Here is a 57671-nt window from a genome sequence, read left to right on the forward strand (position 1 = left end):
TCCATACGATTTGCCAGCATGCCGGCGCTCGGCTGGTCGTCTGCTGCGTCGGCGATGCGGAATGCCGCACGCGCGGTGCGCGCCACCGCTTCCTGGCCCGCAACCAGCTGGCGGATCATCTCTTGCGCGCCCGGCACGTTCGCTTCTTCCTTGATGGTCGACAGCTCGGCGTAGCGCTGGTAGGTGCCCGGTGCGAAGTGGCCCAGGGCGCGGATACGCTCGGCGATGTCGTCCAGCGCGTTCCACAGCTCGGTGTACTGCTCCTGGAACATCACGTGCAGGGTCTGGAACATCGGGCCGGTCACGTTCCAGTGGAAATTGTGGGTCTTCAGGTACAGCATGTAGCTGTCAGCCAAAACGTGCGACAGCGAGTCGACGATTTTTGCGCGGTCTTCGGTGCTGATGCCAATATCGATATTCATGTGCTTCCTCCGTAGTCGGTCAGTCATTTCAGTAATGAGTACATGGCGCTGATGTTCGAAAATGCAACAGTGTCATAACAGCATCAGCTTACCACCTTGGCCGAAAACGCGATGGACGCCATCCGCGTCCTCATCCGTGTCCGCATCTGTGCTTCACCTAACAGTGGGCCTGTCGAGTTCGGCTCTACTATCGGTAACTTATCAACTGTGGCTTTCGACAGCAATCATACAAGAGGATAGTATGCCCCTTCATGCCGCCATCCGCGCAGGTGACCTTCCCACCGCGACCGAACTGCTCCGCGCCGGCGCCGATCCGGATCGCCGTGACCCCGAGGGCTTCACACCGCTGATGATCGCGGCCGGCTTGGGACAGTCCTATATGGTGTCGACCCTGCTGGCCGCCGGCGCCGACGTGCTGGCGCTCGATCCCCGCATGGGGGCAAGCGCGCTGCACAAGGCTGCGCAGTCCGGCAATGCCGACGTCATCGGCTTCCTGCTCGATCGCGGCGCCTTCATCGACCAGCAGTCGCCCGTGCTCGGCAACACGGCGCTGATGGACGCGGTGCTGCACAAGCACATCAGCGCCGTAGCGCGCCTGCTCGAGCGCGGCGCCAGGCCGGCTATTCAAAATTACTGGTCGCAGACGGCGCTCGACATCGCCAAAGGCGATGGACTGGACGCCATCGCGCGCCTGATCGAGGCCAGGATCGCGGCTGATGCTGCGCGGCTTGGCGCCTTGCGCCTGGTCGCGGCGGTCAAGGCCGGCGACCCGGCAGAGGTCGAGCGCCAGATTGCCGCCGGCGTCCCGCTTGACGAGCAGGTGCCGATGGTCGGCAGCCTTGACGACAACTACACGCCGCTGGGCATCGCGGCCCGTGAGGGACGGCTGGACATCGCGCGCCTGTTGCTCGACGCCGGCGCCGACGCCAGCCGCATGATCGGCTTGATGGGCGGCACCGCCTTGCACGACGCCACCTATTTCGGGCATGCCGACATCGTGCGCCTGCTGGCCGAGCCGCGGCGCGGCGCCACACCCTTGCCCGAACTGGATGCGCAAGGCGCTTATAACGGCCTGTCGGCGCTGCACGACGCCGTCTGGCAGAACCATGCCGACGCGGTGCGGGCCCTGTGCGATGCCGGCGCGCGCTCAGACCTCAGGGGCCATACGGGAATGACGCCGCGCGAGCTGGCGCTGTACTACGGCTACGACGACATCGCCGCACTGCTGGCCGACAAGGAGCGCGCGCCCGCCTATCCCACCGACCATCCATCAGGAGACCGACTGTGAACGACGCCATTCGACCGCATCCTTTTGCCATTCCCGAAGCCGACCTGATTGATCTGCGCCAGCGCCTGGCGCGCACGCGCTGGCCCGACAAGGAAACCGTCGATGACTGGAGCCAAGGCGTGCCGCTGGCCAGGCTGCAGGCGCTGGTCGGGCATTGGCGTGACCGGCACGACTGGCGCGCGACCGAAGCTCGGCTGAACGCGTTCCAGCCATCGTCGACGACGATCGACGGACTCGATATCCATTTCCTGCACATTCGCTCGCCCGAACCCGGTGCGCTGCCGTTGGTGATCACCCATGGCTGGTCGGGATCGGCGATCGAGAACGTGCGGGCCGCGCAGCTGCTGGCCGATCCGCGCGCCCATGGCCATGATCCGCGTGACGCCTTCCACGTCGTCCTGCCGTCGATGCCGGGCTTCGGCCTGTCGGGCAAGCCGCGCGCACCCGGCTGGACGCCGGAACGCATCGCGCAAGCATGGGTCGAGCTGATGCGCCGGCTGGGCTACGACCAGTTCGTGGCGCAGGGCGGCGACTGGGGGTATTCGATCACCAATGAGCTGGGCGGCATCGGGCTGCCTGCGGTCAAGGCCGTGCACTTCAATATGTTCCCGGTATTCGAGGGATTGGAAGCACGCGACGCGCAGGAAGAAGAAGGGCTGCGCCGCATCCGTGACTTCCAGCAGGATCATTCCGGCTACCAGCTCATGCAGATCCAGACCCCGCAGACGATCGGCTATGCGTTGACCGATTCGCCGGCCGGCCAGGCCGCATGGCTGCTCGATCTATACTGGCGCTGGATGGACCACGATGGCGACCCGACCCATGCCGCGGACATGGACGACATCCTCGACACCATCAGCTGGTATTGGCTGACGGGCACCGCAGCGTCCTCCGCGCGCATTTACTGGGAAAGCATGAGGACCTTCAAGGAGCGCAAGATCGACGTGCCGGTGGCGTTCAGCCAGTTCCCGCGCGACCTGCACATGGCCAGCCGGCGCTGGGTGCTGGAGCGCTATCCGACCCTGGTCTATTACAACGATGTCGCCAGGGGTGGCCACTATCCGGCGATGGAGCAGCCTGGTTTGTTCGCCGACGAGTTGCGCAAGGGCTTTCGCAGCGTGCGCTGAACGAAAAGGGGCGCCGCGGCGCCCCCATGCATCGGGATGCGCCGGCACGCGGCCGGCGCGACCGACTAACTCAGTGCGTACTGCCGCTCGGCGGCATCATGGTCTGCACCGGGCTGTCGCTGGCGAACAGCTGGGCGCAGTCGACCTTGTCGAATGCGTAGTGCTTGCCGCAGAAATCGCAGTTGATGCCCAGTTCGCCCAGCTCGGTCAGCGCCGATTCGACTTCGTCCTGGCCCAGCATCTTGAGCATATTGCCGACCTTTTCACGGTTGCAGCTGCAATGGAACTCGGGGTGCACCGGATCGAACACGCGGATGGTCTCTTCCCAGAACAGGCGGTGCAGCAGGGTCGAGATATCGGTCGACAGCAGCTCTTCGCGCTTGACGGTCTGGCCCAGCATCGCGGCGCGGTTCCAGGTTTCCAGGTCTTCGGCCTCGCTGGCCTGCCTGGTTTGATCTTCCTTGCCGCTGTGGCGCGGCAGCTTTTGCAGCAGCAGGCCGCGCGCGACCTGGTCGTCGGCCGCCAGCCACAGGCGGGTGTCCATCTGCTCCGAGCGCAGCATGTAGTTCTCGATCACGGTCGCCATGTCGTCGCCGTCGAGCGGCACCACGCCCTGGTAGGGCTGCTGGCCCGGCAGCTTGTCGGCCGGGTCGAGCGTGATCACGAAACGGCCCTTGCCGTTCACATTGAACAGCTGCGACAGGGTGACGTCGTCCGCGATCTCGACGTCGGGCGCCAGCTTGGCCGTGGCGCGCATGCGCAGGTCGGCGTCGCACTCGACCACCAGCAGGCGCACCGGGCCATCGCCGTGGATCTGCATCACGATCGAGCCGTTGAACTTGAGGTTGGCCGACAGCAGGGCGCCGGCCGCCACCATCTCGCCCAGCACCGAGCGCACCGCTTTCGGGTAGCCATGGCGGGCCTGGATCTCGCGCCAGGTGTCCGAAATCTCGACCAGCTCGCCGCGCACGGCCGCATTGTCGAAGATGAATTTTTGCAGGGTGTCCCTGTTGGTGGTGCCAGTATCCGTAGTCGTCATTCTTTATCCGATTTTCTTGAGCTGCGTCTTGAACAGCTGGCCGCGCGCCACATAGCCCGCGGCGGTCGCCTCCAGACGAAGCAGGTCTTCTTGTGTCAGTGTCCGCACCACCTTCGCGGGCGAACCCAGGATCAGCGAGTGGTCGGGAAATTGCTTGCCTTCCGTGACCAGGGCGCCGGCGCCGACCAGGCATCCCTTGCCGATCCGCGCGCCGTTGAGCACCACGGCCTGGATGCCGATCAGCGACCCGTCGCCCACCGTGCAGCCGTGCAGCATGGCCTGGTGGCCGACCGTCACATTCTTGCCGAGCTCGAGCGGGTAGCCAGGATCGGTGTGCATCACGGTGCCTTCCTGAACATTGCTGCCTTCGCCGATCGTGATGCGCTCGTTGTCGCCGCGCAGGGTGGCGCCGAACCACACCGAGGCGTTCGCCTCGAGCGTGACCTTGCCCAACACGGTGGCCGTGTCGGCGACAAACGCCGACGGATCGATCTCGGGCGCATGCTCGCCCAGCTGGTAAATCGCCATGGATGTGCTCGCGGAGGATGGAAATGGCGCTATTTTACCGTTCCCGGCGCCCGTCCATACCCCCATGCCACGCCTTGAAGTCCGGCAGATGGGGCCGCGGCGCAGGAATTCAACCGCCGGGCCGTATAATCCTGCGAACGTACGTACTAATAGTATTGGAGATGCATGAAAGCCTCACGTTCCGAATTCCTTACCGTGCGCGGCCTGCGCATGCATGTGCGCCACTGGGGCTCCCCAGACGCGCCCAAGCTGTTCATGCTGCACGGCTGGATGGACGTATCGGCCTCGTTCCAGTTCATGGTCGATTGCCTGCAGGGAGACTGGCACGTGATCGCGCCCGACTGGCGCGGCTTCGGCCAGAGCGAGCGCTCGGGCGTTGACACCTACTGGTTCCCCGACTATGTGGCCGACCTCGAGGTGCTGCTCGACCATTATGCGCCAGGGCAGGCGGTCAACCTGCTGGGCCACAGCATGGGCGGCAATATCGCCGGCATCTATGCCGGCGCGCGGCCGCAGCGCATCGCGAAGCTGGTCAACCTGGAAGGTTTTGGTTTACCGACCACCCGGCCGGCGCAGTATCCGGGGCGCGTGGCCAGGTGGCTCGATGAATTGCGTGACCCACCCGAGATGCGCGGCTACGCCAGCCTGGATGAAGTCGCCGCGCGGCTGCGCAAGACCAATCCGCGCCTGGCGCCGGAACGTGCCGCCTTCCTGGCCGCCCACTGGGCCGAGCAGGACCGCGACGGCCAATGGAAGATCCTGGGCGACCCGGCCCATAAAATGAGCTCGCCGCTGCTGTACCATGTCGACGAAATCATGGCCTGCTGGAGCGCGATCGCGGCGCCGGTGCTGTGGGTCGAGGCCGAAGAGACCGATATGTGGCGCTGGATGGGCGCGCGCGACCAGGCGCGCGCCGAAGTGGACCGCCGGATGACTTATCTGAAGCAGGTGACGCCGCGCATGGTGCCGCAGGCAGGGCATATGCTGCACCACGACCAGCCGGAACTGCTGGCAAACATGGTCGAGGAATTCCTCGCAACAGCCCAACAACAGGAATGATGGGGAATGGACGGTACGGTTGTCAGGGTTACATTGTCGCTGATCGGGCCGAGCATCATGCTGGTGTTCGGCCTGGCATTCGCAGGCGCCTGGTCGATCGACAGGCAACGGCCTTATCTGCTTCTGCTGGCGTTGACCTGCCTGCTGTTCACGCTGGGTGCGGTGTCGCAGATCCTGTACTGGCCGCGCGATACGGGCCTGAATGCCATGGTCTCGGGGACGCTGTATACGGCGGCCGTCCTGCTGGCGGCACAGGCAATCCTGCTGCGATCCGGGCGGGCGCTTCCCTGGCCCTGGTACCCGGTACTGCTCGCCGGATTCATGGCACTGATGGCTTACTTCTTCTACGTGGATCGCAATCTGCTGGCGCGCGTGTATATCCAGAACTTCGGTTACGGGCTCATCTTGCTGGCAGCGGCGCTGCGCCTCAGGACCGCAACGGGCAAGCGGCACGTGGACCGCATCCTGTTCTGGGTACTGCTGGCTTTTGCGCTCCACTTCTTCCCGAGGACGCTGATGACGATGGGCTTTTCAGCCCCGATCGGGGAACGTCCCTTCGCCAACTCCGTGTTCTGGCAAACGCTGCAGCTTTCGCTGGCCGTGCTGGGCGCCGGCCTGGCACTGGCCATCTTCGCGGCCGCCTGTTCAGACCTTCTTGAAGATGTGCGACGCGAGCGCAATACGGATCCGCTCACGGGGACCCTGAACCGCCGCGGCTTCGACGATGCCGTTGCCGCAAAGCTGAAGAAGCTGGGAGGGCCCGCTTCGCTGGTGCTGTGCGATGTCGACCATTTCAAGCGTATCAACGATCTTCATGGCCATGACGCCGGTGATGCCGTCCTTAGGATGCTGGGGCGGCTGTTGCTCGATAGCGCAGGCAGCGATGACGCCGTGGGCCGGTTTGGCGGAGAAGAATTCGTGGTCTTTCTCCCTGCCACCGGCCTGCAGGAAGCGATGGCCTGCGCCGAGAGGCTAAGGGCCACCGTGGCCGGCCACCCGTTTCCGCACCTCCAGGACGGCCAGATGGTCACCGCCAGCTTCGGCGTGGCCGAACTCAGGCCAGGCGAGCCGTGGGAGAGCCTGTTCAAGCGCGCCGATACCGGCCTGTACGCGGCAAAGAACGCGGGCCGGAATCGTACCGTGGCCGCGGACCCGCCGGCAGGTGCGATGGCCGCGCAAGCGACGTGATTGACGTTGTAATCACACCTCATCCCCAATAGATAAATTGCCGGTAGGCAACTGCTGTGCTACAGTCGGTTCCCGAGCGTGCGCCAGTCCGGTCGCACCATAGACCGACAGGATTCACGATGGCTTACCGAGGCGCCAGCGCGCTCGTCGCAGGCCTGCTGCTCGCAGGCTGCGCCATTCCCTATAGCCCGGTTCCCGTGGCAAGCAACTTCCCCAGCACGCAGCAGGCCAAGGTGCAGGCCGCGGCCCACTGGGGCGTGATCGCGCGCCATATGGCGACCGAGCTGGGGCCGACCCTGAAGACGGCGCCGAGCCGCTCGCTGTACGTGGAGCCGTTGCAAACGTCCACCTTCAGCAAGGGCGTCAAATCGCACCTGGTCACGGCCCTGGTCAACGATGGCTTCGTGGTGGTCAAGAATCCGGCGCCGGGGGCGCTCAAGATCGAGCTCGACACACAGGTGGTCGCGTTCTCGGCCGACCGTCCGCAATACCGCTACACCGGCTTGCCGACCGCGCTGGCCAGCGGCGCCTGGGTCTTGACCAGCATCCAGCACAGCCCTGAATGGCTGCTCACGGCCGGCCTGTACGGCTACGACGCCCATCGCTGGTTCACCGCCCAGTTCGCGCCGGGCGATACGCCGAAGACCGAGATGATCGTCACCGTGTCGGTGGCCGACGAGCAGCGCTACTATGCGCGCAACACCTCGGTGTACTACACCAATGACGAGGACGTGTCGCTGTACGACGCCGCCCTGGCCGCGAAACTCGCGCCGCCGCCGGTGCAGACCGTCAAAACCTTTGCAGTCAAGGACCATTGAGCCCAAGCATGCGACTACCGAACCTTTCCGCATGCGTGCTGGGCCTGGCCATCGTGCTGGGCGGCTGCGCCTTCGAGCCGACCAATTACACCTCGGTGGCCGCGAACGATTTCGTCGCCGCCAACTACCGCGCCGCCGATGCGCTGCAGGCCCAGTTGCAGGGCAAGCTCACCGGCAACCAGCCGCTGATCATGGCCACGCTGGTCAATATCGACGCGCTCGAACACAGTTCGATGCTGGGCCGCGTGGTGTCCGAACAGATCGCCACCCGCCTGGCCCAGACCGGCTTGCCGGTGCTCGAAATGAAGCTGCGCAACAGCGTCTACCTGAAGCGCAACCAGGGCGAATTGATGCTCACCCGCGAGCTGGGTGAAGTGGCCGGCACGCACAACGCGCAGGCCGTGGTGGTCGGTTCCTACGCCGAGACGCGCGATACGATCTTCATCAACGTCAAGGTGATCCAGCCGACGACCAACCTGGTGCTGGCGGGGCATGACTATGTGCTGGCAAAGCAGGGGACGATCCGCTCAATGCTGGTGCCGGATTGATCACCCGGCGCACGATTTCCGGCAGCTGATTGTGCAGCCAGCGTAGCTGCGCTTCTTCCAGCGGTTCCGACGCCCGCGCCAGCAGGGCGAGCCGGTCCAGCACATCCGGGGCAATCCCGAATGCGCCTCCATCCCCGAGCGCAAGTACGAAACGCTGCGCCAGCGGGCCGACCGGCCCGCCCCGGGCGCGGTACCGCTGCAGCTCGCCCATCAAATACTGGGCAAGGGCAGGCGCAGCCGCATCAGGCCTGGCCGGCAGCATAGAGTTCGCGCACCAGCGTTTCCACCAGTTCGGCAGCCGGCAAGGCGCGCGCGAGCGGTGCGCCCTGGCCGGCCCAGTGCGGGGCGTATTCATGGTTGCCGGCTTTAGCCGCCACCGCGTGCAACTGCTTGGCCGCGTCATAGGCCACCGGGTAGGCGGCCGGGATGCCCGATGCGCCGTGCGAGATGATCCGGTTGACGATGCCGCGTGCAGGCCGTCCAGAGATTGCCGCAGTCAGGGTGGTGACGGCGGCGCGTTCGCTCTGCAGATTGGCGCGATAGGCCTCGTTGGCCGCCGATTCCGGGCTCAGGATGAAGGCGGTGCCGAGCTGCGCGCCGGCGGCGCCCAGGTCGAGCGCGGCCTTGATGCCGGCGCCATCCATGATGCCGCCGGCCGCGATCACCGGCAAGCGCGTACGCTTGACCAGCAGGCGCACCAGCACCGCCATGCTCAGCCGTTCGTCGGTCGCCTCCGGATCGAACATGCCGCGGTGGCCGCCGGCCTCGATGCCCTGGGCCAAGATCGCATCGATTCCCGCCTGTTCGATCCGCAGCGCTTCGTGCAGGTTGGTGGCCGTGGCCAGGGTGCGGATGCCGGCCGCGCGCAAGGCCGCCAGGCGCTCGGTTGATGGCAGGCCGAAGTGGAAGCTGACGACTTCGGGGCGCAGTGCGAGCAGCATCCGGAAGCTCTCTTCGTCATCGTTGAAGGTACGATAAATCTCATCGAGCGCGGTTGGCAGCGGTGCGCCTGCTTCATTGAACAGTGGCGCAAGATGGGCCAGCCAGGCGGCTTCGACGCCGGCGTCGCGCCGGGCCGGCGCGTGGCAGAACACGTTCACATTGATCGGCTTGCCGGTCAGCGTGCGGGTTTCCTCGATCATCGCGCGTGCCTGATCGGCCGTGCTCGCACCGATGCCCAGTGAACCCAGGGCGCCGGCATTCGACACCGCCGCCGCCAGCCGCGGTGTCGACGTGCCCGCCATCGGCGCCTGGATGATTTGATGCTGGATCGACAACTGGGTAAAGAACGGGTTGGACGGTTGCATGGAGGGCTCCTTTCGTGCTTGACTCTGATTCACAAAATAAGAATGAAGTGATGGTATCATTCTGTTTTGAGAAAAGATATATGGAAACTGAATCTTTGCGAATTTTCTGCGCGGTGGCTGCGGAGCTCAGTGTGACGCAGGCCGCCGCGCGGCTCGGGCGGGCGCCGTCGAATGTGACGACCCGCATCCAGCAACTGGAGGCGGACCTCGGCGCCGAGCTGCTGGTGCGCGCGGGTAAGCGTATCGCGTTGTCGACGGCGGGCGAACAGTTTCTTGCCTATGCCAAAAGGCTGCTCGCACTTGAGGACGAGGCGCGGCAGGTCGTGTCGCATGGCGCCTCGGGCGGCATGCTGCGCATCGGCAGCATGGAAAGCACGGCGGCCAGCCGCCTGCCTGGCGTGCTGGCCGCCTATCACGTCGCCCATCCCGCCATGCGCCTGTCCCTGGGCACCGGTCCGTCGCGCCAGATCGTCGAGCAGGTCAGGACCGGCGCCCTGGATTGCGCCTTCGTCGCCTTGCCGGATGGCGGCGCGGGCCTGGCCGAGATGGGGCTGCAAGCGCGGCCGGTCTGGACCGAGGAATTGCTGTTGCTGCTGCCGCCCGGCGAAGCGGACGTCGACGACGCGCGCCAGGTGGCGGTGCGTTCGCTGGCCGCCTTCCCGCAGGGCTGCACCTACCGCAGCCTGGCCGAGGAGCGGCTGGGCGTCGCGGGCGCCCCGGCCTGGCGGGTGCAAGAGATGAATTCCTACCATGCGATGATCGCCTGCGTGGCCGCCGGCGCCTGCGTGACGGTGCTGCCCGCCAGCGTGCTGGCGCTGGGCAGTGCGCCGGCCGCGCTCAGGACCTTGCCGCTGGGGCGCCTCGACACCTTCCTGGTCTGGCGCGAGGGCTTTGCGACACCGGCGTTTCGCGCCTTCGCCGACGGCTTGCCCGGCGCGTGATCGCCCGGTGGAGTGGCGGGTAAATGCGCGTACAATGTACCGTTCCAGATACCCTATTGACTCCATGCTGAAAGTCGACCTGCACTGCCATTCCACCGTCTCCGACGGCGTACTCGCCCCCTCCGACGTGGCGGCCTATGCGCGCAAGGGCGGGGTCGATGTGTGGGCGCTCACCGACCACGACGAGGTCGGCGGCATCAAGGCCGCGCGCAAGGCGGCAGGCGAGCTCGGCATGCGTTTCGTGGCCGGGGTCGAGATCTCGGTCACCTGGGCCAACGAGACCGTGCACGTGGTCGGCCTGCAGGTCGACGAAGACAACCCGGGCCTGGTCGCCGGCCTGGCCGCGACCCGCAACGGCCGCGAGCAGCGCGCCCGCGAGATGGCGGCCCAGCTCGAGCAGGCCGGCATTCCCGGCGCCTACGAAGGCGCGCTGCGCTTCGTCGCCAACCCGGACCTGATGTCGCGCACCCACTTCGCGCGCTACCTGTGCGAGATCGGCGTGTGCACCACCACCTCCGAAGTGTTCCGCCGCTTCCTGACCGAGGGCCGGCCCGGTTACGTGCCGCACCGCTGGGCCACCCTGGCCGAGGCGATGGGCTGGATCCGCGGCGCGGGCGGCATCCCCGTCATCGCGCACCCGGGGCGCTACCGCTTCAGCGACACGGCGCAGGGCGTGCTGTTCGACGAATTCCGCCAGCTGGGCGGCAATACCATCGAGGTCGTCACCGGCAGCCATACGCCAGACCAGTACCAGGCCTATGCCGAGATCGCGCGGCGCTACGGCTTTCTGGCCTCGCGCGGCACCGATTTTCATGCGCCGGGCGAGGCAAGGGTGGAATTTGCCGAGCTGCCGCCGTTGCCGTCGAGCGTGACGCCGGTGTGGCATGACTGGTTCTGAGCCCGCTCCCCTGTCGTTGACATCCCGGGCGCGCTGAGCGATGTCCAGCCAATTACTCTTTCTGTTCAGCGTCCTGGGCGGGATCAATGGCGTTTTTCTGGCGCTGTATTTTTTCACCCGCCGCACCCATCGCCTGACGAACACCATGCTGGGCGCCTTGTTGATTGCGGTCGGCTTTCGTACGGTTAAATCGGCGTTTTATTACTTCAATCCCGATCTCGCGATCGGGTTTCTCCAGATCGGCCTGGCCGCCTGCCTGCTGATCGGGCCCCTGACCTATCTTTACGTATTCAGTCACCTGGCCGATCTGGACAACAGTGCCGCCGATAGTCACTGGCGCTGGCATCTCTTGCTGGCATCCTGCATTATCTTGGTCGCGGTGAATTTCCCCTATGCCCGCTATGAGAACGCATGGTATTACTATGTGTGCGGCATCCATGCGTACTGGTTCGGGTATCTGCTGTTGGCCGCGAAAAATCTGTGGCAATCGCGTGCAGTATTGCGCGACACGCATGGCGGGCCTGCTCGCGGCAATATGCTGTTATTAAGCGTATATTGCGGCAGTTTGCTGCTGCTCATCGCGTATCTGACGACGCCCTTGACCTCGTATATTGTCGGCGCCTTGTCGTTCACCTTTTCGGTACACGTCGTCATATTGTCCTGGATATTGAACCACGGAGCGAAAGTCGAAGTCGGCAAGAAGGAAAAATACCGGAATCGCAAATTGACCGACCAGGATGCCGGCGATCTGATCGAGTCGCTGAACCTGGTAATGCGTGAACAGCAGCTCCACCTGAATCCCAATCTGAGCCTGGCGCTGCTGGCAAAGAAGGTCGGGAGCCTGCAAACGACGGTATCCCAGGCGATTAACGAGCACCTGGGCAAAACCTTCAATCTTTACGTTAACGAGTTCCGCATCCAGCATGCCCAGGACTTGTTACTCAATGAATCTCGCATGAATATGGAGCTCGTTGCCGAGCGCAGCGGGTTCAATTCCACCTCCACGTTCTTCGCTGCATTCAAGAAGACAACCGGGCAGACACCGGCTGGCTACCGCGCCGCCAGGGCGTCGGCTGCGCTTGCATCCTGCGCCGATCGCGCCGTGGGCGCGCCCGCGTCGTAGCCGTTCGGGCCTTGCGCCCTGGCGCCGCCGTGACGCGCGGCTGCGGAATCATGTATCCGGAGTCCGAAATCATGGTTCCCCATCCCCGCGCCAGACAGTCGTCCTATATTGGCTCCTGAAGCCGCGTATCACCCTCGGATAATCGATCCGGGCGGGTGCGCGGCCGGGTAACCGTATCTACCTCCAGTACGGGTATTTCCACATTTTCAGGTGAATGTATGTGTCGACCTCTCTTGTTCCAGATATTAATGGCGCTTTATCTCCTGCTATTCAAGCCTGATTGCGCATTCGCAGCGCCGCTGGCGCATGCCGGTAATAGCATCGATGCTGCCACCATGCAGAAATTCGACGCGGTGTTCAGCGATTTCAATACTCCACGGCCAGCGCTCGCGGTTGCCATGTTCAAGAATCGGGAGCTGATCTATCAAAAGGCCTATGGCCAGGCCAATCTCGAGCATAATATTCCGGCGACCGTCGATACCAGCTTCCAGATCGATACGCTTGCGTGGGAATTCATTGCATATTCCGCGTTGATGCTGGAAAGCCAAGGCAAGATCAAGCTGGGCGACGACATCAGGATATATTTGCCCGAGCTGCCCGACCTGGGCCAGAAAATCACCATCGATCACCTGCTGAGCTCGACCGACGGGATTGCCGGCTACAAGGTCTTGCAAGCCGTGGCGGGATGGGAATCGAGTGGCCCCGAGCAGCACGCGGCCGTGCTTCAACTGATCAAGCGTCAGAAGAAACTGAACTTCAAACCCGGCGAAGAGTTCTCGCCAGGCGGCGACAGCAGGTTCATCCTGTTGGCCCGGATGGTCGAAGTGGTCTCGGGCGAGCCTTTCGATGCGTTTTGCAAGAAGAATATTTTCACGCCCCTGGGCATGACGAACACGCAGTTCGTGTACGACGATGCCCAGTTCATCAGCAATAGAGCGGTTCCCTACCGGAATGCCGGTAACGGCGTGTACAAACACGATGTGGGCGCACGCAATGTGCCCGGCCCGGTCAACCTGTATTCGTCGATACGCGACCTGTCGCTATGGCGCGCCAGCCTGGCGTCGCCCGCGCCAGGCAAGCAGGCGTTGGCTGGCAAACTGAACCAGCCGATCAAGCTCGATCGTGGCGTGATCATCCGCGATATCGCCAGGGTCTCGACCTATGGCCAGCAGCATGCCGGCCAGGAGCGGGGCATCTCGAAGCAATACCAGATCGGCGCCGTTGGCGGCTACGCAAGTTCGGTGTTCAGCTTTCCCGATCATGACGTCACCGTCTTTGTGTTGAGCTCGGGGCTCGACTATAACGGCAGCTACGGTATGCGGCTGGCGTCCGTCCTGCTCGAGCAACAGTTTGTCGAGCCGCTGACGATCGACTATGCGCGCATCGAGCGCGCGCAGGTCGCGCCGGCCCAGCTCTCGCACTACGCGGGCCACTACTGGACCGCGGTCCGGGCCGTTCCTGCTGCGATCCACGTCAAGGATGGTGTGCTGTATTACGGCAGTGCGGGCGGCGCGCCAGGGCGTGAATTGATTCCCTTGGGCGGCGCGCGATTCCAGCTGAAGATCGAGGGCGACGATCACTATTTCGTCGAATTCGTCGATGGCGGGAAAGGAATGGAAATGCACTACAGCATGGGCGCCAGCGACCCGGTGGTGTTTGAGAGGTACACGCCGGCGTCGTACACCGATCGGGAGCTCGGCCAGTTCGCAGGCACCTTCCACAACGAAGAACTCAATGCCTCGTATGTTTTCACTGTCCGCGACGGGGTGCTCAGTGCACGCAACCTGCGTGTCGGCCAGGTCGACTTCAAGCCGCTCGACGCCGACAGGTTCTCGGGCAACAAGCCATTCATGGGCGGGCTCCGGTTCCTGCGTGACAGTGACAAGGAGGTGACCGGCTTCCAGATCATCGGAGATGACGTCCGGGGATTGCAGTTCAATAAGATTCGCGCTCCCGGCGTCTGACCGATCCTTCGCTTTTCCCAAGCCAGGCACTGCCTGGCTTTTCGCGCTGCAGCGTTCGCTGCTGGGCCGTGTTGTGACTCGGCAACCCAAGTAAATTCATCAAGCCACCTTGAAATACCTGATTTATACTCCATATGGAGTATATAGAGAGTATAGGACAAGGTATGAAGCTAGTTTCCCCAGAAAAGAAGCTCCCCGATAGCGACAAGGTAACGGTCAATGTCGGCCTGGTCGACCTGGCCCAGGTCGACCTGCTGGTCGAGGAGGGTTTTTATTCAAACCGCACCGACCTGGTCCGCACGGCGATCCGCAATCTGCTGCAACAGCACGCCGATGTCATCCGGCAGACCGTGGTGCGCAAGCGCTATGTCATGGGCCTGTACCGCTACACCCGGCGCGAGCTGGAGCAGGTCGTCGCCAACGGGCAGCAGCTCGAGATCCACGTGCTCGGCCTGGCCGTGATCGAAGACGACGTCCCGGCCAGCCTGGCCCGGGAAGCGATCGCCTCGCTCCGGGTGCTGGGCGCCTTCCTCGCCTCTCCGGCCGTGCGCGAAGCACTGGCCGACCGCCTGCAATCCTCATGAAAGACAAACCCATGAAACCCTTTGAACAATTTATTGACCAGATGATGGAATCGGCGCGCCGCGTCCAGGCGCGCGACCCGAAGGCCGCCACCGACATCATCCAGCAGGCGTTGGCCCAGGCCGGCCTGGTGGCGCCGCAGCAAGAAACCGCCGCCAACCCGCAGGCGCCGGAATTCGTCGACCTCAATTCGCCACCGGCCTGGAGCAAGCGCAAGCCGCGGCCCCGTCCCGCGCCGAAGGCTGATCAGGAATTGCCCGGCCGTTTCATTGCCGGCAGCCACAGTGGAGAAGCGGGCAGCCGCCGCTACAAGCTGTATATTCCCGCGCACATGCCAGCCGGGCGCAGGCCATTGATCGTCATGCTGCACGGCTGCACCCAGAACCCCGACGACTTCGCCGTGGGCACCGGCATGAACGCGCTGGCCGAGGAAACCGGCTGCCTGGTGCTGTACCCCGAGCAGGATGGCCGCGCCAACCGCTCCCACTGCTGGAACTGGTTCGAGCCCGGCCACCAGGCGCGCGACGCGGGCGAGCCCGGCATCCTGGCCGGCATGACCCGGCAGGTGATGAAGGAATACGATGCCGAGCCGTCGCAGGTATTCGTGGCCGGCATGTCGGCCGGCGGCGCGATGGCGGCAGTGCTGGGCGCCGAATATCCCGAACTGTTCGCCGCGATCGGCGTGCATTCCGGCCTGCCGGCGGGCAGTGCACGCGACATGATCTCGGGCCTGCAAGCCATGAAGAAGCCCGGCCGCGCGCGCAGCCTGCGCGAGGCGGTGCCGGTGATCGTGTTCCACGGCGATGCCGACCATGTGGTGAACTCCGCCAACGGCGAAGCGGTGCTGGAACAGTTCGTCGGCGCCCACGCCGGCCTGCGCGCCACGCCGCTGCACGCGAGCGAGGCCGGGTCGACCGATGGCGGGCGCCGCAGTACGCGCCGCGCCTGGCGCAACGAAGAAGGGCGGACGATGGCGGAACACTGGACCGTGCACGGCGCCGGCCACGCCTGGGCCGGCGGCAATGCGGCCGGTTCGCATACCGATGCGCTGGGCCCGAATGCGTCGCGCGAGATGCTGCGCTTTTTTCTACAGTGATACGCCCTACCGCTGGGCCTTGAATTTTCCGCAGCCAAGCCCAATCTTGGCATCCTGTCATCAACTTCCAGGAGATGTCCGTCATGAAGCGTGTTGTTCTGTTCCTTGCCACCAACCTTGCCGTCGTGCTGGTACTGACGCTGGTCATCAACCTGTTCGGCCTGGGCCGGGGTGTCTCGGCGCAGGGCATCGATATCGGCGCAGTGGCGATCCTCTCCGTGGTGATCGGTTTTACCGGCGCCTTCATCTCGCTGCTGATGAGCAAGCCGATGGCCAAGTGGTCGACCGGCGCGCGTGTCATCGAGCAGCCGGCCAATGCGACCGAGCAATGGCTGGTGCAAACCGTGCACCGCCTGTCGGAACGCGCCGGCATCGGCATGCCCGAAGTGGCCGTGTACGACGGTGAGCCGAACGCCTTCGCCACCGGCGCGTTCAAAAATTCGGCCCTGGTGGCCGTCTCGACCGGCCTGCTGCAAAGCATGAACCAGGACGAGGTCGAAGCCGTGCTCGGCCACGAGGTCGCCCACATCGCCAACGGCGACATGGTCACCCTGACCCTGATCCAGGGCGTGGTGAACACCTTCGTCGTATTCCTGGCGCGCGTGGTCGGCTTTTTCGTCGATAAAGTATTGTTCCGCAAGGAGGGCGAAGGCCCCGGCATCGGTTATTTCATGAGCGTGGTAGTGCTGGAGATCGTCTTCGGCCTGCTGGCCTCGATCATCGTCGCCTGGTTCTCGCGCCAGCGCGAGTTCCGCGCCGACGCCGGCGCCGCAAAACTGATGGGCACGCCGGTGCCGATGCAGCATGCGCTAGCCCGCCTGGGCGGCTTCGCGCCGGGCGCGCTGCCCAAGACGATGTCCGCATCGGGCATTTCCGGCAGCGGCGGCGGCTGGGGCGCGCTGTTCTCGACCCACCCGCCGATGGAGCAGCGCATCGCCGCGCTCCAGCAGATGCGCTAACAGGACTGAATAATAAAAGGATTCACCGATGGGCCAATATTTCCAGATCCACCCCGAGAACCCCCAGGCCCGCCTGATCAAGCAGGCGGCGCAGATCGTCAGCAGCGGCGGCATCGTCGCGCTGCCGACCGATTCCGCCTATGCCCTGGTGTGCCGCCTGGACGACAAGTCGGCGGTCGACAAGCTGCGCCGCATCCGCGGCGTCGACGACAAGCACCACCTGACCCTGCTGGTGCGCGACCTGTCCGAGGTCGCGCAATACGCACGCGTGGATAACGCGCAATACCGCCTGCTCAAGGCGACCATGCCGGGCCCGTACACGGTGATCCTGGAGGCGACGCGCGAACTGCCGCGCCGCCTGTCGCACCCATCGCGCAAGACGATCGGCCTGCGCGTGCCCGAAAACAAGATTACCCTGGCCTTACTGGAAGAACTGGGCGAGCCGCTGATCGGCACCACCCTGCAACTGCCGGGCGACGACCACATGCTGTCCGACCCAGAAGAAGTGCGCGAGCGCCTGGAAAAGCAGATCGAGCTGATCATCGACGGCGGCGCCGGCCTGCTGGAAGCGACCACCATCATCGACCTGACCGGCCCCGAACCGGAGCTGGTGCGCGAGGGCAGGGGCGATCCGGCGGCCTTCGGCCTGTAATGCGCTTTAAGAATTCCACAGGACAAGTGCGTAGCGGCCTCTGATAGAATCTCCCTTATGGATGAAACGATACGCAACATCGCCGTCTACGCGCTGCCCGTCCTTTTTGCGATTACCCTGCACGAAGCCGCCCACGCCTACGCTGCCAAATTTTTCGGTGACAACACCGCCTATTCCCAGGGCCGCATGAGCCTGAACCCGCTGGTGCACGTCGACCTGTGGGGCACCATCGTGATTCCGATCATGATGTATCTGTTTACTCCCTTCGTGTTCGGCTATGCCAAGCCGGTGCCGGTCGAGTTCGGCCGCCTGCGCAATCCGAAGCGCGACATGGCCTGGGTCGCGCTGGCCGGGCCGATCGCCAACCTGATCATGGCCGCGCTGTGGCTGCTGTTCGCCGCGCTACTGGTGTTCTTCGGCGTCGAGGAAACCTTCCCGCGCCGCATGGCCGAGGCCGGCATCCTCACGAACCTGTTGATCATGGCCTTCAACCTGCTGCCGATCCCGCCGCTGGACGGTGGCAGGGTCTTGACGAGCATGCTGCCCAATACCCTGGCCTACAAGTTCGCGCGCATCGAGCCTTACGGTTTCTTCATCGTGCTGGGCCTGGTCTTCCTGAAGCTGGTGGGCTACTGGGTGGTGCCGGTCATGCAGCTGGGCCGCTGGATCGTGGACCTGATGGTCTTGCCGTTCACTTTCCTGATGTTCTGAGCGCGATGCTGCCCGACACGCCCCGAGTGAACATGCAGGCTTTGCCACCGTCGCCCTGGGTAGAACGCTTCGCGTCCCTGGCGCGACCCGGCGAGGCGCTCGACCTGGCTTGCGGCAACGGTCGCCATACGCGCCTGCTGGCCGCACGCGGCTTGCAGGTGCTGGCGCTGGACGTCAAGCCCGAGGCGCTGGCCGCCAGCGCGGGCGCGAATGTCACGACCATGGCCTGCGACCTCGAGGCCGAGGGTGCGCCCTGGCCCTTCGAGGCCGGGCGTTTTGCGGCGATCGTGGTCACCAATTACCTGCACCGGCCGCTGTTTGCGCAGCTGGCGGCCAGCCTGCGGCCGGACGGCATCCTGATCTACGAAACCTTTGCCCAAGGGAACCAGGTGTACGGTAAACCGTCCAACCCTGCCTTCCTGCTGGCGCCTGGCGAATTGCTGGGACTGGCCATCGACGGCGGCCTGCAGGTGCTGGCGTATGAGGACGGCCACGTGGAGCGGCCGCACCCGGCCCAGGTGCAGCGCCTGTGCGCGGCAGGGCCGGCATTTGTCAAAACCGAGGCTCGGCTCGACCATATTGTGGTCAGGAATGAACCATAGGGGCGGGCTATCCGCTACAATCAGATTTTTTATTGAATGGCACGGCCAAAGATTATGATTAAGGGCAGTATCGTTGCAATCGTCACCCCGATGTTCGAAGACGGCAGTCTTGACCGCGATTCCCTGCGCAAGCTGCTCGACTGGCATATCGCGGAAGGGACGGACGGGATCGTTATCGTTGGCACGACCGGCGAATCCGCCACTGTGTCTCCAGAGGAACATTGCGAACTCGTCAAGCTGGCTGTCGACCATATCGGCGGTCGCATCCCGGTCATCGCCGGCACCGGCGGCAATTCGACCGCGGAAGCGATCGCGCTGACCCGCCACGCGAAGGAAGTCGGCGCCGACGCTTCGCTGCAGGTCGTTCCCTATTACAACCGGCCGACGCAAGAGGGCATGTACCGCCACTTCCGCACCATCGCCGAAGCCGTCGACCTGCCGATCATCCTGTACAACGTGCCGGGCCGTACCGTGGCCGACATGGCCAACGAGACCGTCGCGCGGCTGGCGCCGATCGAGAATATCGTCGGCATCAAGGACGCGACCGGGAATATCGGCCGCGGCATCGAGCTGCTCAAGATGGTCGACACATCGTTCGCCGTGTATTCGGGCGACGATCCGACCGCGATGGCGCTGATGTTCTGCGGCGGCGCCGGTAATATCTCGGTCACGGCCAACGTTGCCCCGCGCGCCATGCACGAATTGTGCGCGGCCGCGATGGCCGGCGATATCGCCCGTGCGGTCGAGATCAATAACCGTGTGCTGGGCCTGCACGGCAAGCTGTTCGTCGAACCGAATCCGGTGCCCGTGAAATGGGCATTGGCCGAGATGGGCAAGATGCCGGCCGGCCTGCGCCTGCCGCTCGCTCCGCTGTCTGCTTCTTACCACGAGACCGTGCGCGCCGCCCTGGTGGAAGCCGGCGTTCATTCCTAATCCCGGCCCGCAAGGGTTCGGGCTCCTGACCTACATCGATCGACATGACTAATAGCAAGTACTCGGGCTTCAACTTCGCGCGTTCCGCGCCACTGGTTTCCGCTCCTGCCGCTGCGCGCATCCTGACGCTCACGGCGATCGCTTTCAGCCTGGCGGCCTGCACCACCATCTTCGAAGGGGACAAGGTCGATTACAAGAGCGCCAAGAAGGCCGCGCCGCTGGACGTGCCGCCCGACCTGACCAAGCTGCAGCGCGATAACCGCTACGCGATCCCCGACGGCCGTGGCGTTGCCACTGCCTCGGGCCAGGCAGCTGCCGCTGCGGCCGGCACCGGCGGCGGCTTCGTGCCTGGCGCGGCCGCGTCGAACCAGCAGATCGGCCCGATCTCGACCGATGCGATCAGCGTGCAGCGCAACGGCGACCAGCGCTGGCTGGTGGTCAAGCAGACTCCTGAACAGCTGTGGCCGCAACTGCGCCAGTTCTGGGAAGAGCAGGGCTTCGCCATCGAGAGCGAGTCGAGCACTACCGGCACCATGGAAACGGCCTGGGTCGAGAACCGTTCGAAGATCCCGCAAGACTTCCTGCGCAACGCCATCGGCCGCGTGTTCGACCGCGCCTACTCGACCGGCGAGCGCGACAAGTTCCGCACCCGCCTCGAGCGCCTGCCGGACGGCTCGACCGAGATCTGGGTCAGCCACCGCGGCGCCGAAGAAGTCCTGACCGGCCCGCAGAACGAAACCACCACCTGGACCTCGCGCGCCAACGATCCAGGCCTGGAATCGCAATTCCTGGGCCGCATGGTCGCGATGCTGACCGGCACCAAGGAAGTGGCGACGGGCGAAGCCACCGTGGCCAACGCACCGGTGGCCCCGCAGCACGCCAAGCTGGTGGGCGACACGGTCGAGGTCGACGAAGGCTTCGACCGCGCATGGCGCCGCGTCGGCCTGGCGCTGGACCGCGTCGGCTTCACCGTCGAAGACCGCGACCGCGTACAGGGCGTGTATTTCGTGCGCTACGTCGATCCGGACCTGGCCGAGAACAAGGATGGCTTCTTCAAGCGCCTGTTCTCGTGGGGCGGCAAGTCGGAAGACGAGCTCAAGGAAGCCCAGCGCTACCGCGTGCTGGTCAAGACCGAGCAGGGCGCGAACGTCAGCAAGGTCACGGTGCAGAACAACGAAGGCCAGGCGGACGCCTCGCCGACCGCGGGCAAGATCCTGAACCTGCTGCATACCGAGCTGAAATAATCTTCGCTCGCTCCATGAAGAACCGGCCTGCGCGGCCGGTTTTTTTATGGCCACAGGGGCCGCACGCGATGTCATCGTAGCGTGGCGGCCCTGCCACCCACGCTACATCCATTCCAAGAGATATCGACAGACGTAAAAAAACCGGCCCGCAGGCCGGTTCTTCTTACCAAAGTAACGAATTACTTGGTGGTAGCAGCAGCGTCAGCAGCTTGGTCAGCCGAGGTCTGAGCAGCAGCAGCAGCGTCGGTTGCGGTGGTTGCAGCAGCAGCAGCGTCAGCGGCAGCAGCGTCAGCAGCAGCTGGTGCGGTTGCGTCAGCAGCTGGGGTTGCGGTTGCGTCAACAACAGCAGCTGGGGTTTCGGTAGCAGCTGGAGCGACTGGAGCTTCTTCTTTCTTAGCGCAAGCAGCCAGGGTCACAGCGAACAGGGAGGCGATCAGCAGGGTTTTTTTCATGATTTTTCCTTAGTATTTACAAGAGTCGAACACTTGTTGCGAATAATAATTACCGGTAATTATTTCTCGGTGGAATTCTCGTGCCTTCACAAATAGCGTTAACGCCATAGACGCAACGGAACCTTCCTGATTGATATTATAGACAATTTTACAGTTTCGCAATAGCGAACACATGCCGTGGTGAAAGAAATTTGCGCTTGAATAAGCTTCATATTGTTACAAGATGCAACTCGACTGTAAAACCTTGTGTTATGTCACGCCGAATGATTTTATAAGCCCGTTTTGGACACTTGCAACGTCACTTGTGACTCTTGCCAGATCGCGTCGAATCGGTGCTGTGCGAGTTCGCAGGCCGGTGGATCGTCGAATGCCGCCGCGCCCCGCAGGTGGTCGCTATGAAAACGGCGCACGATATGCCGCTCGTCGCCAATGCAGAAGGAATCGGTCAGTTGGCGCAGGCCGCGCGGCGTTTGCCGGCATTCGCACACATGGCCGTAGTCGCGCAGCAGGCGCGAGAAACGCGGGTAGTGGCGCTCGATATGGGCCGTGTCGTGCAGCACCAGGCGCAGCCGGCCGCCGCGGGCAAGGAAAGCCCGCAGCGCCGTGTCGATGCTGATGCTGCCAAGGGGGAAGACCGCGAAATCCGGGTCGAAGGCAGCGAGGGTAGCGGTAGATGCTTCCAGGCAGGCGAGAAACTGCGTCTCGCAGTCGAGGCGGGTGTCGAAGGCGATCGTGCGTGGCGCGTTCATCGACACCCCAGCCTTTAACCCAGCTCGACCCAGCCGTCCTGGTACCAGGTATACAGGGCTTCGAGCACGTCGTCGGTGGCCTTGTCCAGCACCGCGCCCTCGATGCGGCGCTCGTTGGCCAGCACGTCCAGCACCGCCTTGTCGGCGCGGCCGACGGCGAACGATTCGCCATTGATAAAGACGTGCTTGCCGCGGTAGAGCATCAGGGTCTTGCTCGACAGCTTGATGCCGCGCTTGGCGGCGCTTTCCATGAAGCGGCCGACGGTCAATGGCTTGGCGGGACCGGTAAAGAAGACATTGTGCTTGGGCTCGGACATATGTTCTCCCAGGAACACGGTCACGTCTTCTTCGTCCCAGCGCACCTTGTTCAATTCTTCAGTGACGGTGTCCAGCATATCGCGCGGAATCTCGGCCGGGTTCTTGGCCGGCTTTAATTCTGGATCACTATAGCGGCCCGGCAAATCGATCGAATCGGCCATGAATTGCAGGAAAGCTTCGCCCAATTCCTGGAACGAAGGGGAGCGGAAACCGATCGAATACGTCATGCATTCGCCTTCGGCAATGCCGTCGTGGGCATAATGCGGCGGCAGGTAGAGCATATCGCCCGGTTCCAGCACGAATTCTTCTTCTGGCTTGAAATTGGCCAGGATCTTGAGCGGCAAGCCCTCGGCCAGGGTCAGGTCTTGCTGCGAACCGATCTTCCAGCGGCGCTTGCCATGGGCCTGCAGCAAGAACACGTCATAAGAGTCGTAATGCGGGCCGACGCCGGCGCCATCGGTGGCGAAGCTGATCATCAGGTCGTCGAGGCGGGCGTCGGGCACGAAGCGGAACTGGCGCAGCAGCTCGTCGGCGCGCTCGTCAACCAAGTTCACGCCCTGGACCAGCATCGTCCAGTTCGGTTCGGTACGGGCCGGGAGTTCGGCCAGCGGACCATGCTGCATGTCCCAGTTGCCGTCACGCTGGGTGACCAGGCGCGATTCAACGTGATTCTGGCGCGCCATCTCGGCCAGTTTTTCGAATTTGAGCAAAGGCTTGAAGCCGGGGATTGCGCCACGGATCAGCAGTGGTTTCTTGTGCCAGTAATCGCGCAGGAACTCGGCGGGAGTAATATTCCCGAGAAGCGGTAATTTTTTCATGCGTCATTATACCCAGCCGAGCATCGTGTGGAACCCGGCCTGGAACCCTTCAAGGGTATAATCCGAGGCTTACAACGAAAGGATGTGCGATGAAGATTGCCAAAGATACGGTCGTGACAGTTAACTACAAGCTGTCGGATGCCCAGAATAACCTGATCGAAGAAGGCGTGCAGCCGATGGTCTACCTGCACGGCGGCTACGAAAACACCCTGCCGAAGATCGAAGAAGAACTCGATGGCAAGGAAGCCGGTTATTCGTCGACGATCCAGGTCGAACCGGACGACGCGTTTGGCGACTACGAGCCAGAGCTGGTGAAAGTCGAAGACCGCGCACGCCTGCCCGAGCCGATCGAAGTCGGCATGCAGTTCGAAGGCGTGGCCGAAGGCGGCGACAATGAGCCGGTAATCTTCACCGTGACCGAGATCGCCGAAGACAAGGTGGTCCTGGACGGCAACCACCCGCTGGCCGGCATGGCGCTGCGCTTCGAGCTGTCCGTGGTCGACGTGCGCGCAGCCACCGCCGAAGAAATCCAGCACGGCCACGTACATGGCGCGGGCGGTCATCATCACGAGATGGACGATAGCGAAGACGGCGACCACTTCCGTAGCCAGCCGCTGCAGTAATCATCGAATCGTTCGCGGTTCCTGCAAGCGCGCAGGGCCGCGGATGCCTCATTGCTTCGCGTCTTCGACCGCGAACGTCGCTTCTTTACCAAGCTTCACATTCACCTCGACCGCTTTCGTTCCCACCGACAGCTGCCCCAGGTTGCCCTTCCAGTCTATCCCGGGCTTCTTTCCCTGCGGCGTGCCGCCGTCGACCAGCAACACCTTGCCATCGAACTTGACCGCCTGGCCCTGGATCTGGCGCCGTACCGCCTCGAAGCCATCCTTCTCCACCGGATCGCGCCGCAGCAGGCCGCGTAGTCCCGCCGGCTGGTCGAGGTGGAACGGCCGCACCGCGCCTTCCGAAAACAGCACCAGCGCTTCGGCCTTGTCGCTGCGCGCGATCGCGAACAGGCGGTTCAGCCAGAAGCGGTTGGCGACCGTGCGGTCTTCGTACTCGCTGTTGCGGCCGGCCGCTTCGAGGTAGTGGTTGTTATTGGCCGGGAGGTTGATGGTGGCGTACAGCACCTTGCCCACCTTCCAGTGGGCGTTCTCGGCATAGCTGCGAAAACGCGGGCTGGCCGACAGCTGGGTCAGGTGGATTTTCTCGCGGCCCAGCGACTCGGGCTCGCCGTGGAACAGTTCGCGCAGGCGGTTGAGACGCTCGATCGCATTGGTGCGGTTGGCCGAGTTGCGGCAAGCCGTCCAGTCGCTGCCGGCCAGCGACACGACGGTGGGCCGCCGCGCGCGCTCGATGATGTCGCGCCGCTGCTGGTACAGCCGGTCGCCGCAGCTTTCCTTCTCGCCCTTGATGCCGTTGATGACGACGAAGGCCAGCGATTTTTCGGACGAATCGGCCAGCGCCTGTTTCAGGCGCGCCTCGCCGTCCTCGCCCGAGTCGTTGCCGATCACCGCGAACCGGTGCGCGCTGTCGTCCGCCTTGTCCTTGGCGCCGGCGAGCGACGCGAAGGCCAGCAGGGCAGCCAGCAACAGTGATCGGCGCAGTGCTTGCATCAGGCGGCGAGGCGCTTGAGCTCGTAGAGACGTTCGAGCGCTTCGCGCGGTGTGAGCGCATCCGGGTCGATCGCATCGAGCGCGTCGCGCAGTCCGTCGTCCTGCGCCGCGGGCGCGAACGCCGGCGCCGGCGCCTCGCCGATTTCTTCTTCCGCCACTGGCGCGGCGAACAGGTCGAGCTGCGGCGTCGCATCGAGCGCCTGCGCTTCCAGGCGCGCCAGGTGCTTGCGCGCGGCCTTGATCACCTGTGACGGCACGCCCGCCAGCTGCGCCACCTGCAGGCCGTAGCTCTGCGAGGCCGGGCCATCCTGCACCGCGTGCAGGAACACGATGCTGTCCTTGTGCTCGACCGCCGACAGGTGCACGTTGGACGCGCTCGGGTAGGACTCGGGCAGCTGGGTCAGTTCGAAGTAGTGGGTCGCGAACAGCGTGAAGCTGCGGCTGGTGTCGATCAGGTGGCGCGCGATGGCCCAGGCCAGCGCCAGGCCGTCGAAGGTCGAGGTGCCGCGGCCGACTTCGTCCATCAGCACCAGCGAATGCTCGGTGGCGCCGTTCAGGATCGCAGCCGATTCGGTCATCTCGACCATGAAGGTCGAGCGGCCGTTGGCCAGGTCGTCGCTGGCGCCGATGCGGGTAAAGATGCGGTCGATCGGGCCGATCGTGGCGCTGGTTGCGGGCACATAGCTGCCGACATAGGCCAGCAGGGTGATCAGGGCCACCTGGCGCATGAAGGTCGATTTACCGCCCATGTTCGGGCCGGTGATCAAGAGCAGGCGCCTGTCGTTGGACAGCTTGCAGTCGTTGGCGATGAAGCGCTCGATCTGGTTTTCGACCACCGGATGGCGGCCTTCGACGATGGTCAGGCAAGGCGCATCGCTCAGCACCGGCGCGCACCAGTTGTGGCGCAGCGCGTGGCTGGCCAGGGCCACCAGCACGTCGACCTGGGCCAGCGCGCGCGCGATGGTCTGCAGGCAGCCGATGTGGGGCGCCAGGTCGGCCAGCAACTGGTCGTACAGCATCTTCTCGCGCGCCAGCGCGCGGTCTTGCGCCGACAAGGCCTTGTCTTCGAAGGCCTTCAGCTCGGGCGTGATGTAGCGTTCGCAGTTCTTGAGGGTCTGGCGACGGCGGTAGTCGTCCGGCACCTTGTCGGCCTGGCCGTTAGTGACTTCGATATAGAAGCCGTGCACCTTGTTGTACTCGACCCGCAGGTTGGCGATGCCGGTGCGGGCGCGCTCGCGCGTCTCGAGGTCGACCAGGAACTGGCCGGCGTTCTCGGACAGCGCGCGCAACTCATCCAGCTCGGCGTCGAAGCCGCGCGCGAATACGCCGCCGTCGCGCACCATCGCGGCCGGCTCTTCCATCACGGCGCGGGTGAGCAGGTCGACGCATTCGCCGGGCGTGGCGAGATCGTCGTGGATCTCGCGCAGCAGGCAGGTATCGCCCGGCACGAAGCAGCGCGCCACCTGTTCGCGCACCACCGGTAACGCTTTCAGTCCGTCACGCAGGGCGGCCAGGTCGCGCGGGCGCGCGGTGAGCAGGGCGATGCGGGTGGTGATGCGCTCGATGTCCGGCACTTGCGCCAGGGTCGGCGACAGCGTGTCGCTGGCGTCCGCCTGGAGCAGTGCTGCGATCGACTGGTGGCGGTTGCGCGCGACGCCCTGGTCGCGGCGCGCATGGTGCAGCCAGTGGCGCAGCAGGCGCGAACCCATCGCGGTGCGGCAGCCATCGAGCAGCGAGAACAAGGTTGGCGACTCCTGGCCGCGGATGGTCTCGGTCAGTTCCAGGTTGCGGCGGGTGGCGGCATCGAGGCCGATGTATTCGTTCTCGGTCTCGCAGGCGAGGCCCCGCACGTGCTGCAGGCCGCGGCCCTGGGTCGATTGCGCATAGCGCAGCAGCGCGCCGGCCGCGCCCAAGGCGGCGCCGAGACCGTCGGCGCCGAAGCCGGTGAGGGTGGCCACGCCCAGCTGCTCGAGCAGGGCGCCGTGGCCCTTGAGTACGTCGAAATGCCATTCCGGTACGCGTTGGGTGTGGGCGTTGGCAGATGGAGATGCGCTATCGGTCTCGAACATGTCGGCGCAATCGGCGCGCAGGATCTCGGCCGGCGCGATGCGTTCGAGTTCATGCGCCAGGCGCTGTTCGACGGTGCGGGCGTCGCCCGAGAATTCCATCAGGCGCAGGTTGCCGCTGGCGAGCGACAGCCAGGCCAGGCCGGCGGTGACGGTCTTGCGTTGATTGAGCAGGCACAGGGCCAGCAGCGGGCGCTCGGCTTTTTCAGGCAGCAGGTCGGAATCGGTCAGGGTGCCGGGCGTGACCACGCGCACCACCTTGCGTTCCACCGGGCCCTTGGACAGCGCCGGGTCGCCGATCTGCTCGCAGATCGCGCAGGATTCGCCCAGCTTGACCAGCTTGGCCAGGTAGCCGTCCAGCGAGTGGAAGGGCACCCCGGCCATCTTGATCGGCTGGTCGCCCGACTTGCCGCGCGCGGTCAGGGTAATGCCCAGCACGCGCGATGCTTTTTCGGCGTCGTCGAAGAACAGCTCGTAGAAGTCGCCCATGCGGTAGAACACCAGCATGGTGGGGTAGTCGGCCTTGATGCCTAAATATTGCTGCATCATCGGGGTGAGCTTTTCCGTTGCGCTGTTCTTGAGGGCGGCGGCGTTGATTTCTTTGGGGGCGGTGGTCATGTCGTCTGAATCGGTACAGCTTGGCGCAGGCAAGGCCAGGACTTGCCATTTTACCCTGATCGACCCGGCAGTTTGCTGCAAACAGCTATTGCATGCACTTTGGTGTTGCAGGGCGTTGGGTGCGAACTGCCTTCATGGCGCGTTTCTCGCGCTGTGCTGGGCGACGAAGTGGCCGCGTGTGGGATCAGCGACGCGTTTCGATCCGGTGAATGCGCAGGAATGCGTAGTCCCATCAGCGTGAACTTAGACATGGCACCACATGTCAAAGTTTGACAGCAGGCAGGAGGTTAGAGATCATGGCTGGTGAAGGGGAAGACGTCAACGTCGCGAATTATCGGATGTAGCTGTTCAACACGTGAATAAGGGGGAATGACCATGAGCGAGAAAATTACGCTAGACGACTTTTCGAATGATCCCGATCTGCACGAGCGGACAAGCAAAGGACGGGATGTCGCGAGAGCACTGGACGCCCGCGCCCCGCGCCTGCCACACGCTATCACCCTGACCAGCATGGAGTTCGCGCATTTCATCTCGGAACTGACGCCGAAACGGTTTGAACTTTTGCGTCTGGCGCTCAAAAAGACGCGCTCCATCTCAGAGCTCGCAGTTGCAGTCGGCCGAGAGCAGAGCGTTGTATCGAAAGACATTGGCCGATTGAGAAAGCTGGGCCTCGTCAGAGTCGAAGAGGTGAGCAATGCCGGGCACGGACGGAAGAAAATGGTGATTCCAGTCGCCGATTCGATATCGATCAACGCCAGTTTGGCGGGCTAGCAAGCGCTGGTCCGTCGACCGCTGTAGACGGCCTCCCAGGCCGCTTGAAGACGGATGTACGCAGCAGGATGCGGCTGACTGGTCATCGCTGATCGACCCGGCAGTTTGCTGCAAACATCATCCTGTTGTACAAGAAGGTGCGCCGCGCATGCCGGGTCCGTGACCGACCGATCAGGGTTTTGCCGCTGCCCGTGCCTGCTCGAGCCAGCCATCGAACAATTTCTGGTGGAATTTGATCCAACCAGCCGTATGGCGCGCGATATCGGCCTGCGAGCCTTGCCCATTGCGCACACGCTCGTTCTGCGCATTGATGTCGGCAATCGGCAAGCGCATGACTTCGAACAGCTTGACCGCCGCCGGATTCTTCTCGGCCCAGGCACGGTTGACGACGATGCGGGTCGTGTTGACCGAGAACCCATAGTCGCTGCCATCGTCGAGGCGGGTATTGGCGTTCTGCGGATTCGACGAGTACGGCACTTGCAGCCACACGACATCCTTGCCCGGGATCAGCACGCTGCTGACCCAGTATGGCGTCCAGGTGTAGTACAGGATCGACTCACCACGCCCGTAGCGGCCGATCGTATCGGCGATCAGCGCCGAATAACTGCCCTGCACGTGCTTGACCGTCCCACGCAATTTATAGCCGTCCATATGGTGTTCGATCATCGCCTCGCAGCCCCAGCCCGGATCGCAGCCGGTCAGGTCGGCCTTGCCATCGCCGTCATGGTCGAACAGCTTGGCGATGGCCGGGTCGCGCAGCTGGTCGATATTGGTGATGTCGTGCTTCTCGGCCGTGGCCTTGTCGATCAGGTAGCCTTGTGCGGCCGGGCCGGCGTAACTACCCAGGCGCAGCAGCTTGGCGTCACCGCCCGCGTTAGTGTAATAGTCCTGGTGCAAAGGGTCCCAATGCACGGCGAGGAAGGTCGCGTCGCCGTTGCCGATCGCGATGTGCGCGGTCGGATAAGCGACTTCCTTGATCGGCTGCGGCTCGTAGCCGAGCTTCTCCAGCGCGCTGTTGACCAGCATGGTCTGGAAGGTTTCCTCGGCCAGCGGGCCTTGCAGGGCCTGCACCTTGATGCCCTTGCCGGGCAGCGCGGCGTCCGCCGTTTGCGCCGCCGCCAGGCCGGTGGTCAGGGTCATGGCGGCCAGCAGCAGGGCCGACAGCCAGCGGAATTTGCGTTGCGCCTGGTAGGTGGCGTTGAAGTGTTTAGTCTGTTGCATCGATATCCTTTCTTCTTCTCTTATTTGGCGGTGACGGGCGCGGCCGCATCGGGGCGCGCGGCGCCGCCTTTTACCCGGCGCAGGACGAAGCCAACCGGGCCGGTGTGATACCAGTGGCGCGCACCGCGGCGCGGTTGGCCCATGGCCTGGGTCAGGCGATCCAGCACGATGGCGAGCACCACGATGCCGAGGCCCCCCACGGTTGCCAGGCCCATGTCCAGGCGGCCAATACCGCGCAACACCATTTGACCCAGGCCGCCGACCGCGATCATCGAGGCGATCACCACCATCGACAGCGACAGCATCAGCGATTGGTTGATGCCGGCCATGATCGACGGCGTCGCCAGTGGCAGTTGCACGCGGGTCAAGAGCTGCCAGGGCGAGGCGCCATAGGCGCGCGACGCCTCGATCAGGTCGGGACGCACCTGGCGAATGCCCAGGTTGGTCAGGCGCACCAGCGGCGGCAGGGCGAAGATGATGGTCACGATCACGCCCGGGGCATTGCCGATACCGAACAGCATGACCACCGGCACCAGGTACACGAAGGCCGGCGTGGTCTGCATGGCGTCGAGCAGCGGACGCAGGATGTTTTGCGCACGGTCGCTACTGGCCAGGAAGATCCCGAGCGGCAGGCCGATCGCCAGGCAGAATGCCAGCGAGGTCAGCACAAGCGACAGGGTCACCATCGCTTCCGGCCACACGCCCAGCATGGACAGGGCCAGCAGTGCCAGCACGGTGCCGACGGCCAGCGTACGGCTGGTGAACTGCCAGGCCAGCAAGCCGATGATGGCGATCACGACCAGCGCCGGCGCAGCCAGCAGCACGTGGCTGGCGCCATTCAGGGTCGCGTCGATCGGCGCGCGCACGGCCTGGAACAGCGGACGAAAATGCTCGACCACCCAGCCCAGGCCCCCGTTGATCCAGGATTGCAGCGGCAGTGCGCCATCGAGGATGTGCGCCAGGCCGGCGCCGCCAGCCTGGTCGGTGACGGCGGGTCCGGCCGCGTCGAGCCAGGACGTGTCGCCCGGCGGTTCCGGCAGCCATGGATTGACCTGGGCAGCCTGCCCGGCGGCCGGCTGGACTGCGGTAGCGCTGTTCGCGCCCGTGCTGCTTGCGGTAGTGCTGCTCATGATGCTTGTCCTTTCTGTTCCTGTGCCTCGGGAATGGCGGGCGTATCGCGGTCGAGGAATTTCAGCAGGGTGGTCTTGCTGATCGCGCCGCGGAAGCTGCCGTCGCCGGCCACCACCGGCACCGCGTACGGCAATTGCGCCACCTGGCCGAACAGGCCGGCGACCGGCTCGTCGGCCTTGATGGTCTGCACTTCCGGCAAGAAGGCGTGCGCCAGGCCCAGCGGACCGGTATGCCCATCGAGGGCGCTGCGCAGGGAATCGACCGACACCAGGCCGAGGAATTCCCGCTTCGGATTGACGACATAGGCGTAGACGCGGTCTTGCTCCTCGAGCATCGACAGCGCCGCGCGCGAGCCGCGCGATGGCGACTCGGACACCACGATCTGGCTCTTGCGGGCGATGTCGCCGGCCTTGAAGACGGCCGCCGCATCGACGCCGCGCACGAATTCGCGCACGTAGTCGTTGGCGGGTTTGCGCAGGATTTCTTCCGGCGTGCCCACTTGCACCACATGGCCATCCTTCATGATGGCAATCCGGTCGCCGATGCGCATCGCTTCGTCGAGGTCGTGCGAAATGAAGACGATCGTGCGGCGCTTGATCTGCTGCAGGCGCAGCAGTTCGGATTGCATCTCGGTGCGCATGATCGGGTCGAGCGCCGAGAACGCCTCGTCCATCAGCAGGATCGAGGGATCGCTGGCCAGTGCTCGGGCCAGGCCCACGCGCTGCTGCATGCCGCCCGACAGTTCATCCGGGTAGCTCGCGGCATAGGCCGCGAGGCCGACTTGTTCCAGCGCTTCGCGGGCTTGTGCATGGCGCTCGTCCCTGGGGATGCCGGCCAGCTCCATGCCGAACGCTGTGTTATCGAGCACGGTGATGTGCGGCAGCAGCGCGAACGACTGGAACACCATGCTGATGTCCTTGCGGCGCAGGGCGCGCAGTTCCGCGTCGGGCAGGGTATTGATGTCGTTGCCGTCGACCACGATCCGGCCGGCGGTCGGTTCGATCAGGCGATTGAGCATGCGCACCAGGGTCGACTTGCCCGAGCCGGACAGGCCCATGATGACGAAGATCTCGCCCGCCTCGATGGTAAAGCTGGCGTCGAACACGCCGATCGTGCAGCCGGTCTTGGCCAGGATGTCTTGCTTGGTGGCGCCTTGGCCGACCAGCGCCAGCGCGTCGTCGGGTTTGTCGCCGTAGACCTTGAAGACCTGGTCGATGATGATTTGTTTTGCCACGTTGTTGTTCTCCTTCGATTTGGCGAATGGATCGAACCCTGCAGCCATTGGCGTTGACGGGAAGCGGTCGGCCCCAATGGCGGCGCTGCGCATGGCGCTCGGGCGCGGGCAGGCGGCAGGCAGGACTGGACACGCTTTCCGGCGGGGTTCATGCCGATAACGGGGATGTTTGACGAAGTGCTGACGTCAAACGAGGTCGAGATGCAGGCGCTAGGCCTAGGAGCTACTTCCCATCCGTCCGGCGGGAAATACGGTAAAGCAGGGTTGTTACTGAGAATAACTGTTTTTAAGTGGCATCTATTGTAGTGGTTCTACTCAAATAAGTCAATTTGATTTATTTATTCCGTATGCGCATCATCCCGGGGCTTGCGTACTTGAGTCAGGGCATCAGCGCCGGCAGTCGCTGCGCCAGACGCCGGGGGATACGCCCACGAGCTTGCGGAAGGTGCGTCCGAAGTGGACGGTATCGGCGAAGCCGGTGGCATGCGCAACCTCGCCAAGGGAGGCGCCCGAGTTGGCCAACATGGACTGTGCACGGCGGATACGTACGTCGAGCTGCCATTGGTAAGGCGCCATGCCGGTCGAGATCTTGAACGCGCGGCTGAAATGGGCTTGCGACAAGTTGATTAGTCCCGACAAGGTCGCCAGTTCAATGCGATATGGGAATCTCTCTTCCATGTACTCGATGGCCCGGCGTAGCTGCCAAGGTGCCAGTCCACCGGGTTTAAGGTCGGCCAGCTGGGGAGCGGCGAACAGTTGCGAGGTGATGGCGGCAACGATGCCATCGCCATATAGCTGCATCGACGGATCGGGGTTGTTGACAGCCTCCGATAGCAGCCGGGTCAGGTGCCAGATGCGATCGTTCGAGAAACGAGGTTGTGGGAAATTGATCTTGTCCGTATCGAAGCGCATCGCCAGGTGCTCGCCGAGCATCGCGAAATCGAAGACGAGCGCGGCGTCGACGACGTGCCGCACGCTTTTCGAATACCCCCACATTTCCAGTCCGGCCGGCGCGAAATGGATATGCCGCGGAATATGCCCGGCCGGGCAGGGCTCGTTTGGCCGGAACAGCGGTTCGCAGATGCCGCCGGATTCCTCCAGCACGACGGTAAGGCGCGCACGGTCCCGATGCGGCAGCAAATGGATGCCTTCGCCCTCGCACCGGTAGCCGGTGACCTCGAGCTCGACACCCTTCCACGCGCGGCGCGACCGGGTCATGCCGATCACGTTGTCCGGCAGGGATGGCGATAAATTGTCCATGGCAAGAATGGCGGTCTCCCTCCGGTGTCATGTGGGCGCTGCCCGTACATTCTACCCAGCATGCAGGATTGACGGCTATTGCTTTATCTGGCAGCGCGCGACAGCAGGAATGAACAATCAATAGCAGGATTGAACATTGCCGCACTGATATCAGCTTGGTATCGTCCTGTCTCCAGCGCAGGCCGGTTACAGCGGCCATACAAAGCGAGCGACTACACCAGCATGCAAAAAACCATTCTTGGACACCATGGCGCCCAGCACAGCCATTGGGTGGGCGACGGCTTCCCGGTCCGTACCCTGTTTTCCTACCACGGGCTGCAGCAGCAGATCAGCCCATTCCTGCTGCTCGACTACGGCGGACCGCATTATTTCGAGCCGTCGACCGAGCGCCGTGGCGTCGGGGTGCATCCGCACCGCGGCTTCGAGACCGTCAGCATCGTCTACGAGGGCGAGATCGCGCACCGGGATTCGGCCGGCAATGGCGGCATCATCGGCCCCGGCGACGTCCAGTGGATGACCGCCGGCGCCGGCATCCTGCACGAGGAGTACCACGGACCGGGCTTCTCCCGGACCGGCGGCCCGCTGCGCGTGGTCCAGCTGTGGGTCAACCTGCCGGCCAGCGACAAGATGGCGCCCGCCAGATACCAGGGCATCGTCGCGGCCGATATCCCGGCCGTGACGCTACCGAACGGCAGCGGCACGGCGCGCGTGATCGCCGGCGAACTGTCCGGTGTGCGTGGGCCCGCAAAAACGTTCACCCCGGTCAATGTATGGGACCTGCGCCTGCATGCGGATGCGCGCTTGGAACTCGCGCTGCCCGAAGGCCATACGTCGATGCTGGTGGTGCTGTCCGGGCACATCACCGTGGGCGGCGCCCAGGAAGTCGGGTCCGCGGAAATGGCGATGCTCAGCCGCGAGGGCAGCACCGTGGCAGTCGCTGCCGATGGCGATGCGACCGTGCTGGTGCTGACCGGTGCGCCGCTGCATGAGCCCATCGTGGGCAGCGGGCCGTTCGTCATGAATACCGAAGCCGAGATCGTGCAGGCCTACCAGGACTTCACGAAGGGCGGTTCGGTGTTCGCGGCCTGAGCGCGAGTGGGCTGGCCGGCAACACACATCAACGACGTTTAACGAGAAAGGCAATTCGATGGCGGGAGCGAGCTTGGGGCAGACGATCGGACCGGTGGTCGTCCTGATGGGGGCGGCGGTGATCGCCGTGCCATTATTCAGGCGGCTCGGCCTGGGATCGGTCCTCGGCTATTTTGGCGCTGGCATCCTGGTGGGACCGTCGGTGCTCGGCCTGTTCACCGATGCGCGCTCGATCCTGCATATCTCGGAACTGGGCGTGGTGATGTTCCTGTTCGTGATCGGGCTCGAGCTGCGGCCGCACAAGCTGTGGGCAATGCGCGGGCAGATTTTCGGCCTGGGCCTGGCCCAGGTATTCTCCGCCATCGGCGCACTGGCGCTGACCGGCTACTTTGCGTTCGGCCTGTCCGGGCCGGCCGCCTTCGTCGCCGGGGCGGGATTCGTGCTGTCCTCGACCGCCGTCATCATGATGGCGCTGCAAGACCGCGGCGAGATGGCAAGCGCCGAAGGGCAGAAGTCGGTCGCCATCCTGTTGTTCGAAGACCTGATGATCGTGCCGCTGCTGGCGGTGGTCGCCTTCCTGTCGCCCGTGTCGCAGGGGCAGTCGGGTTGGTCCGGCGTGCTGCTGGCCGTGGCCGCACTGGCGGTGCTGCTGGGCGTCGCGCGCTGGGGCCTGGATCCCTTCTTCGCCCTGCTGGCCAGGTCGCGCACGCGCGAAGTGCTGACCGCGGGCGCGCTGCTGGTCGTCCTGTGCGCAGCGCTGCTGATGGAATTTGCCGGCCTGTCGATGGCGATGGGCGCATTCCTGGCCGGCGTGATGCTGTCCAGTTCGAGCTACCGGCACCAGATCGAAAGCGATATCGAGCCGTTCCGCGGCCTGCTCATGGGACTGTTCTTCCTGGCGGTCGGCATGTCGCTCGACCTGTCGATCGTCGCGGCCGAGTGGCGGCTGCTGCTGTCGATGCTGTTCTGGTTCATGGTCGCGAAGGGCATCGTGGTGCATGTGGTGGCGCGCCTGTTCGGCGCCTCGAACCACCAGGCCCTGCATCGCACCTCGATGTTCCTGCAGGGCGGCGAGTTCGCCTTCGTGCTGTATGCCGCTGCGCTGTCGGTCGGCGTGCTCGATGAACGCGAGAACGCCCTGTTCGCCACCGTCGTGATCCTCTCGATGGCGCTCTCGCCGCTGCTCACGGCCATGGCCGATCGCTTCCTGCGGGTCGAGAAATCGATGGACGGGGTTGAACATGCGCGCGACCTGAAAGGGCGGGTGCTGGTGATCGGCTTCGGCCGCTTTGGCCAGATCGCCTCGCAGCTGTTGCTGTCGAGCGGCGTCAAATTGGCGGTGATCGACAAGGACCCGGACCGCATCCGCGATGCCGAGCGCTTCGGCTTCAAGGTGTTCTTCGGCGAAGGCACCCGGCTCGACACCCTGCGCCATTCCGGCGCCGCCGAAGCCGACGCCATCATGGTGTGCATCGACGAGCCCAAGGCCGCGAACCACATCGTGGAGCTGGCCAGGCAGGAATTCCCGCAGGCCAGGCTGCTGGTGCGCAGCTACGACCGCGGCCATGCGATTACCCTGATCCGCGCGGGCGTGGACTATCAGGTGCGGGAAACCGTGGAGTCGGCCTACCTGATGGGCGCCGAGGGCCTGCGCACCCTCGGCTTTTCCGAGGCCGCGGTCGAGGAAGCCGCCAGCGACATCCGCCAGCGCGACGCCGAGCGGCTGTCCGAGCAAATCCATGGCGACGAATTGTCGGGCCGCGATCACCTGCACCTGCCCGTCGTGCCGCAGCCGCTGGGCAGGCCGGCGGCTTAGGCTTCACACAACCGGGAACCAGATTGGATATCGAAGAGCTGCAGACATTCGTGGAAGTCGCCGACGCCGGCGGCATCTCGCCCGCCGCGCTGCGGCTTGGCGTGTCCAAGTCGATCGTCAGCCGGCGGCTGGTGCGGCTCGAGGCGGAGCTGGGCATCCAGCTCTTGGCGCGGACCACCCGCGGCGCCGCGCTCACCGAGGCCGGCACGACGTTTCGCGACTACGCGGCCAGGGTCTGCGCCGAGATCGCCCTGGCGCGCGAGACGATCCTGCCCGCCGGCGAGCTGCGCGGCCGCCTGCGCATCGCCGCGCCGCTGTCGTTCGGGCCGACCCACTTCGCGCCGGTGCTGGCGGAAATGGCGCGGCTGCACCCGCGGCTGCACATCCACACCTGCTACAGCGACCACAATGTGGACCTGATCGCCGACGGCTACGACTGCGCGATACGGCTCGGCTACCTGCAGGATTCGAACCTGGTGGCGCGGCGCATCGGGCCGATCTACGGGCTCACCGTCGCCAGTCCCGCCTATATCGCCGTCCACGGCGCGCCCGAGACGCCAGACCAGCTGCTGTCGCACCAGGCCCTGATGCAGGGCACCGAGGCCTGGCAATTCCTGGATGGCGAGAAGACCGTGTCGATCCGGCCGCAAGGACGCTTCAAGGCGGACAACGGCATGGCGCTGGTCGCGGCCGCCCTGGCCGGGCTGGGCGTCGCCTATCTTCCCTATGGCCTGATGCATGAATACCTGGATAGCGGGGCGCTAGTTCCGGTCATGACGCGTTACCCGCCGCCGCCGGCCGGCGCCTACGTCGTGCGCCCGCCGGGCCAGCATCCGGCGCGCAAGATCCGCATCCTGACCGATCTGCTGGTGGCGTATTTCGATACCAAGCCGCCGATCGCCAGCGCCTGGCCCCGCGCTGCACCTGCAAGGCAAGTATGAGGCCGCCGCTACCGCGCAAGACGGCGACGGACAATTTTCAAGCATGACATCGATATTATGGAGAACGATTTGAGTCACATCCTGGTCATCAACAGCAGCGCCTCGGGCGACACGTCCGTCTCTCGCACCCTGGTGGGTGACATCGTGCGGGGCCTGGTCGAGGCGCATCCCGAAGTGCGCCTGACCTGCCGCGACGTCGACGAAGAGGGCATACCGCATCTCAGCGCCGCCACGGTGGCCGGCGTGCGCGCCGTCGCCGCGACCGAGGCCGAACTTGCCACGCGCGCCCTGTCGGATGAGCTGATCGCGGAACTGCAGGCCGCCGACATCGTCGTGATCGGCGCTCCCATGTACAATTTCAGCATCCCTTCCAGCTTGCGCGCCTGGTTCGACCACGTGCTGCGCCCGCGTGTCACGTTCGCCTACGGCGCTGCCGGCCCGCAGGGGCTGTTGACGGGCAAACGGGCCATCGTCGTGGAGTCGCGCGGCGGGCTGTATTCTGAGGGACCGGGCAAGGCAAGCGATTTCCAGGAACCCTACCTGAGGCAGCTGCTGGGGTTCATCGGCATCGTCGACGTCACCTTCATCCACGCCGAAAAAATCGGATTCGGCGCCGAGGCGCGCGAACTCGCGCTCACCGGCGCCCGGGTGCAGATCGCGCAAGCGGTGGCCAGCCTGGCCATGAGCCCGGCATAACGAGGAGAACAGCATGATAGACATGATCATCGAGCAGCGCCGCCGCAGCCTGGGCGGCAGTATGGAAGTCGGCCGCGTGCTGCCATTCGCGAAACGGCGCATGGTGGGGCCGTTCATCTTCTTCGACCACATCGGCCCACTCGACCTGGCGCAGGGGATCGACCGCAGCGTCGACGTGCGCGCGCATCCGCATATCGGCCTGTCGACCGTCACCTACCTGTTCTCGGGCGAGATCATGCACCGCGACAGCCTTGGCTACGAGCTGCCGGTGCGGCCGCACGAAGTGAACTGGATGACCGCGGGCAGCGGCATCACGCATAGCGAGCGCTTCGAGCATGCTCGGGCGCACGGCGACCACCTGCACGGCATCCAGGCCTGGGTTGCGCTGCCGGACGGGATGGAGGAAATCGCGCCCTCGTTCTCGCACCATTCCGGCAGCGACCTGCCGCAGTGGCAGGATGGCGGCGTTGCCGGCCAGCTCATCGCCGGCAATGCCTACGGCCTCTGCGCCGGCGCCAAGACCTGTTCGCCGCTGTTCTACGCCCATCTCGACATGCAGCCAGGGTCGACCGCCGAAATCCCCGGCGGCTTCAAGGAACGCGCGCTGTACATCGCCACCGGTGCGGTGGAGATGGACGGCATGCGCCACGAGAGCGGCCGGATGCTGGTGCTGGGCGCTAGCGCCTCGCGCGTGAAGGCGCTCGAACATGCGACGGTGATGGTGCTGGGCGGGGAGCCGGTGGGCGAGCGCCACGTGTACTGGAACTTCGTGTCGTCTTCCAAGGACCGGCTGGCGCAGGCGGCAGCCGACTGGAAGGCGGGCAGGATGAAATTGCCGGATGCGGACGACCAGGAGTTCACTCCGCTGCCGGATGCGCCACCGCCGCCGGTGATGGGGCAGGCGTAGCGCTGCTGCCGCCTTCGATCGCGACACGGCCGTTGCACAGCGCCGTGAACCGGTCTTCGGCCAGGCCTGCGAACAGCGCGACGTTTGCACCCAGCGGCACCGGCTGGCGGAAGCGGCACCAGACCGACACGGGCTCCTGGCCAGACTCCGCCTGCAGCAGCGAGCATGCTGTCGCCAGCGTGTGCGCGCCGTGGATGATCGGCGTGCGCATGCCCATCAGGCGCGCCGTCCACGGCCACAGGTGGATCGGATTCCAGTCGCCTGATAGTGCCGCGTAGCGGCGGCCCGCATCGGACGCCACCGTCCATCCGCCGAGCGCCTGGCCGGATGGCGTGTCAGGTTGCGGCGCGGCGGCGCGGCCCGCGCGGCTCCCGCGCTGGATGAGATAGGTGCTGTCGCAGGAAAAGACCAGGCGCTCGCCATCGAAGGCGCGCGTCTCGAGCACGCAGTGGAGCGCACCGTTCGGCGCGGCTGGCGGCAGTTGCAAGGTCGTCGTCAAGGCCAGCGGCGCATCCAGAAAAACCGGACCATGCATCGCCAGCCGGTTCTCGACATGGATCAGCCCCGGAATGCGAAACGGAATCGGGCGCGCCAGCATCGTTGCCAGTTGCGCGCGCTGCGCCAGCAGGTAGAGGAAGGTCAGCGGGATGGCATCGCCTGGAAAACCGAATGCGGCGTTGTAGCGGCGCACGTGATCGAGGTCGATCCGGTCGAGGCGGTAGCTGGCGCCAACCTGGCCGTCAGCTGCAGATACAGGTGCGGGACGCTGGAACAGCGCCCGCAGCAGCATGGCCGCACCGGGCGGTGGTAGAGGGGGAAAGGAATCGAGGGGCGAAGTGCTCATCCGCGCAGGATAGCACTCCGCCTTGCTGTGCAGAACGTCAGGCCGCTTTGGCTTGCGTCACGCGGCGCGTGATGTGGGACAGCGCCGCGTCGACCTGGTCGATCAGGATCAGGCACAGGTCGCCCTCGCCCAGGCGGTCGAGCGCGCGGTCGATGGCGACGAACTCGCCATCGATCTCTTCCACGTGGCCGGTGCGGGTCGCGCCGGCCAGGCCCGAACGCAGCAGCTTGATGACCTCGCCGTCGGCGCGGCCGCGCTGGCACTGGTCCTGGTACAGCAGCACGTCGTCGAAGGCCTTGCCCAGGATCTCGGTTTGCTGCGAGATGTCCTGGTCGCGGCGGTCGCCGGCGCCGCTGATCACCACCGAACGGCGCTTGGCCGGCATGCCTTCGACCGCATTGACCAGCGCCGCGATCGCATCCGGATTGTGGCCGTAGTCGGCGATCACGGTCGCGCCGCGGTAGTCGAACACATTGAAACGGCCCGGCGCATTGTCGCTCTCGCCGACGAAGGTCTTGAGGCCCAGGCGGATCGCGTCCCACGACGTGCCCACGCCCCAGGCCGCGGCCACCGAGGCCATCACGTTCTCGACCTGGAAGCCCACCACGCCGCCGCGGGTGATCGGCACCTCGCGCAGGTCGATGCGTTCGACGAACTTGCCCTGCGCCGCGACCAGGTGGCCGTCTTCGACGAAGACCACGCGCCGGCCCTGGGCGCGGTGCATCGCCATGACGGGCAAGCCCACGTCCTGGGCGAAGAAGGTGACTTCGCCGCGGGTCTTTTCGGCCATCGCCGCCACGGTCGGGTCGGCGGCATTGAGTACCGCCATGCCGCCCACGGCCACGTTCTGCACGATCACGCGTTTCAGCACGGCGAGATCTTCGAGGGTGGTGATGTAGTTCAGGCCCAGGTGGTCGCCGGCGCCGATATTGGTCACCACCGCGACCTGGCATTTATCGAAGGCCAGGCCCTCGCGCAGCAGGCCGCCGCGCGCGGTCTCGAATACGGCGGCGTCGACGTCCGGGTGCAGCAGCACGTTGCGTGCGCTGCGCGGGCCGCTGCAGTCGCCGCTGTCGATGCGGCGGCCTTCGATATACACGCCGTCGGTATTGGTCATGCCGGTGCGCAGGCCCGCAGCCGTCATCAGGTGCGCGATCAGGCGCACCGTGGTGGTCTTGCCGTTGGTGCCGGTCACTGCCACCACCGGGATGCGGCCGTCGTCGCCATCCTTGAACAGGGTGTCGATGACGGCGTCGCCGATCGCGCGCGGCTTGCCGAACGAGGGCGCCAGGTGCATGCGCAGGCCCGGCGCGGCATTGACTTCGACGATGCCGCCGCCGACTTCTTCCATCGGTTTCAGGACGCTGTCGGCCACCAGGTCGACGCCGCAGATGTCCAGGCCGATCATGTGGGCGGCGGCGATCGCGCGCTCGGCCACTTCCGGGTGCACGTCGTCGGTTACATCGGTGGCGGTGCCGCCGGTCGACAGGTTGGCGTTGTTACGCAAGACCACGCGCTGGCCCAGGGCCGGCACCGAGTCGGCGTTCATCCCTTGCTGCACCAGGGTGCCCAGGGCGATGTCGTCGAAGCGGATCCTGGTCAGCGAGGTCGCGTGGCCGTCGCCGCGGCGCGGGTCGCGGTTGACCGTGTCGACCAGTTCGCGCACGGTGTGCTTGCCGTCGCCGATCACCTGCGGCGGTTCGCGCCGTGCGGCGGCCACCAGCTTGTCGCCAACCACCAGCAGGCGGTAATCGTGGCCGGGCAGGTAGCGCTCGACCAGGATGTCGTCGCGGAATTCGCTGGCCGCCCTGAAGCCGGCGTCCAATTGCTCGCGGGTGGTGACGTTGACCGTCACGCCCTTGCCCTGGTTGCCGTCCTTGGGCTTGATCACGACCGGCAGGCCGATCTCCTGGGCGGCAGCCCAGGCATCGTCCGGGTCGCTCACGCTGCGGCCCTGCGGCACCGGCACGCCGGCCGCGTCGAGCAGCTTCTTGGTCAGTTCCTTGTCTTGCGCGATCGATTCGGCGATCGCGCCGGTGGCGTCGATCTCGGCGGCCTGGATGCGGCGCTGGCGGCTGCCCCAGCCGAACATCACCATGCTGCCTTCGGTCATGCGCCGGAACGGGATATTGCGGGCCACGGCGGCCTGCACGATCGAGCCGGTCGACGGGCCGAGGCGCACGTCTTCATCCAGGTCGCGCAGCTGCTTGAGCGCGGCGGCCAGGTCGAACGGCGTGTCATTGCGCGCCGAGTCGATCAGTTGCTGTGCCAGATCGAGCGCCAGGCGGCCGACGTCTTCTTCGCTGTATTCGACCACCACCTGGTAGATGCCGGTTTCGAGCGTGGCGGTGGTGCGGCTGAAGGACACCGGGCAGCCGGCTTCGGCCTGCAGGGTCAATGCCGTCAGTTCCAGCACTTGCGCCAGCGGCACCGTGTCGCTGTGGCCGTAGGTTTGCAGGGCGCCCATCTGCGGGAAACGCACGCGCAGGCGCGGCTCGAAGCCGGGAAGTAGAGCGATCGACTGTTCCTGCGGCGTGCATGCCACGATGGCCTCGACCGAGGTGTGATGGCTCCAGAGATTGGGGCCACGCAGGGCCCGTACGCGAGATACTTCCATATACTGTCTTCCTTTACTAGGGATTACTTCTTCGGCGTCGCGTCGAAGGCGCGCAGTCCACCGCACAGCAGGTCGCTCGGCACGCCGAGGGCCCAGGCGGCGGCCACCGCCGCCAGCACGTTTTCTGGATACTTCACGGTCGACGGCTTCATCGCCGACAGCGCGATCAGCGGCGTCTCTTGCTCGCCCGCGGCCAGCACGATGCGGCCGTCGCGCGCGAACACCACGCGCTCGCCGGCCTGGCGGTGCGCGGCCACGGTTGCGTTGCTTTCGTCGACCGCGTAATAGATCACGCTGCCGTCGCACAGCTCGGCGAGGTTCGCCACGGCCTCATCGGCCGCGTTCAGCACCGCCACGCCGTCCGGCAGGATCACGTCGACCTGGCTGCGGATCACGTTGCGCATCGCGTCCTGGTCACGGATATAAAACTCGGCCACGTCCTCGATGCCGTTCATGTCGCTCACCACGCCCACCGCGCAGCGGTCGTAGGGCAGGCCTTCGGCCAGGATCGAGCGCGCGTTCGATTCGAATACCGCGGTTTGCACGTTACGGTTGATCAGGATGCGCTGGGCCGCCTCGACGCCGGTCGAATCGCGGGTCGAGATCGCGCGCGCGTTCAGGTACAGGCCTTCGCCGTTGGCGACGCCGACTTCCTTGCGCGTGATGTTGACCAGGCAGCCGACCAGGCGCGTGATCAGGCTGCAGCCCTTCGACCCGGTCACGCCGACCACCGGGATGCGCGCCGTGGCGTCGTCGCCGAACAGGTGGTCGACAATGTCCTTGCCGACGTTGCGCGGGGTGCCGCTGGCCGGCTTCGTGTGGGCCAGCAGGCCCGGGCTGGCATTGACTTCGATGATGGCGCCGCGCTGCCCGGCCAGGGGGCGCGAGATGTCTTCGCACACCAGGTCGATGCCGGCGATGTCCAGGCCGACGATGCGCGCGGCCAGGGCGGCGGCGTGGGCGACGTCAGGGTGCACCAGGTCGGTCACGTCGTCGGCGACGTTGCCGTTCACCTGGATCAGCACTTTCTGGCCATCGGCAGGGATGGAGTCGGGAGTCAGGCCCTGGCGCTGCAGCTGCAGCTGGTTTTCTTCGCTCTCGCGCGGCTTGACGGGGCTGAGCGGGAATTCCTCGCTCTCGCCGCGGCGCGGATCGGTATTGATCTGGGTCTCGCACAGTTCGGCCACGTCCTGGCGGCCGTCGCCCGTCACCCAGACCGACGCGCCGCGCGCGGCTGCGACCACCTTGCGGCCGACCACCAGCAGGCGATGCTCGTCACCCAGGATGAAGCGCTCGACCAGCACGGATTTGCTCTCACCCTCGAGCGAGGCGATCGTGTAGGCGGCTCTCACTTCGGCTTCGGTCGTCAGGTTCAGCGACACGCCGCGGCCGTGGTTGGCGTCGAGGGGCTTGACCACCACCGGCAGGCCGATGTCCTGCGCTTCTTCCCAGGCGGCGTCAGGGCTGCGCGCGATCGCGCCTTCCGGCACCGGCACGCCGCAGGACGAGAGCAGCGACTTGGTCATGTCCTTGTCGCTGGCGATGCCTTCGGCGATCGCGCTGGTGCGGTCGGTTTCCGCGGTCCAGATGCGGCGCTGGGCAGCGCCGTAGCCGAGCTGCACCAGGTTGCCGTCGGTCAGGCGGATCGACGGGATGCGGCGGTCGGTGGCGGCGTCCACGATGTGGGCGGTGGAGGGCCCCAGGCAATGGCGGTCGACCATATCGGTCAGGCGCGCGACTTCACCCGGGAGGTCGAACGGCGCGTCGTTGATCGCGGCCATCATCAGGCGGTGGGCGACGTCGAGGGCGGCGCGCCCGACGGTCTCGTCGCGGGTACGGAAAGCCATCTTGTAGATGGCGTGCTCGCCGGTCGAGCGGGTCTTGCCGAAGCCGGTCTTCATGCCGGCCAGGTTCTGCACCTCGAGCACGATGTGTTCAAGGATGTGGCCGGCCCAGGTCCCTTCGACCAGGCGCTCGTTGAAGCCGCCGCGATGGCCGACGCCGCAATGGTGTTCGATCAGCCCGGGGAGCCAGGCGGTCAGGCGTTCCGTGAAGCCGGGAAGAAGGTTCGAAGGATAGTCTTCCAGCTCGCCGATATCGAGCCAGGCCTCGAGGACCGGACGGTAGGTCCAGATATTCGGTCCGCGCAGGTAAGTCACGCGCAGGAATTTGATGTCGTTCTTCTTGGTCATGTAATCGCTTTTGCCGCCTGGCGCCTCTCTTCGCGCTGGCAACTTGTCCTTGTATGCCTGACTACCTAAAACGGCGCTGGAAAAATCGGCTGCATATCACGCGTCGGTGTACACTTGCCGGCTTACTGCGCCGCAACATTCCTACTAAACACGGTTTCCGTGTCATCCAAACGATACCCAGAAACGTTCTAGCGCTCTGTGGAGCGTTTCACGCAACGGCGTAATGACGGTCCTTGTGCATCGCCGAATCGGCGCCATGTCCACCCTCTAGAACAAAAAGCCTGTTACCGGGCGCAATACATGACAACTCAACAACTTGCTATTCCATCGTCGCTGGCGCTAGCCGCCAGTTCTTTGCCTGAACGGTGGCAAAGTGACGTCGCGAAACAGCTTGCACCAGGGGAAAACGTTTTAAGCAGCGTGGAGGTTGACCTCGACGCGAAATTACATTTTTCAAAAGGCCTGGTGCTGGTGACGGATCGCCGCCTGCTGGCGCGCGCGCCAGGAGAAGCTACCTGGCGTGACTGGCCGCACCGCGCCGGTACCGAATTGCGCCACCACGACCACGCCGGCGTCGGCCATCTCGAACTGATCGACGATGGCGGGCTGCTGGCCGCCTGGCGCTTCACCCTCGGCCAGAACCTGCACGCGATGCGCGTCGCCGACCAGTTCCGCGACCAGGTGCACAGCGTGGCCACCGGCATTGCCGTCCAGCCGCCCGACCAGCATACTTGTCCAAGTTGCAAGGCGCCGCTCGAACCGGACCAGGACGACTGCCCGATCTGCGAGAAAGTGCTGCATACGCCGCCGTCGACCTGGACCCTGTTCCGCCTGTGGCGCTTTGCCCAGCCCTATAAAGGCCAGCTGCTGCTGGGCTTCCTGCTGATGCTGGGCTCGACCGGCGCGCACATGATCCCGCCTTACCTGACGATGCCGCTGTTGGACAATGTCCTGATCCCGTACCAGAACGGGCAGCAGATCGACACCAACCTGGTCTATATGTATATGGGCGGGCTGTTCGCGGCCGCGCTGCTGGCCTGGCTGCTGGGCTGGGCCAAGACGTATGTGCTGGCGCTGGCTTCCGAGCGCATCGGCGCCGACCTGCGCTCGACCACCTATGAGCACCTGATGCGGCTGTCGCTGGAATTTTTCGGCGGCAAGCGCACGGGCGACCTGATGGCGAGGATCGGCAGCGGTTCGGACCGGATCTGCGTGTTCCTGTCGCTGCACCTGCTCGACTTCCTGTCGGACGTCCTCATGATCGTGATGACGGGCATCATCCTGTTCACGATCAACCCCTGGCTGGCCGTGGTGACCCTGCTGCCGCTGCCTTTCATTGCCTGGATGATCCACATCGTGCGCGACAAGCTGGGCACCGGCTTCGAAAAGATCGACCGCGTGTGGGGCGAGGTGACCAATGTCTTGGCCGACACCATTCCCGGCATCCGGGTGGTGAAGGCGTTTGCCCAGGAAAAGCGTGAAGCGGCGCGCTTCCGCGAGGCCAACAAGCACAACCTGGCCGTCAACGACAAACTGAACCGGGTGTGGTCGCTGTTTTCGCCGACCGTGTCCTTCCTGACCGAGCTCGGCCTGCTGGTGATCTGGTGCTTCGGCATCTGGCAAGTGTCGCGCGGCGACATTACCGTCGGCACCTTGTCGGCCTTTATCGCCTACAGCGGCCGTTTCTATGTGCGCCTGGATTCGATGAGCCGGATCGTGTCGGTGACGCAAAAATCGGCCTCGGCCGCCAAGCGCATCTTCGACATCCTCGACCATGTATCGAGCGTGCCGGACCCGGCCAACCCCGTGAAAGTCGACAAGATCGAGGGCAATATCGAGCTGCGCGAGGTCGGTTTCCGTTACGGCAACCGCGCCGTGAATCGCGGCATCTCGCTCAAGATCAAGGCCGGCGAGATGGTGGGCCTGGTCGGCCACAGCGGCTCGGGCAAGAGCACGCTGGTCAACCTGATCTGCCGCTTCTACGACGTGGCCGAAGGCGCTATCCTGCTCGACGGCCAGGACATCCGCTCGTTCGCGGTGGCCGACTACCGCCGCAATATCGGCCTGGTGCTGCAGGAACCCTTCCTGTTCTTCGGCACGATCGCCGAGAACATCGCCTACGGCAAGCCGCATGCGACGCGCGAGGAAATCATCGCCGCCGCCAGGGCCGCCCATGCCCATGAATTCATCCTGCGCCTGCCGCAGGGCTACGATTCGATGGTCGGCGAGCGCGGGCAGGGCCTGTCGGGCGGCGAGCGCCAGCGCATCTCGATCGCGCGCGCCCTGCTGATCGATCCGCCGATCCTGATCCTGGACGAGGCGACGTCGTCGGTCGACTCGGAAACCGAAAAAGAGATCCAGAAGGCGCTCGACAACCTGGTGCAGGGCCGCACCACGATCGCCATCGCGCACCGCCTGTCCACCCTGCACCGGGCCGACCGCCTGGTGGTGCTGGACCGCGGCGTGGTGGTCGAAGAAGGCAACCACGACGAGCTGATGGCGCGCGAAGGCGCCTATCACCGGCTCTACGAAGCGCAGGCGCGCAACGTGGACCAGGACCTGGACGACAAGGACGCATGATGACTACCGTTTCGACTATCCCATTCCAGCTGCGCCGCGACAATTTCGGCAAGCTGGTCATCACCCTCGAAAATGGCGAGGAGTGGGTCGGCGTGACGCCGGTGCGCGCCTTCCCGATCCAGGCCCCGACCAAGGGCATCTCGCTGGTGCGCGACGGCGGCAAGGAAGTCGCCTGGATCGACGACCTGGCCGACATGCCGGCCGACATCCGCACCCTGATCCACGAGGAAATCGAGGGCCGCGAGTTCATTCCCGAAATCCTGGCCATCAAGGATGTCTCGAGCTTTGCCACGCCCTGCACCTGGTTTGTGAAGACCGACCGCGGCGATACCGAGTTCGTGCTGAAGGTGGACGAGGACATCCGCCGCATCGGCGAAGCCTCGCTGCTGGTTGCCGACAACCACGGCATCAACTTCCTGGTGCGCGATATGTTCAGGATCGACAAGCACAGCCGCAAGATCCTGGACCGCTTCCTTTGAACCTCTATTGAACCGGCGCCGGACGCGCTTTCTTCATCGGATCAGTCCAGCGTTCGGCCTCTCACATACCGGCGACAGCGATCCCGGTACAGTCTTCTCATCGGCCGCATGGCCATGCACCCAGGAGAAGACAATGGATTCCATCAACCGCAACCAAGCCGAACAAAACCGCCGCGACCTGGCCGGCGTTGACGCCATCGAGCGCATCAAGGACATGATCGACGATGCCGACTCGTGCTTCTTTTGCACCGGCAACGGCCAGGGCCCGAGCCGCGGCGTGCGCCCGATGAGCGTGCGCGAGACCGACGATGCCGGCGCCATCTGGTTCCTGAGCAGCATCGACAGCCACAAGAACCAGGAGTTGCAGGCCAATCCTTCCGTTAAATTGTTCTTCCAGTCGGGCAAGCATTCCGGCTTCCTGGAACTGGATGGCCACGCCGAGACCTCGCAAGATAAAGCACGCATCAAGCAGTTGTGGAATTCGATGGTCAAGACCTGGTTCACCGGGGGCGAGGACGATCCGCGCATCACCGTCATCAAGGTTACGCCCAGGACCGGTTATTACTGGGACAACAAGCACGGCGACGCGGTGGCTGGCGTCAAGGTGGCGGTCGGGGCGATGATCGGCAAGACGCTGGACGATTCGATCGAGGGTACACTGAGCTTCTGATATGGAAGAGGAGGGCGGGTGCATTTCATCCTGGCGACGATCGGCTCGGCCGGCGACCTGTTCCCCTTCCTCTGGATCGGCCGCGCGCTGCGCGAGCGCGGCCACCGCGTCGATTTCCTCGGGCCCGAACAGCATGCCATGTATGTCGAGTCGGCCGGGCTCACCTTCCACGGCCTGCCGGCCGACGTGGCCGTGCTCGACCATCCCCACCTGTGGCATGCAACCCGCGGCCTGGCCGTGGTGTGGGAAGCGACGCGCCCGGCGATGGCGCAACTGCCCATGGTGGTCGAGGCGCTGACGCAGGCGCAGTCAAATGAGCAGCCGAATGAGCGGCGGGTGCTGCTGGCCCATCCGCTGGCCCTGCCCGAAGCCGACCTGTGCCGCCATGCCAGCCCGGGCCTGAAGATCGCGGCCGCGTGGCTGGCGCCATCGAACCTGCCGACCGTGCACGACCCGTTGCTGCTCGGCCCCTGGCCGGTGCCGGCCTGGGTGCCACATGGCGCGCGCCGCTGGTTGTGGCGTGCGCTGGCGGCGCGCTTCGTCGACCCGGTGGCGCTGCCTGGCCTGAACACGGCGCGCGTCGAACGCGGCCTGCCCCAGGTCGACAGCATGGTCGACTATATTCCGTCCATCCCCGACTTGTCGCTGGCGCTGTTTCCCGACTGGTTCGCGCCTGCGCCGCCAGATTGGCCGCGGCCGCTATACCAGGCCGGTTTCCCGCTCTACGATCCCGATCCGGATGCGGCGCCGAGCGCCGAATTGCGCGCCTTCCTCGACGCGGGTGAGCCGCCGGTCGTGTTCACGCCGGGCACTGGCAACCGCCAGGCGCGCAGCTACTTCGCGGCCGCGGCCCATGCTGTCGCCGCACTGGGCCACCGAGCAATTTTCCTGACACCATATCGTGAGCAATTGCCCTCCAGGCTGTCGCCGGACGTCTGCTGGCAGCAATATATACCCCTGAAAGCGCTGCTTCCGCATGTCGCTGCCCTGGTCCATCACGGCGGCATTGGTACGACTGCCGAAGCATTGCGCGCTGCCATTCCACAGTTGATCGTGCCACTGGCACATGATCAATTCGATAATGCTGCGCGGGTGACGGCGCTTGGCGCTGGCCTTTCCCTGCGCGCTGACCGGGTATCGCCACGCAGCATGCGGGTTGCATTGGCGAAGATCATCGATGCGTCGAGTTTCATTCAGCGCGGCGCAAGGATTGCGGAGCGGTTTCAGGCACCATCGCTTGAGGACCAGCTCTGTGCACGACTTGAAGCGCTCGGCAGTGGGGAGCGGCCGGTGTCAAAATGACGCCTGGCGTCAATTTGACACCAATAGCCCGCAAGTGCTACATTGGATGCAGCAAAATTTTTGCTGTATCCCTGTATAGGCAAGCACATCATGAGCGCGACAGCAGAACGGGAGCGGATTACCGCAAGGGTCTCGAGCACAGTAGCGGAAACATTAAACTCGGCGGCAGAATTGATGGGGACTACCTTGAACAGTTTCGTCGTACAGGCCGCGCTTGAAAAAGCACAGAAGATCGTGGACCGCGAGAGCCTGGTCCAGGTGTCGCGCAATGACGCAGCCATGCTGCTGGATCTGCTCGATGCGCCACCCAAGCCGAATGCCGCCCGGCAGAAGGCCTACGAACGCTTCATGAAAGAGAAATATGGCGTCGAGACTGGAAGCGCTGGATCGGGTGCATGATGTCGACGGCTTCGATTGCGGTGTCCCTGTTCTCGATCATTGGCTGAGAAATACTGCGTTTCAACACCAGAAAAAAGGCACGTCCAAGACCTGGGTGCTGGTCGACGACGGCGAGCCTGGCAGGATCGTTGGTTTCTTCGCGATGGCGCCACGCGGCATCGTTCTCACCGACAGCTTGCCTGACGACATGCGCAAACGCATGCCGAAGGTGGTATCGGGCTATACCCTGGCACGACTGGCAGTCGCCCTGGACCGTCAGGGCGAGGGTCGTGGCGCCTACTTGCTCAATGAGGCAATGGAAAAGGCATGGCGCGTGGCACAGCAGGTCGGCGGTTTCGGCCTGTTTGTGGATGCCAAGGAGGGGGCGGCGTCGTTCTATCGGCACTATGGCTTCGACGCCTTCCCGGACGACCCCGACACCTTGGTGCTGCGTATTGCCGACATCGGGCCCTATCCCATGCGCGATCCGCACGATTGACGAGGCTGCTCAGCGACAGCCGGCGTCTCCCTGGCGTTCCAGGATCGCGACTGTTGAAAGGCGCACCGACAGCTTTCGCCCCCTGGGGTTGAATACGCTATCGCCAATGTTGTCGGAGGGCAGATGCCCAGCAAGAAGTCACCTATCAATGCCGCCGCAGACGGCTACGTCCACGTGCGCGGCGCGCGCGAACACAATCTCAAGAACGTCGACCTCGACATCCCGCGCGGGCAGCTGGTGGTGTTCACCGGTGTCTCGGGTTCGGGCAAATCCTCGCTCGCCTTCGGCACCCTGTATGCCGAAGCCCAGCGGCGCTACCTGGAATCGGTCTCGCCCTACGCGCGCCGCCTGTTCCACCAGATGCCGGTGCCCGAGGTCGACCAGATCGAAGGCTTGCCGCCCGCCGTCGCCCTGCAGCAGCAGCGCGGCACGCCGACCGCGCGCTCGTCGGTCGGCAGCGTCAGCACGCTCAGTAATTCCCTGCGCATGCTGTACTCGCGCGCCGGCGACTATCCGCCGGAGCAGGAACTCCTGTATGCCGAATCGTTCTCGCCCAACACCCCGCAAGGCGCCTGCCCGCGCTGCTCGGGCCTGGGCCGCATCTACGACGTGACCGAACAGTCGATGGTGCCTGACGATACCCTGACTATCCGCGAGCGCGCGATCGCCGCCTGGCCGCCGGCCTGGCATGGCCAGAACCTGCGTGACATCCTGGTCACGCTGGGCATCGAGGTCGACACCCCGTGGCGCGACTTGCCCAAGAAGGACCGCGACTGGATCCTGTACACCGACGAGAGCCCGACGGTGCCGGTCTATGCCGGCCTCACGCCCAAGGAAACCCGCGCGGCCCTGAAGCGCAAGGACACGCCCAGCTACCAGGGCACCTTCACCGGCGTGCGGCGCTACGTGATGCAGACCTTCGCCAATACCGAAAGCGCGTCGATGAAAAAGCGCGTGGCGCGCTATATGGTCGGCGCCGCCTGCCCGGAATGCGAGGGCAAGCGGCTGCGGCGCGAATCGCTGTCGGTCACGTTCGCCGGCCATGACATCGCCGACATCTCGCGCCTGCCGCTGGCGCGGCTGGCCGAACTGCTGCAGCCCTATGCCGTGGGCAAGGACAAGAACGACAGCCACCTCCATAACGAGCAGCTGATCGTGCGCCGGCGCATCGCGGCGGACCTGGCCGCGCGCCTGGAGGTACTGCTGGCGATGGGACTGGGCTACCTGGCGCTGGAGCGCAGCACGCCGACCCTGTCGCCGGGCGAGCTGCAGCGCCTGCGCCTGGCCACGCAAGTGCGTTCGAGCCTGTTCGGCGTCGTCTACGTATTGGACGAACCGTCGAGCGGCCTGCATCCGGCCGACACCGAGGCCTTGCTCGATGCGCTGGCCCAGCTGAAGGCGGCCGGCAACTCGCTGTTCGTGGTCGAGCATGCGCTGGACGTGATCCGGCAAGCCGACTGGCTGGTCGACGTCGGCCCGCTGGCCGGCGAGCGTGGCGGCCAGGTGCTGTACAGCGGCGTGCCGGAAGGGCTGCGCAAGGTCGAGCAATCGCAGACCCGGCGCTACCTGTTCGGCGAAGCGCCGCCGCCGCAGCGCATGCCGCGCACGCCCGCCGGCTGGCTGAAGCTGGAGGGCGTCCACCGCAACAACCTGCGCGACCTGGAAGTCGCCTTCCCGCTCGGCGTGTTGACGAGTGTGACGGGCGTGTCTGGCTCGGGCAAGTCCAGTCTCGTGAGCCAGGTGCTGGTCGAGCTGGTGGGCGCCGCGCTGGGGCAGGGCGGCGCGGCGCAAGACGAGCAGCCGGACGAACCGGACCTGGAGCGCGACGAAGAGCTGCCCCTGGCCGGTCACATCGTGTCCGGCATGGAGGGCGTGCGGCGCCTGGTGCGGGTCGACCAGAAGCCGATCGGCCGCACGCCGCGCTCGAACCTGGCGACCTACACGGGCCTGTTCGACCAGGTGCGCAAGCTCTTTGCCGCCACCACGGATGCGAAGAAGCGGCGCTACGATGCGGGCCGCTTCTCGTTCAATGTCGCCAAGGGCCGCTGCGAGCATTGCGCCGGCGAGGGTTTTGTCATGGTCGAGCTGCTGTTCCTGCCCAGCGTCTACGCGCCATGCCCGACCTGCGAAGGCGCGCGCTACAACGCCGAGACCCTCCAGGTTCGCTATCGCGACAGGAATATCGCCGAGGTGCTGGGCATGACGGTGGGCGAGGCGATCGACTTCTTCAAGGACGAACCCCTGGTCGAGCGCTCGCTGGAAGTGCTGAACGAGGTCGGCCTGGACTACCTGCGCCTGGGCCAGCCGGCCACCGAGCTGTCGGGCGGCGAGGCGCAGCGCATCAAGCTGGCCTCTGAGCTGCAGCGCGCCACGCGCGGCAATGCGCTGTACGTGCTGGACGAGCCGACCACCGGCCTGCATCCGGTCGACGCCGACCGCCTCATGGTGCAGCTGAACCGCCTGGTCGATGCCGGCAACACGGTGATCGTGGTCGAGCACACGATGCGGGTGGTGGCCGGCAGCGACTGGGTGATCGACGTCGGCCCCGGCGCAGGCGACAAGGGCGGTTCCATCGTCGCCGCCGGCCCGCCGCAGGAAGTCGCGCGGGTGAAGGCGAGCCGCACAGCGCCCTACCTCAAGCCCCACATGAGCTAGCGCAAGCACGCAACGAAGGCGCGCTGAGCAGTGCGCGCATTTCGTATTCATTTTGATAAGATCGATCCCGCGCAGGCAGGGCGCCGCTTGCGCACGACCGTGCCGCTTTCGTGTGCGCGCTAATTCACATTTGCGTTACACTTAGGATATTTTTTTTCTATCAAAACAACAGGCATGGCCGGTACAACCATCGAAAACAGCGAGTTTCGCCGCATTCTTACCCGCAACGTCGCGCTGCCCTTAGGCATGAGTATTGTCAGCGCGATCGTGTTTGTGGGCATCATTGCCTATTTGATCAATAGCCTGACCTGGGTCGAGCATTCCCAGAAAGTCATCGGCGGCGCCCATGAGATCCGCAAGCTGTCGGCCGAGATGGAATCGGGCATGCGCGGCTACCTGCTGGCGGGCGACGAAGAATTTCTCTCTCCCTATGTCTTGTCCAGGCAACGCATGTCGTCCAGCCTGGAATCGCTGGGCGAACTCGTCAAGGACAATATCGCCCAGGCCGAGCGGCTGACCCGGATCACCCAGATCCAGAAGCAGTGGGAAACCTTTGCCCAGGAGATGATCGACCGCCGCCGTGCCAACGACATCAGCTATATAGATGCCGTCAGCAGCGGCCGCGGCAAGGCGCTGACCGACGAGATGCGCCGCAACTTCGACCTGGTGCTGGCGTCCGAGATGCGCCTGCTGCAGGAACGCAGCGACAGCGCGCGCAGCACCACCTTCTGGTCGGTGGCCGCCTTCCTGATCCTGTCCGCGATCGTCGGCGGCAGCCTGGCAGCCTTTGGCCGACGCCAGCTGGTGCACCTGTCCGACACCTATAACGAGGTGCTGGGGCACGAGGCCGAGCATAACGACAAGCTGCGCCACCAGGACTGGCTGCGCACCGGCCAGAACGAACTGAATGTGCGCAGCGCCGGCCAGATCAACCTGGAGCCGCTGGCCGATGCCTTGCTGCCCTATGTCGTCAAGTACCTCGACGGCGCGATCGGCGCCATGTACGTGCGCAGCGACGACGGCACGATGCGCCGCATCGGCGCCTATGGCTTTACCCATTCCGAGACCGAGCGCGCCGAGATCATCCCGCCGGGCTCCACGCTGGCCAGCAAGGCGGCCGAAGAGAACCGCCTGATGGTCCTCGACCAGCTGCCGCCCGACTACATCAAGGTCGGTTCGAGCCTGGGCGAGACGGCGCCGCGCGCCGTGATCATCGCGCCGTTCCACAACCACGGCAAGGTCAAGGGCGTGTTCGAGATCGCCTTCCTGCGTCCGGTGGAGCAGCGCGACCGCGAATTCCTGGGCTTCATCGCGCAGTCGGTCGGCGCCGCCATGGCCGCGGTGTTGTACCGCCAGCGCCTGCAGGATGCGCTGGAAGAAAGCCAGACCCTGAACGAAGAACTGCAGGTACAGCAGGAAGAACTGCGCACCGCCAACGAAGAGCTGGAAGAACAGTCGCGCGCGCTCGAAGAATCGCAGTCGGCGCTCGAAAACCAGCAGGCCGAGCTGCGCACCACCAACGACCAGCTGGCCGAGCAGGCACTGAACCTCGACATGAAGAACTCGGCGCTGCAATCGGCGCAGGAGCAGCTGCACCAGCGCGCGGTGGAGCTCGAGAGCGCGAGCCGCTACAAGTCCGAATTCCTGGCCAATATGTCGCACGAGCTGCGCACGCCGCTGAACAGCTCCCTGATCCTGGCCAAGCTGTTGGCCGACAACAGCGGCGGCAATCTCTCCGACGAGCAGGTGCGCTTCGCCCAGACCATCTACTCGGCCGGCAACGACTTGCTGCAGCTGATCAACGACATCCTCGACATCTCGAAAGTGGAGGCGGGCAAGCTGGAACTGGTGCCCGAAGACGTGCCGGTGCGGCGCGTGGTCGAGGGCCTGGCGCGTACCTTCGAGCCGCTGGCGCGCCAGAAGTCGCTCGAGTTCAAGATCACGGTCGACCCGGGCGTGCCGGCCAGCCTGCACACCGACCGCCAGCGCATGGAGCAGATCCTCAAGAACCTGCTGTCGAATGCCGTCAAGTTTACCGAGACCGGCGCGGTCAGCCTGTCGGTGCTGACCACGCCCGAGGGCGACGTCGCCTTCCGCGTGCAGGATACCGGCATTGGCATCGCGGCCGACCAGCAGGACAAGATCTTCGACGCCTTCCACCAGGCCGACGGCACCACCAGCCGCCGTTTCGGCGGCACGGGCCTGGGCCTGTCGATCACACGCGACCTGACCCGCCTGCTGGGCGGCAGCGTGGCGGTGTCGAGCGCACCGAACGAGGGCAGTGTGTTCACCTTGACCCTGCCGCGCGGGATCCCCGCGGTGCCGGCGCCGGCCGAACTGCCGACGACGGCGGCGCCGGTCCAGCTGCCGCATTACACCTCGGCGCCAGCGCCGGCCGTCTCGGCTCCGGCCCCGGCCAGCACGCCGGCCAATGTGGAACCGATCGGGAGCTTCCCGGATGACCGCGACCATCCGGCCGCCGGCCGCCGCACCGTGCTGGTGGTGGAGGACGAGGCGCCGTTCGCGCGCATCCTGTATGACCTGGCGCGCGAACTCGATTACCGCTGCCTGGTGGCGATGAGCGCCGACGAAGGCCTGGCGCTGGCCGTCAGCCAGCGTCCCGACGCCGTGCTGCTCGACGTGCGCCTGCCGGACCGCTCGGGCCTGACCGTGCTGCAGCAGCTGAAAGACAACCCATCGACCCGCCACATCCCGGTGCACGTCATTTCCAGCATCGAGAGCGGCGGCGAAGCCCTGCACCTGGGTGCGATCGGCTACGCGCTCAAGCCGACTTCGCGCGAAGAGCTGGAAGAGGTGTTCCGCAAGCTGCAGGAAAAATCGGCGCAGAAGATCAAGCGCGTGCTGCTGGTCGAGGACGACGAGCGCCAGCGCGAGAGCGTGGTGGCCCTGATCGCCGACGATGACGTCGAGATCGCGGCGGTGGGCACCGCCAGCGAGGCGCTGGCCCACTTGAAGAAAGAGGTCTTCGATTGCATGATCATCGACCTCAAGCTGCCCGATATGCAGGGCGGCGAGCTGCTCGAGCGCATGTCGCACGAAGAACTGTGCTCGTTCCCGCCGGTGATCGTGTACACCGGCCGCAACCTGACGCGCGACGAAGAAGCCCAGCTGCTGCGCTACTCGCGCTCGATCATCATCAAGGGCGCGCGCTCGCCCGAGCGCCTGCTGGACGAAGTGACGCTGTTCCTGCACAAGGTGGAATCGGAGCTGTCGACCGAGCGCCAGAGCATGCTCAAGGCAGTGCGTGGACGCGACCGCGTGTTCGAGGGCCGCACCATCCTGCTGGTCGACGACGACGTGCGCAATGTGTTCGCGCTGACCTCGGCGCTGGAGCAGCGTGGGGCCCGGGTCGAAGTCGGCCGCAACGGTTTTGAAGCGATTGCGAAACTGGATGAAGTGCCGGGGATCGACCTGGTGCTGATGGACATCATGATGCCGGGCATGGATGGCCTGGAAGCGACGCGCCGCATTCGCGCCGACGGACGCTTTGACCGCCTGCCGATCATCGCCATCACCGCCAAGGCCATGAAGGACGACCAGGAGCAGTGCCTGGCCGCCGGCGCCAACGATTACCTGGCCAAACCGATAGACCTCTCGCGCCTGTACTCGCTGCTGCGGGTCTGGATGCCAACCCTGGAGAGAATTTGAGCCACCCCCCGAGCGACTTCGACATCGAGCTGCGGATGCTCGTCGAAGCCGTCTATTTGAAGTACAACTACGATTTCCGCGACTACACCGGCGCCTCGCAAAAGCGCCGCGTGCTGGTGGCCATGCGCGAGATGGAATGCGCGACGGTCTCCGAACTGCAGTCGCGCGTGCTGCACGAGCCGAACGGCTTCGCCCAGCTGCTGCAATACCTGACGATACCCGTCACCGAGATGTTCCGCGACCCCGACTACTTCCTGGCGGTGCGCGAGCAGGTCGCGCCATTCCTGAAGACCTACCCGTCGCTGAAGATCTGGGTGGCCGGCTGCAGCACCGGCGAAGAGGTGTATTCGCTGGCCATCCTGCTCAAGGAAGAAGGGCTGCTCGAGCGCAGCATCATCTATGCGACCGACATCAATCCCGAGTCGCTGGATGCGGCGCGGCGCGGCGTGTTCCCGCTCGATCGCATGCGCCTGTACACCGAGAACTACCAGAAGTCCGGCGGCAAGGCGGCGTTCTCGGACTATTACACGGCGGCCTATGGCGGCGCGCTGTTCGAACGCAGCCTGATGGAAAACGTGACCTTCGCCGACCACAGCCTGTCGACCGACAGCGTGTTCTCGGAGACCCACTTTGTCAGCTGCCGCAATGTGCTGATCTACTTTAACCGGCGCCTGCAAGACCGCGTTCTCGGCCTGTTCCACGACTCGCTGTGCCACCGCGGCTTTTTGGGCCTGGGCAGCAAGGAGAGCATCGACTTTTCGAGCTATGCCGAGCGCTTCGAACCGATCGCCAAGCGCGAACGGGTGTTCCGCAAGGTGTCGCCATGAGCGCCGTCCAGACCGCGCAGCAGCAGTTGCGCGCCGCGCTGGGATCGCGCCGGATCGAGATGGTCGTGATCGGCGGCTCGGCCGGCGGCGTCGACGCCCTGGTCGGGTTGCTGCCGGCGCTGCCATCATGTTTCGCGCCGGCCGTGACCTGCATCCTGCACGTGCCGCCCGACCGCGACAGCCGCCTGGCCGAGCTGTTCGCCGCGCGCACCGCGCTGCCGGTGCGC

The 57671-nt window shown here is 65.0% G+C and carries 51 protein-coding genes (1 of these 51 running past the window's edge); 35 read left to right on the forward strand and 16 right to left on the reverse strand.

The features are described 5' to 3' along the window. Window positions 1–422, reverse strand: a 422-nt coding sequence (locus E8M83_RS10040) for a Dps family protein (RefSeq protein ID WP_137173230.1), incomplete at its 3' end; no start/stop codon positions are given. 241 nt (window positions 423–663) lie between these two features. Here E8M83_RS10040 and E8M83_RS10045 point away from each other — a divergent pair. Further along, window positions 664–1710, forward strand: a complete 1047-nt coding sequence (locus E8M83_RS10045; RefSeq protein ID WP_137173231.1) for an ankyrin repeat domain-containing protein — start codon at window positions 664–666, stop codon at window positions 1708–1710. After that, window positions 1707–2837 (forward strand): epoxide hydrolase family protein, encoded by a 1131-nt coding sequence (locus E8M83_RS10050; protein ID WP_137173232.1) that lies wholly within the window; start codon window positions 1707–1709, stop codon window positions 2835–2837. Before E8M83_RS10045 ends, E8M83_RS10050 begins: the two co-directional genes overlap by 4 nt. A gap of 70 nt (window positions 2838–2907) precedes the next feature. Here E8M83_RS10050 and hslO read toward each other — a convergent pair whose 3' ends face one another. Both hslO and E8M83_RS10060 read right to left on the reverse strand, forming a co-directional pair. Beyond that, a complete protein-coding gene (hslO, locus tag E8M83_RS10055) occupies window positions 2908–3876 on the reverse strand; it encodes an Hsp33 family molecular chaperone HslO (RefSeq protein WP_137173233.1) in 969 nt (322 codons plus the stop codon). A 3-nt stretch (window positions 3877–3879) separates the two neighbouring features. Further along, window positions 3880–4404 (reverse strand): gamma carbonic anhydrase family protein, encoded by a 525-nt coding sequence (locus E8M83_RS10060; RefSeq protein ID WP_137173234.1) that lies wholly within the window; start codon window positions 4402–4404, stop codon window positions 3880–3882. Window positions 4405–4569: 165 nt separating this feature from the next. Between E8M83_RS10060 and E8M83_RS10065 the strand changes: the two genes are divergently transcribed. The 4 genes from E8M83_RS10065 (at window position 4570) to E8M83_RS10080 (ending at window position 8017) form a co-directional block, all read left to right on the forward strand. Further along, complete coding sequence (locus tag E8M83_RS10065) at window positions 4570–5463, forward strand: alpha/beta fold hydrolase (RefSeq protein ID WP_137173235.1); 894 nt, start codon at window positions 4570–4572, stop codon at window positions 5461–5463. 6 nt (window positions 5464–5469) lie between these two features. Further along, window positions 5470–6651 carry a GGDEF domain-containing protein gene (locus E8M83_RS10070; RefSeq protein WP_137173236.1) on the forward strand — a complete coding sequence of 394 codons (1182 nt, stop codon included), beginning with the start codon at window positions 5470–5472 and terminating at the stop codon, window positions 6649–6651. A 119-nt stretch (window positions 6652–6770) separates the two neighbouring features. Beyond that, the gene (locus E8M83_RS10075) at window positions 6771–7469 is read left to right on the forward strand and encodes a hypothetical protein (RefSeq protein WP_137173237.1); all 699 of its coding nucleotides are present in this window, start codon (window positions 6771–6773) and stop codon (window positions 7467–7469) included. Between the two features lie 8 nt (window positions 7470–7477). Beyond that, window positions 7478–8017 carry a FlgO family outer membrane protein gene (locus tag E8M83_RS10080; RefSeq protein ID WP_137173238.1) on the forward strand — a complete coding sequence of 180 codons (540 nt, stop codon included), beginning with the start codon at window positions 7478–7480 and terminating at the stop codon, window positions 8015–8017. A 242-nt stretch (window positions 8018–8259) separates the two neighbouring features. Here E8M83_RS10080 and E8M83_RS10085 read toward each other — a convergent pair whose 3' ends face one another. Then, entirely contained in the window at window positions 8260–9324 is a 1065-nt protein-coding gene (locus tag E8M83_RS10085; RefSeq protein WP_137173239.1) for a nitronate monooxygenase family protein, read from the reverse strand. 80 nt (window positions 9325–9404) lie between these two features. Here E8M83_RS10085 and E8M83_RS10090 point away from each other — a divergent pair, with 80 nt between their 5' ends. The 12 genes from E8M83_RS10090 to bamC all read left to right on the forward strand — a co-directional run bounded on the left by E8M83_RS10090 (window position 9405) and on the right by bamC (window position 21029). Then, the gene (locus E8M83_RS10090) at window positions 9405–10265 is read left to right on the forward strand and encodes a LysR substrate-binding domain-containing protein (protein WP_137173240.1); all 861 of its coding nucleotides are present in this window, start codon (window positions 9405–9407) and stop codon (window positions 10263–10265) included. A gap of 64 nt (window positions 10266–10329) precedes the next feature. Further along, on the forward strand, window positions 10330–11163 hold the full coding sequence (locus E8M83_RS10095; protein WP_137173241.1) for a 3',5'-nucleoside bisphosphate phosphatase: 834 nt from the start codon (window positions 10330–10332) through the stop codon (window positions 11161–11163). Between the two features lie 40 nt (window positions 11164–11203). Then, window positions 11204–12286 (forward strand): helix-turn-helix domain-containing protein, encoded by a 1083-nt coding sequence (locus E8M83_RS10100; RefSeq protein ID WP_137173242.1) that lies wholly within the window; start codon window positions 11204–11206, stop codon window positions 12284–12286. 155 nt (window positions 12287–12441) lie between these two features. Further along, window positions 12442–14250 (forward strand): serine hydrolase, encoded by a 1809-nt coding sequence (locus E8M83_RS10105; protein WP_137173243.1) that lies wholly within the window; start codon window positions 12442–12444, stop codon window positions 14248–14250. Window positions 14251–14414: 164 nt separating this feature from the next. After that, the gene (locus tag E8M83_RS10110) at window positions 14415–14834 is read left to right on the forward strand and encodes a CopG family transcriptional regulator (RefSeq protein ID WP_137173244.1); all 420 of its coding nucleotides are present in this window, start codon (window positions 14415–14417) and stop codon (window positions 14832–14834) included. Window positions 14835–14845: 11 nt separating this feature from the next. Continuing rightward, entirely contained in the window at window positions 14846–15928 is a 1083-nt protein-coding gene (locus tag E8M83_RS10115; protein ID WP_137173245.1) for a PHB depolymerase family esterase, read from the forward strand. A gap of 83 nt (window positions 15929–16011) precedes the next feature. Further along, on the forward strand, window positions 16012–16887 hold the full coding sequence (gene htpX, locus E8M83_RS10120) for a protease HtpX (RefSeq protein ID WP_137173246.1): 876 nt from the start codon (window positions 16012–16014) through the stop codon (window positions 16885–16887). Window positions 16888–16915: 28 nt separating this feature from the next. Continuing rightward, window positions 16916–17539 (forward strand): L-threonylcarbamoyladenylate synthase, encoded by a 624-nt coding sequence (locus E8M83_RS10125; protein ID WP_137173247.1) that lies wholly within the window; start codon window positions 16916–16918, stop codon window positions 17537–17539. Between the two features lie 57 nt (window positions 17540–17596). Further along, complete coding sequence (locus tag E8M83_RS10130) at window positions 17597–18250, forward strand: site-2 protease family protein (RefSeq protein ID WP_137173248.1); 654 nt, start codon at window positions 17597–17599, stop codon at window positions 18248–18250. A 32-nt stretch (window positions 18251–18282) separates the two neighbouring features. After that, window positions 18283–18852, forward strand: a complete 570-nt coding sequence (locus E8M83_RS10135) for a bifunctional 2-polyprenyl-6-hydroxyphenol methylase/3-demethylubiquinol 3-O-methyltransferase UbiG (RefSeq protein WP_229491482.1) — start codon at window positions 18283–18285, stop codon at window positions 18850–18852. 54 nt (window positions 18853–18906) lie between these two features. Continuing rightward, a complete protein-coding gene (dapA, locus tag E8M83_RS10140) occupies window positions 18907–19785 on the forward strand; it encodes a 4-hydroxy-tetrahydrodipicolinate synthase (protein ID WP_137173250.1) in 879 nt (292 codons plus the stop codon). A 44-nt stretch (window positions 19786–19829) separates the two neighbouring features. Next, window positions 19830–21029 carry an outer membrane protein assembly factor BamC gene (gene bamC, locus E8M83_RS10145; protein WP_137173251.1) on the forward strand — a complete coding sequence of 400 codons (1200 nt, stop codon included), beginning with the start codon at window positions 19830–19832 and terminating at the stop codon, window positions 21027–21029. Between the two features lie 179 nt (window positions 21030–21208). Here the strand turns inward: bamC and E8M83_RS10150 are convergent, their stop codons facing one another. The 3 genes from E8M83_RS10150 to E8M83_RS10160 all read right to left on the reverse strand — a co-directional run bounded on the left by E8M83_RS10150 (window position 21209) and on the right by E8M83_RS10160 (window position 23366). Next, window positions 21209–21481 (reverse strand): hypothetical protein, encoded by a 273-nt coding sequence (locus tag E8M83_RS10150; RefSeq protein ID WP_137173252.1) that lies wholly within the window; start codon window positions 21479–21481, stop codon window positions 21209–21211. Window positions 21482–21750: 269 nt separating this feature from the next. Then, window positions 21751–22230, reverse strand: a complete 480-nt coding sequence (locus tag E8M83_RS10155) for a hypothetical protein (RefSeq protein WP_137173253.1) — start codon at window positions 22228–22230, stop codon at window positions 21751–21753. Window positions 22231–22244: 14 nt separating this feature from the next. Next, the gene (locus E8M83_RS10160) at window positions 22245–23366 is read right to left on the reverse strand and encodes a cupin domain-containing protein (RefSeq protein WP_137173254.1); all 1122 of its coding nucleotides are present in this window, start codon (window positions 23364–23366) and stop codon (window positions 22245–22247) included. Window positions 23367–23455: 89 nt separating this feature from the next. On the opposite strand from E8M83_RS10160, the gene E8M83_RS10165 reads away from it, so the two are divergent. Then, on the forward strand, window positions 23456–23989 hold the full coding sequence (locus E8M83_RS10165) for a peptidylprolyl isomerase (RefSeq protein WP_137173255.1): 534 nt from the start codon (window positions 23456–23458) through the stop codon (window positions 23987–23989). A 48-nt stretch (window positions 23990–24037) separates the two neighbouring features. On the opposite strand, the gene E8M83_RS10170 is transcribed toward E8M83_RS10165, so the two are convergent. Together E8M83_RS10170 and mutS are read right to left on the reverse strand one after the other, a co-directional pair. Next, a complete protein-coding gene (locus E8M83_RS10170; protein WP_137173256.1) occupies window positions 24038–24982 on the reverse strand; it encodes a hypothetical protein in 945 nt (314 codons plus the stop codon). Then, the gene (gene mutS / locus E8M83_RS10175) at window positions 24982–27666 is read right to left on the reverse strand and encodes a DNA mismatch repair protein MutS (protein WP_137173257.1); all 2685 of its coding nucleotides are present in this window, start codon (window positions 27664–27666) and stop codon (window positions 24982–24984) included. Before mutS ends, E8M83_RS10170 begins: the two co-directional genes overlap by 1 nt. A gap of 375 nt (window positions 27667–28041) precedes the next feature. Here mutS and E8M83_RS10180 point away from each other — a divergent pair, with 375 nt between their 5' ends. Further along, on the forward strand, window positions 28042–28437 hold the full coding sequence (locus E8M83_RS10180) for a hypothetical protein (RefSeq protein ID WP_229491483.1): 396 nt from the start codon (window positions 28042–28044) through the stop codon (window positions 28435–28437). A 171-nt stretch (window positions 28438–28608) separates the two neighbouring features. On the opposite strand, the gene proX is transcribed toward E8M83_RS10180, so the two are convergent. The 4 genes from proX to E8M83_RS10200 form a co-directional block, all read right to left on the reverse strand. Then, window positions 28609–29658 (reverse strand): glycine betaine/L-proline ABC transporter substrate-binding protein ProX, encoded by a 1050-nt coding sequence (gene proX / locus E8M83_RS10185; protein ID WP_137173259.1) that lies wholly within the window; start codon window positions 29656–29658, stop codon window positions 28609–28611. A 20-nt stretch (window positions 29659–29678) separates the two neighbouring features. Then, the gene (gene proW, locus E8M83_RS10190) at window positions 29679–30788 is read right to left on the reverse strand and encodes a glycine betaine/L-proline ABC transporter permease ProW (protein ID WP_137173260.1); all 1110 of its coding nucleotides are present in this window, start codon (window positions 30786–30788) and stop codon (window positions 29679–29681) included. Continuing rightward, window positions 30785–32023, reverse strand: coding sequence for a glycine betaine/L-proline ABC transporter ATP-binding protein ProV (gene proV, locus E8M83_RS10195; protein ID WP_137173261.1), 1239 nt, complete (start codon window positions 32021–32023; stop codon window positions 30785–30787). Before proV ends, proW begins: the two co-directional genes overlap by 4 nt. Window positions 32024–32410: 387 nt before the next feature. Continuing rightward, window positions 32411–33283: an AraC family transcriptional regulator gene (locus E8M83_RS10200; protein WP_137173262.1), complete on the reverse strand. Its 873-nt coding sequence runs from the start codon at window positions 33281–33283 to the stop codon at window positions 32411–32413. A 222-nt stretch (window positions 33284–33505) separates the two neighbouring features. Between E8M83_RS10200 and E8M83_RS10205 the strand changes: the two genes are divergently transcribed. The 5 genes from E8M83_RS10205 (at window position 33506) to E8M83_RS10225 (ending at window position 38732) form a co-directional block, all read left to right on the forward strand. Further along, window positions 33506–34372, forward strand: a complete 867-nt coding sequence (locus tag E8M83_RS10205; protein ID WP_137173263.1) for a pirin family protein — start codon at window positions 33506–33508, stop codon at window positions 34370–34372. Window positions 34373–34445: 73 nt separating this feature from the next. Next, on the forward strand, window positions 34446–36188 hold the full coding sequence (locus E8M83_RS10210; protein ID WP_229491484.1) for a monovalent cation:proton antiporter-2 (CPA2) family protein: 1743 nt from the start codon (window positions 34446–34448) through the stop codon (window positions 36186–36188). A 23-nt stretch (window positions 36189–36211) separates the two neighbouring features. Next, window positions 36212–37129: a LysR family transcriptional regulator gene (locus E8M83_RS10215; protein ID WP_137173265.1), complete on the forward strand. Its 918-nt coding sequence runs from the start codon at window positions 36212–36214 to the stop codon at window positions 37127–37129. Window positions 37130–37198: 69 nt separating this feature from the next. Then, window positions 37199–37825, forward strand: coding sequence for an FMN-dependent NADH-azoreductase (locus tag E8M83_RS10220; protein ID WP_137173266.1), 627 nt, complete (start codon window positions 37199–37201; stop codon window positions 37823–37825). 13 nt (window positions 37826–37838) lie between these two features. Continuing rightward, window positions 37839–38732, forward strand: coding sequence for a pirin family protein (locus E8M83_RS10225; protein ID WP_137173267.1), 894 nt, complete (start codon window positions 37839–37841; stop codon window positions 38730–38732). Here E8M83_RS10225 and E8M83_RS10230 read toward each other — a convergent pair. The 3 genes from E8M83_RS10230 to cphA (E8M83_RS10240) are packed head-to-tail and all read right to left on the reverse strand — an operon-like array spanning window position 38683 to window position 44385. After that, the gene (locus tag E8M83_RS10230) at window positions 38683–39576 is read right to left on the reverse strand and encodes a MaoC/PaaZ C-terminal domain-containing protein (protein WP_229491485.1); all 894 of its coding nucleotides are present in this window, start codon (window positions 39574–39576) and stop codon (window positions 38683–38685) included. The two genes, E8M83_RS10225 and E8M83_RS10230, sit on opposite strands and share 50 nt — an antisense overlap. A gap of 37 nt (window positions 39577–39613) precedes the next feature. Further along, window positions 39614–42193: a cyanophycin synthetase gene (gene cphA / locus E8M83_RS10235; RefSeq protein WP_137173268.1), complete on the reverse strand. Its 2580-nt coding sequence runs from the start codon at window positions 42191–42193 to the stop codon at window positions 39614–39616. 23 nt (window positions 42194–42216) lie between these two features. Continuing rightward, window positions 42217–44385, reverse strand: a complete 2169-nt coding sequence (cphA, locus tag E8M83_RS10240) for a cyanophycin synthetase (RefSeq protein WP_137173269.1) — start codon at window positions 44383–44385, stop codon at window positions 42217–42219. A 300-nt stretch (window positions 44386–44685) separates the two neighbouring features. Between cphA (E8M83_RS10240) and E8M83_RS10245 the strand changes: the two genes are divergently transcribed. From E8M83_RS10245 to E8M83_RS10290, 10 genes are all read left to right on the forward strand, one after another. Beyond that, the gene (locus tag E8M83_RS10245; RefSeq protein WP_137173270.1) at window positions 44686–46965 is read left to right on the forward strand and encodes an ABC transporter ATP-binding protein; all 2280 of its coding nucleotides are present in this window, start codon (window positions 44686–44688) and stop codon (window positions 46963–46965) included. Then, the gene (locus E8M83_RS10250; RefSeq protein ID WP_137173319.1) at window positions 46965–47444 is read left to right on the forward strand and encodes a DUF1854 domain-containing protein; all 480 of its coding nucleotides are present in this window, start codon (window positions 46965–46967) and stop codon (window positions 47442–47444) included. The genes E8M83_RS10245 and E8M83_RS10250 overlap by 1 nt, the downstream gene beginning before the upstream one ends. A gap of 133 nt (window positions 47445–47577) precedes the next feature. Continuing rightward, on the forward strand, window positions 47578–48114 hold the full coding sequence (locus E8M83_RS10255) for a pyridoxamine 5'-phosphate oxidase family protein (protein ID WP_137173271.1): 537 nt from the start codon (window positions 47578–47580) through the stop codon (window positions 48112–48114). A gap of 18 nt (window positions 48115–48132) precedes the next feature. After that, the gene (locus tag E8M83_RS10260; RefSeq protein ID WP_137173272.1) at window positions 48133–49416 is read left to right on the forward strand and encodes a glycosyltransferase; all 1284 of its coding nucleotides are present in this window, start codon (window positions 48133–48135) and stop codon (window positions 49414–49416) included. Window positions 49417–49506: 90 nt separating this feature from the next. Next, window positions 49507–49815: a DUF1778 domain-containing protein gene (locus E8M83_RS10265; protein WP_137173273.1), complete on the forward strand. Its 309-nt coding sequence runs from the start codon at window positions 49507–49509 to the stop codon at window positions 49813–49815. Continuing rightward, complete coding sequence (locus E8M83_RS10270; RefSeq protein WP_137173274.1) at window positions 49778–50293, forward strand: GNAT family N-acetyltransferase; 516 nt, start codon at window positions 49778–49780, stop codon at window positions 50291–50293. The genes E8M83_RS10265 and E8M83_RS10270 overlap by 38 nt, the downstream gene beginning before the upstream one ends. A 123-nt stretch (window positions 50294–50416) precedes the next feature. Beyond that, complete coding sequence (gene uvrA, locus E8M83_RS10275; protein WP_137173275.1) at window positions 50417–52948, forward strand: excinuclease ABC subunit UvrA; 2532 nt, start codon at window positions 50417–50419, stop codon at window positions 52946–52948. Between the two features lie 174 nt (window positions 52949–53122). After that, window positions 53123–56617, forward strand: a complete 3495-nt coding sequence (locus E8M83_RS10280) for a response regulator (protein ID WP_137173276.1) — start codon at window positions 53123–53125, stop codon at window positions 56615–56617. Between the two features lie 35 nt (window positions 56618–56652). After that, the gene (locus E8M83_RS10285; RefSeq protein WP_137173320.1) at window positions 56653–57444 is read left to right on the forward strand and encodes a protein-glutamate O-methyltransferase CheR; all 792 of its coding nucleotides are present in this window, start codon (window positions 56653–56655) and stop codon (window positions 57442–57444) included. Beyond that, window positions 57441–57671 carry the start of a chemotaxis protein CheB gene (locus tag E8M83_RS10290; protein ID WP_137173277.1) on the forward strand. Its footprint extends 387 nt past the window's final position, so only the first 231 of its 618 coding nucleotides appear in the window; it begins with the start codon at window positions 57441–57443; the stop codon falls past the right edge of the window. The genes E8M83_RS10285 and E8M83_RS10290 overlap by 4 nt, the downstream gene beginning before the upstream one ends.

This window comes from Massilia sp. HP4, assembly GCF_005222695.1.
GTDB lineage: Bacteria > Pseudomonadota > Gammaproteobacteria > Burkholderiales > Burkholderiaceae_D > Telluria.

Excerpts from the sequence above, each read along its gene's own strand:
- E8M83_RS10045 (WP_137173231.1), top strand. The coding sequence starts at position 664 with ATGCCCCTTCATGCCGCCATCCGCGCAGGTGACCTTCCCACCGCGACC.
- hslO (WP_137173233.1), bottom strand. The coding sequence starts at position 3,876 with ATGACGACTACGGATACTGGCACCACCAACAGGGACACCCTGCAAAAA.
- E8M83_RS10060 (WP_137173234.1), bottom strand. The coding sequence starts at position 4,404 with ATGGCGATTTACCAGCTGGGCGAGCATGCGCCCGAGATCGATCCGTCG.
- E8M83_RS10065 (WP_137173235.1), top strand. The coding sequence starts at position 4,570 with ATGAAAGCCTCACGTTCCGAATTCCTTACCGTGCGCGGCCTGCGCATG.
- E8M83_RS10070 (WP_137173236.1), top strand. The coding sequence starts at position 5,470 with ATGGACGGTACGGTTGTCAGGGTTACATTGTCGCTGATCGGGCCGAGC.
- E8M83_RS10075 (WP_137173237.1), top strand. The coding sequence starts at position 6,771 with ATGGCTTACCGAGGCGCCAGCGCGCTCGTCGCAGGCCTGCTGCTCGCA.
- E8M83_RS10080 (WP_137173238.1), top strand. The coding sequence starts at position 7,478 with ATGCGACTACCGAACCTTTCCGCATGCGTGCTGGGCCTGGCCATCGTG.
- E8M83_RS10085 (WP_137173239.1), bottom strand. The coding sequence starts at position 9,324 with ATGCAACCGTCCAACCCGTTCTTTACCCAGTTGTCGATCCAGCATCAA.
- E8M83_RS10090 (WP_137173240.1), top strand. The coding sequence starts at position 9,405 with ATGGAAACTGAATCTTTGCGAATTTTCTGCGCGGTGGCTGCGGAGCTC.
- E8M83_RS10095 (WP_137173241.1), top strand. The coding sequence starts at position 10,330 with ATGCTGAAAGTCGACCTGCACTGCCATTCCACCGTCTCCGACGGCGTA.
- E8M83_RS10100 (WP_137173242.1), top strand. The coding sequence starts at position 11,204 with ATGTCCAGCCAATTACTCTTTCTGTTCAGCGTCCTGGGCGGGATCAAT.
- E8M83_RS10110 (WP_137173244.1), top strand. The coding sequence starts at position 14,415 with ATGAAGCTAGTTTCCCCAGAAAAGAAGCTCCCCGATAGCGACAAGGTA.
- E8M83_RS10115 (WP_137173245.1), top strand. The coding sequence starts at position 14,846 with ATGAAACCCTTTGAACAATTTATTGACCAGATGATGGAATCGGCGCGC.
- htpX (WP_137173246.1), top strand. The coding sequence starts at position 16,012 with ATGAAGCGTGTTGTTCTGTTCCTTGCCACCAACCTTGCCGTCGTGCTG.
- E8M83_RS10125 (WP_137173247.1), top strand. The coding sequence starts at position 16,916 with ATGGGCCAATATTTCCAGATCCACCCCGAGAACCCCCAGGCCCGCCTG.
- E8M83_RS10130 (WP_137173248.1), top strand. The coding sequence starts at position 17,597 with ATGGATGAAACGATACGCAACATCGCCGTCTACGCGCTGCCCGTCCTT.
- E8M83_RS10135 (WP_229491482.1), top strand. The coding sequence starts at position 18,283 with ATGCAGGCTTTGCCACCGTCGCCCTGGGTAGAACGCTTCGCGTCCCTG.
- dapA (WP_137173250.1), top strand. The coding sequence starts at position 18,907 with ATGATTAAGGGCAGTATCGTTGCAATCGTCACCCCGATGTTCGAAGAC.
- bamC (WP_137173251.1), top strand. The coding sequence starts at position 19,830 with ATGACTAATAGCAAGTACTCGGGCTTCAACTTCGCGCGTTCCGCGCCA.
- E8M83_RS10150 (WP_137173252.1), bottom strand. The coding sequence starts at position 21,481 with ATGAAAAAAACCCTGCTGATCGCCTCCCTGTTCGCTGTGACCCTGGCT.
- E8M83_RS10155 (WP_137173253.1), bottom strand. The coding sequence starts at position 22,230 with ATGAACGCGCCACGCACGATCGCCTTCGACACCCGCCTCGACTGCGAG.
- E8M83_RS10160 (WP_137173254.1), bottom strand. The coding sequence starts at position 23,366 with ATGAAAAAATTACCGCTTCTCGGGAATATTACTCCCGCCGAGTTCCTG.
- E8M83_RS10165 (WP_137173255.1), top strand. The coding sequence starts at position 23,456 with ATGAAGATTGCCAAAGATACGGTCGTGACAGTTAACTACAAGCTGTCG.
- E8M83_RS10170 (WP_137173256.1), bottom strand. The coding sequence starts at position 24,982 with ATGCAAGCACTGCGCCGATCACTGTTGCTGGCTGCCCTGCTGGCCTTC.
- mutS (WP_137173257.1), bottom strand. The coding sequence starts at position 27,666 with ATGACCACCGCCCCCAAAGAAATCAACGCCGCCGCCCTCAAGAACAGC.
- E8M83_RS10180 (WP_229491483.1), top strand. The coding sequence starts at position 28,042 with ATGAGCGAGAAAATTACGCTAGACGACTTTTCGAATGATCCCGATCTG.
- proX (WP_137173259.1), bottom strand. The coding sequence starts at position 29,658 with ATGCAACAGACTAAACACTTCAACGCCACCTACCAGGCGCAACGCAAA.
- proW (WP_137173260.1), bottom strand. The coding sequence starts at position 30,788 with ATGAGCAGCACTACCGCAAGCAGCACGGGCGCGAACAGCGCTACCGCA.
- E8M83_RS10200 (WP_137173262.1), bottom strand. The coding sequence starts at position 33,283 with ATGGACAATTTATCGCCATCCCTGCCGGACAACGTGATCGGCATGACC.
- E8M83_RS10205 (WP_137173263.1), top strand. The coding sequence starts at position 33,506 with ATGCAAAAAACCATTCTTGGACACCATGGCGCCCAGCACAGCCATTGG.
- E8M83_RS10225 (WP_137173267.1), top strand. The coding sequence starts at position 37,839 with ATGATAGACATGATCATCGAGCAGCGCCGCCGCAGCCTGGGCGGCAGT.
- E8M83_RS10230 (WP_229491485.1), bottom strand. The coding sequence starts at position 39,576 with ATGAGCACTTCGCCCCTCGATTCCTTTCCCCCTCTACCACCGCCCGGT.
- cphA (WP_137173268.1), bottom strand. The coding sequence starts at position 42,193 with ATGGAAGTATCTCGCGTACGGGCCCTGCGTGGCCCCAATCTCTGGAGC.
- cphA (WP_137173269.1), bottom strand. The coding sequence starts at position 44,385 with ATGACCAAGAAGAACGACATCAAATTCCTGCGCGTGACTTACCTGCGC.
- E8M83_RS10245 (WP_137173270.1), top strand. The coding sequence starts at position 44,686 with ATGACAACTCAACAACTTGCTATTCCATCGTCGCTGGCGCTAGCCGCC.
- E8M83_RS10250 (WP_137173319.1), top strand. The coding sequence starts at position 46,965 with ATGACTACCGTTTCGACTATCCCATTCCAGCTGCGCCGCGACAATTTC.
- E8M83_RS10255 (WP_137173271.1), top strand. The coding sequence starts at position 47,578 with ATGGATTCCATCAACCGCAACCAAGCCGAACAAAACCGCCGCGACCTG.
- E8M83_RS10265 (WP_137173273.1), top strand. The coding sequence starts at position 49,507 with ATGAGCGCGACAGCAGAACGGGAGCGGATTACCGCAAGGGTCTCGAGC.
- E8M83_RS10270 (WP_137173274.1), top strand. The coding sequence starts at position 49,778 with ATGGCGTCGAGACTGGAAGCGCTGGATCGGGTGCATGATGTCGACGGC.
- uvrA (WP_137173275.1), top strand. The coding sequence starts at position 50,417 with ATGCCCAGCAAGAAGTCACCTATCAATGCCGCCGCAGACGGCTACGTC.
- E8M83_RS10280 (WP_137173276.1), top strand. The coding sequence starts at position 53,123 with ATGGCCGGTACAACCATCGAAAACAGCGAGTTTCGCCGCATTCTTACC.
- E8M83_RS10285 (WP_137173320.1), top strand. The coding sequence starts at position 56,653 with ATGCTCGTCGAAGCCGTCTATTTGAAGTACAACTACGATTTCCGCGAC.